The sequence below is a fragment of the Flavobacterium cutihirudinis genome, assembly GCF_003385895.1.
Lineage (GTDB): Bacteria > Bacteroidota > Bacteroidia > Flavobacteriales > Flavobacteriaceae > Flavobacterium > Flavobacterium cutihirudinis.
Genome location: NZ_QRDQ01000008.1, coordinates 723,040 through 780,710, shown reverse-complemented (window position 1 = coordinate 780,710; position 57,671 = coordinate 723,040). Strand labels below are relative to the sequence as shown.

At 33.2% G+C, this 57,671-nt stretch carries 40 protein-coding genes (2 of these 40 only partly in view); 28 read left to right on the top strand and 12 right to left on the bottom strand.

The window, feature by feature from the left end:
• The 5 genes from nuoK to BD847_RS09080 all read left to right on the top strand — a co-directional run.
• On the top strand, nucleotides 1-283 hold the 3' portion of the coding sequence (gene nuoK, locus BD847_RS09100) for an NADH-quinone oxidoreductase subunit NuoK (protein ID WP_012023318.1). 38 nt of this gene lie to the left of the window's left edge; the window shows 283 of its 321 coding nt (coding positions 39-321); its start codon lies off the left edge, out of view; it ends in the stop codon at nucleotides 281-283.
• 6 nt (nucleotides 284-289) lie between these two features.
• Nucleotides 290-2,173, top strand: a complete 1,884-nt coding sequence (gene nuoL / locus BD847_RS09095; RefSeq protein ID WP_115887965.1) for an NADH-quinone oxidoreductase subunit L — start codon at nucleotides 290-292, stop codon at nucleotides 2,171-2,173.
• A 10-nt stretch (nucleotides 2,174-2,183) separates the two neighbouring features.
• Nucleotides 2,184-3,626: a complex I subunit 4 family protein gene (locus tag BD847_RS09090; protein WP_115887964.1), complete on the top strand. Its 1,443-nt coding sequence runs from the start codon at nucleotides 2,184-2,186 to the stop codon at nucleotides 3,624-3,626.
• Between the two features lie 56 nt (nucleotides 3,627-3,682).
• On the top strand, nucleotides 3,683-5,074 hold the full coding sequence (locus BD847_RS09085; RefSeq protein ID WP_115887963.1) for an NADH-quinone oxidoreductase subunit N: 1,392 nt from the start codon (nucleotides 3,683-3,685) through the stop codon (nucleotides 5,072-5,074).
• 164 nt (nucleotides 5,075-5,238) lie between these two features.
• Nucleotides 5,239-6,012 carry a Bax inhibitor-1/YccA family protein gene (locus BD847_RS09080; RefSeq protein WP_115887962.1) on the top strand — a complete coding sequence of 258 codons (774 nt, stop codon included), beginning with the start codon at nucleotides 5,239-5,241 and terminating at the stop codon, nucleotides 6,010-6,012.
• Nucleotides 6,013-6,091: 79 nt separating this feature from the next.
• Here BD847_RS09080 and amaB read toward each other — a convergent pair whose 3' ends face one another.
• Nucleotides 6,092-7,645 carry an L-piperidine-6-carboxylate dehydrogenase gene (gene amaB, locus BD847_RS09075; RefSeq protein WP_115887961.1) on the bottom strand — a complete coding sequence of 518 codons (1,554 nt, stop codon included), beginning with the start codon at nucleotides 7,643-7,645 and terminating at the stop codon, nucleotides 6,092-6,094.
• Between the two features lie 182 nt (nucleotides 7,646-7,827).
• Between amaB and BD847_RS09070 the strand changes: the two genes are divergently transcribed.
• Together BD847_RS09070 and BD847_RS09065 are read left to right on the top strand one after the other, a co-directional pair.
• Nucleotides 7,828-8,784, top strand: a complete 957-nt coding sequence (locus BD847_RS09070) for an MBL fold metallo-hydrolase (protein WP_115887960.1) — start codon at nucleotides 7,828-7,830, stop codon at nucleotides 8,782-8,784.
• 51 nt (nucleotides 8,785-8,835) lie between these two features.
• Nucleotides 8,836-9,126 carry a type II toxin-antitoxin system RelE/ParE family toxin gene (locus tag BD847_RS09065; RefSeq protein WP_115887959.1) on the top strand — a complete coding sequence of 97 codons (291 nt, stop codon included), beginning with the start codon at nucleotides 8,836-8,838 and terminating at the stop codon, nucleotides 9,124-9,126.
• A 2-nt stretch (nucleotides 9,127-9,128) separates the two neighbouring features.
• On the opposite strand, the gene BD847_RS09060 is transcribed toward BD847_RS09065, so the two are convergent.
• The 3 genes from BD847_RS09060 to BD847_RS09050 form a co-directional block, all read right to left on the bottom strand.
• The gene (locus BD847_RS09060) at nucleotides 9,129-9,440 is read right to left on the bottom strand and encodes a hypothetical protein (protein ID WP_115887958.1); all 312 of its coding nucleotides are present in this window, start codon (nucleotides 9,438-9,440) and stop codon (nucleotides 9,129-9,131) included.
• A 135-nt stretch (nucleotides 9,441-9,575) separates the two neighbouring features.
• Nucleotides 9,576-10,115 carry a 3-hydroxyanthranilate 3,4-dioxygenase gene (locus BD847_RS09055; RefSeq protein WP_115887957.1) on the bottom strand — a complete coding sequence of 180 codons (540 nt, stop codon included), beginning with the start codon at nucleotides 10,113-10,115 and terminating at the stop codon, nucleotides 9,576-9,578.
• A 106-nt stretch (nucleotides 10,116-10,221) separates the two neighbouring features.
• Nucleotides 10,222-11,316 (bottom strand): endonuclease/exonuclease/phosphatase family protein, encoded by a 1,095-nt coding sequence (locus BD847_RS09050; RefSeq protein ID WP_115887956.1) that lies wholly within the window; start codon nucleotides 11,314-11,316, stop codon nucleotides 10,222-10,224.
• Nucleotides 11,317-11,528: 212 nt separating this feature from the next.
• On the opposite strand from BD847_RS09050, the gene BD847_RS09045 reads away from it, so the two are divergent.
• The 10 genes from BD847_RS09045 to BD847_RS08995 all read left to right on the top strand — a co-directional run bounded on the left by BD847_RS09045 (nucleotide 11,529) and on the right by BD847_RS08995 (nucleotide 26,031).
• Nucleotides 11,529-12,428: a S66 peptidase family protein gene (locus BD847_RS09045; RefSeq protein ID WP_115887955.1), complete on the top strand. Its 900-nt coding sequence runs from the start codon at nucleotides 11,529-11,531 to the stop codon at nucleotides 12,426-12,428.
• 167 nt (nucleotides 12,429-12,595) lie between these two features.
• Nucleotides 12,596-12,967 (top strand): YraN family protein, encoded by a 372-nt coding sequence (locus tag BD847_RS09040; protein ID WP_115887954.1) that lies wholly within the window; start codon nucleotides 12,596-12,598, stop codon nucleotides 12,965-12,967.
• A gap of 120 nt (nucleotides 12,968-13,087) precedes the next feature.
• Nucleotides 13,088-13,744, top strand: coding sequence for an aspartate kinase (locus tag BD847_RS09035; protein WP_042564741.1), 657 nt, complete (start codon nucleotides 13,088-13,090; stop codon nucleotides 13,742-13,744).
• Nucleotides 13,745-14,140: 396 nt separating this feature from the next.
• The gene (locus tag BD847_RS09030) at nucleotides 14,141-14,704 is read left to right on the top strand and encodes an RNA polymerase sigma factor (RefSeq protein ID WP_115887953.1); all 564 of its coding nucleotides are present in this window, start codon (nucleotides 14,141-14,143) and stop codon (nucleotides 14,702-14,704) included.
• A 379-nt stretch (nucleotides 14,705-15,083) separates the two neighbouring features.
• On the top strand, nucleotides 15,084-16,271 hold the full coding sequence (locus BD847_RS09020) for a FecR family protein (RefSeq protein ID WP_115887951.1): 1,188 nt from the start codon (nucleotides 15,084-15,086) through the stop codon (nucleotides 16,269-16,271).
• A 192-nt stretch (nucleotides 16,272-16,463) separates the two neighbouring features.
• Nucleotides 16,464-19,679, top strand: a complete 3,216-nt coding sequence (locus tag BD847_RS09015; protein ID WP_244201576.1) for a TonB-dependent receptor — start codon at nucleotides 16,464-16,466, stop codon at nucleotides 19,677-19,679.
• An 8-nt stretch (nucleotides 19,680-19,687) separates the two neighbouring features.
• Complete coding sequence (locus BD847_RS09010; RefSeq protein ID WP_115887949.1) at nucleotides 19,688-21,181, top strand: RagB/SusD family nutrient uptake outer membrane protein; 1,494 nt, start codon at nucleotides 19,688-19,690, stop codon at nucleotides 21,179-21,181.
• A 15-nt stretch (nucleotides 21,182-21,196) separates the two neighbouring features.
• The gene (locus BD847_RS09005; RefSeq protein ID WP_115887948.1) at nucleotides 21,197-22,282 is read left to right on the top strand and encodes a SusE domain-containing protein; all 1,086 of its coding nucleotides are present in this window, start codon (nucleotides 21,197-21,199) and stop codon (nucleotides 22,280-22,282) included.
• A gap of 124 nt (nucleotides 22,283-22,406) precedes the next feature.
• Nucleotides 22,407-23,810 carry an alpha-amylase family glycosyl hydrolase gene (locus tag BD847_RS09000; protein WP_115887947.1) on the top strand — a complete coding sequence of 468 codons (1,404 nt, stop codon included), beginning with the start codon at nucleotides 22,407-22,409 and terminating at the stop codon, nucleotides 23,808-23,810.
• Nucleotides 23,811-23,850: 40 nt separating this feature from the next.
• A complete protein-coding gene (locus BD847_RS08995; RefSeq protein WP_244201575.1) occupies nucleotides 23,851-26,031 on the top strand; it encodes a glycoside hydrolase family 97 protein in 2,181 nt (726 codons plus the stop codon).
• Between the two features lie 135 nt (nucleotides 26,032-26,166).
• Here the strand turns inward: BD847_RS08995 and mfd are convergent, their stop codons facing one another.
• Nucleotides 26,167-29,529 carry a transcription-repair coupling factor gene (gene mfd / locus BD847_RS08990; protein ID WP_115887946.1) on the bottom strand — a complete coding sequence of 1,121 codons (3,363 nt, stop codon included), beginning with the start codon at nucleotides 29,527-29,529 and terminating at the stop codon, nucleotides 26,167-26,169.
• A complete protein-coding gene (locus BD847_RS08985) occupies nucleotides 29,522-30,148 on the bottom strand; it encodes a hypothetical protein (RefSeq protein WP_115887945.1) in 627 nt (208 codons plus the stop codon). The genes mfd and BD847_RS08985 overlap by 8 nt, the downstream gene beginning before the upstream one ends.
• Before the next feature lie 386 nt (nucleotides 30,149-30,534).
• On the opposite strand from BD847_RS08985, the gene BD847_RS08980 reads away from it, so the two are divergent.
• Nucleotides 30,535-31,473, top strand: a complete 939-nt coding sequence (locus BD847_RS08980; protein ID WP_115887944.1) for an L-threonine 3-dehydrogenase — start codon at nucleotides 30,535-30,537, stop codon at nucleotides 31,471-31,473.
• Between the two features lie 190 nt (nucleotides 31,474-31,663).
• On the opposite strand, the gene BD847_RS08975 is transcribed toward BD847_RS08980, so the two are convergent.
• Complete coding sequence (locus BD847_RS08975; RefSeq protein WP_115887943.1) at nucleotides 31,664-33,544, bottom strand: M1 family metallopeptidase; 1,881 nt, start codon at nucleotides 33,542-33,544, stop codon at nucleotides 31,664-31,666.
• A 63-nt stretch (nucleotides 33,545-33,607) separates the two neighbouring features.
• Nucleotides 33,608-35,242 (bottom strand): S8 family peptidase, encoded by a 1,635-nt coding sequence (locus tag BD847_RS08970; RefSeq protein ID WP_115887942.1) that lies wholly within the window; start codon nucleotides 35,240-35,242, stop codon nucleotides 33,608-33,610.
• 300 nt (nucleotides 35,243-35,542) lie between these two features.
• Between BD847_RS08970 and BD847_RS08965 the strand changes: the two genes are divergently transcribed.
• The 4 genes from BD847_RS08965 (at nucleotide 35,543) to BD847_RS08950 (ending at nucleotide 48,956) form a co-directional block, all read left to right on the top strand.
• Nucleotides 35,543-40,264, top strand: coding sequence for a T9SS type A sorting domain-containing protein (locus BD847_RS08965; protein WP_115887941.1), 4,722 nt, complete (start codon nucleotides 35,543-35,545; stop codon nucleotides 40,262-40,264).
• Between the two features lie 2 nt (nucleotides 40,265-40,266).
• Complete coding sequence (locus tag BD847_RS08960) at nucleotides 40,267-40,959, top strand: glycoside hydrolase family 78 protein (RefSeq protein ID WP_115887940.1); 693 nt, start codon at nucleotides 40,267-40,269, stop codon at nucleotides 40,957-40,959.
• A gap of 148 nt (nucleotides 40,960-41,107) precedes the next feature.
• The gene (locus tag BD847_RS08955) at nucleotides 41,108-44,029 is read left to right on the top strand and encodes a leucine-rich repeat domain-containing protein (RefSeq protein WP_115887939.1); all 2,922 of its coding nucleotides are present in this window, start codon (nucleotides 41,108-41,110) and stop codon (nucleotides 44,027-44,029) included.
• A 199-nt stretch (nucleotides 44,030-44,228) separates the two neighbouring features.
• A complete protein-coding gene (locus tag BD847_RS08950; RefSeq protein WP_115887938.1) occupies nucleotides 44,229-48,956 on the top strand; it encodes an RCC1 domain-containing protein in 4,728 nt (1,575 codons plus the stop codon).
• Nucleotides 48,957-49,032: 76 nt separating this feature from the next.
• On the opposite strand, the gene BD847_RS08945 is transcribed toward BD847_RS08950, so the two are convergent.
• Entirely contained in the window at nucleotides 49,033-49,890 is an 858-nt protein-coding gene (locus BD847_RS08945; RefSeq protein WP_115887937.1) for an MBL fold metallo-hydrolase, read from the bottom strand.
• Between the two features lie 81 nt (nucleotides 49,891-49,971).
• Nucleotides 49,972-50,892: a coiled-coil domain-containing protein gene (locus BD847_RS08940; RefSeq protein ID WP_115887936.1), complete on the bottom strand. Its 921-nt coding sequence runs from the start codon at nucleotides 50,890-50,892 to the stop codon at nucleotides 49,972-49,974.
• Between the two features lie 363 nt (nucleotides 50,893-51,255).
• Here BD847_RS08940 and BD847_RS08935 point away from each other — a divergent pair, with 363 nt between their 5' ends.
• From BD847_RS08935 to sufD, 5 genes are all read left to right on the top strand, one after another.
• Entirely contained in the window at nucleotides 51,256-51,585 is a 330-nt protein-coding gene (locus BD847_RS08935) for a HesB/IscA family protein (protein WP_026727150.1), read from the top strand.
• Between the two features lie 86 nt (nucleotides 51,586-51,671).
• The gene (sufB, locus tag BD847_RS08930) at nucleotides 51,672-53,120 is read left to right on the top strand and encodes a Fe-S cluster assembly protein SufB (protein WP_026727151.1); all 1,449 of its coding nucleotides are present in this window, start codon (nucleotides 51,672-51,674) and stop codon (nucleotides 53,118-53,120) included.
• Between the two features lie 7 nt (nucleotides 53,121-53,127).
• The gene (locus BD847_RS08925; RefSeq protein WP_115887935.1) at nucleotides 53,128-53,616 is read left to right on the top strand and encodes a flavodoxin family protein; all 489 of its coding nucleotides are present in this window, start codon (nucleotides 53,128-53,130) and stop codon (nucleotides 53,614-53,616) included.
• Nucleotides 53,617-53,627: 11 nt separating this feature from the next.
• Nucleotides 53,628-54,374: a Fe-S cluster assembly ATPase SufC gene (gene sufC / locus BD847_RS08920; protein ID WP_008466070.1), complete on the top strand. Its 747-nt coding sequence runs from the start codon at nucleotides 53,628-53,630 to the stop codon at nucleotides 54,372-54,374.
• Between the two features lie 66 nt (nucleotides 54,375-54,440).
• On the top strand, nucleotides 54,441-55,757 hold the full coding sequence (sufD, locus tag BD847_RS08915; RefSeq protein WP_115887934.1) for a Fe-S cluster assembly protein SufD: 1,317 nt from the start codon (nucleotides 54,441-54,443) through the stop codon (nucleotides 55,755-55,757).
• Between the two features lie 108 nt (nucleotides 55,758-55,865).
• On the opposite strand, the gene BD847_RS20830 is transcribed toward sufD, so the two are convergent.
• The gene (locus tag BD847_RS20830; RefSeq protein WP_167443842.1) at nucleotides 55,866-56,033 is read right to left on the bottom strand and encodes a hypothetical protein; all 168 of its coding nucleotides are present in this window, start codon (nucleotides 56,031-56,033) and stop codon (nucleotides 55,866-55,868) included.
• 5 nt (nucleotides 56,034-56,038) lie between these two features.
• Entirely contained in the window at nucleotides 56,039-57,388 is a 1,350-nt protein-coding gene (locus tag BD847_RS08910) for a serine hydrolase domain-containing protein (protein WP_115887933.1), read from the bottom strand.
• Nucleotides 57,389-57,609: 221 nt separating this feature from the next.
• Here BD847_RS08910 and BD847_RS08905 point away from each other — a divergent pair, with 221 nt between their 5' ends.
• Nucleotides 57,610-57,671 carry the 5' portion of an aminotransferase class V-fold PLP-dependent enzyme gene (locus tag BD847_RS08905; protein ID WP_115887932.1) on the top strand. Its footprint extends 1,153 nt past the window's final position, so only the first 62 of its 1,215 coding nucleotides appear in the window; the start codon lies at nucleotides 57,610-57,612; its stop codon lies off the right edge, out of view.

The window sequence follows — 57,671 nt, the reverse complement described above, 5'->3', positions numbered from 1 at the left end:
CATCTTTTTAAGTGTTGTACTTTTTTGTATTGGTGTTTTTGGTGTATTGTACAGACGAAATTCTATCATCGTTTTTATGTCGATTGAAATCATGCTGAATGCAGTAAACCTTTTATTTGTGGCTTTTTCAACTTACCATCAAGATGCACAAGGACAAGTTTTTGTATTCTTTTCGATGGCGGTTGCCGCTGCTGAAGTTGCAGTTGGACTAGCAATTTTAGTTTCTATTTTTAGAAACATTGGCTCAATTAGTATCGATAACTTAAAAAATTTAAAAGGATAAAAAGAAATGGATATTAATTTAGCTTTACTTTTAGTATTAACTCCTTTTTTAGGGTTCTTAATCAATGTTTTCTTTGGAAAAAGCTTAGGAAAAACAGTTGCCGGAGCAATCGGAACTGTTGCTGTAGCAATTTCTTTCATCGTTACGCTTGTTCTTTTCAATCAAATCACTTCAACTGGAAAAGCAATTGAAGTTACTTTATTTGATTGGATTCAAATAAGCAATCTTAAAATCAATCTTGGATTTTTATTAGATCAATTATCTGTTCTTTGGTTACTTTTTGTAACTGGAATTGGATCTTTGATTCACTTATACTCTATCAGTTACATGCACGATGATGAAAATATGCACAAGTTTTTTGCGTATTTAAATCTATTCGTATTCTTCATGATTACACTTGTAATTGGAAGCAACTTATTAGTTTTATTTATTGGATGGGAAGGTGTTGGACTTTGCTCTTATTTACTAATCGGATTTTGGCATAAAAACCAAGATTATAACGATGCAGCAAAAAAAGCTTTCATCATGAACAGAATTGGAGATTTAGGTCTTTTGATCGGAATGTTCATCATTGGTTCAATGTTCTCAACTCTAGATTATGCAACTTTAAAAACGGCAATTGCTGGAGCATCAAATTTAAATTTACCATTACTTTCTTTAGCTGCATTATGTTTATTCATTGGAGCTTGTGGTAAATCTGCTCAAATTCCTTTGTACACTTGGTTACCTGATGCGATGGCTGGACCAACTCCGGTTTCTGCATTGATTCACGCGGCTACGATGGTAACTGCGGGTATCTTTATGGTAACGAGATTGAATTTTGTTTTTGACCTTGCAACAGATGTACAAACTGTTATTGCCATTATTGGAGCGATCACTTCATTAGTTGCTGCTACAATTGGTTTAGTTCAAAATGACATCAAAAAAGTATTAGCTTACTCTACAGTTTCTCAATTAGGATTAATGTTTTTAGCATTAGGATTTGGAGCTTATGAAGTAGCTGTCTTCCACGTAATCACACACGCTTTCTTTAAAGCTTGTTTATTCTTAGGATCTGGATCTGTTATTCACGGATTACACGGAGAACAAGATATGCGTAAAATGGGTGGATTACGTAAGGCAATGCCAATCACTTTCTGGACCATGTTGATTTCTTCATTGGCTATTTCTGGAGTTCCGTTTTTCTCAGGTTTCTTTTCTAAAGATGAAATTTTATTGACTGCTTTCCACCACAGTATTCCATTATATGTTGTTGGATCTGTTGCTTCAATCATGACAGCTTTCTATATGTTTAGATTGATGTTCTTGACTTTCTTTAAAGAATTTAGAGGGACTGAAGAGCAAAAACATCATTTGCATGAAAGTGGTTCTTTAATTACTATTCCGCTTATCATTTTAGCTATTTTGGCAACTTTTGGCGGATTAATTAGTTTACCAGGAAACAGCTGGTTAAATGAATATCTAGCTCCTCTTTTCACAAAAGCAGCTGGCGAAGAACACCATTTAGGACCTACAGAATATACTTTAATGGGTGTTGCAGTTTTAGGTGGATTATTAGGAATTTTAATTGCTTATGTAAAATACTTTAAACAAGATAATGTTCCTGAAGCAGATGAAAATATTACAGGTCTAACAAAAGTTTTATATAACAAATATTATGTTGATGAAGCTTATGATGCAATATTTGTAAATTCTGTAAACGGATTGTCGAAATTCTTTAGAGATTACATCGAAACAGGAATATCTGCATTTGTTTTTGGATTAGGAAAAGCTGCAAATGAATTAGCATTTCAAGGAAAAAAATTACAAAGCGGAAGTATCGGATTGTATCTATTTGCTTTCGTATTAGGTCTTTGTGCCATTGTATCTTATATATTTTTAGCTCAATAATTTTATAACTATGAACGTTTCTCTTATATTAATTATTCTTTTAGTTGGTGCATTTGTCACTTATTTTGCTGGTGACAAACTCGCTTCAAAAGTAGCTTTGTTCTTTAGTTTGGCAGCTTTAGGCTGTTCGGTTGTATTGTTGAACCATTTTAATGCTGGTGAAAATATTAGCCTTATTAATGCATGGATTAATCAACCTAAAATTTCATTTGCTCTAAATGCAGATGGATTAGCACTTGCAATGCTTTTATTGACTACAGCTTTAACTCCAATTATTATATTCTCTTCTTTTGGAAATGAATATAAAAACTCGAAAGCTTTTTACGCTTTGATTTTATTTATGGCATTTGCAATGGCAGGAACTTTCCTTGCTGCAGATGGTCTTTTATATTATATTTTCTGGGAATTAGCTCTTATTCCTATTTACTTTATTGCTCTTATTTGGGGTAACGGAGATGCTGATGAAAGAAGAAAAGCAGTGGTTAAATTCTTTATTTATACACTTGCAGGTTCTTTATTCATGTTAACTGCCTTTATCTATTTATCTCAAAAAGCAAACGGAAGTTTCTTAATTGAGGATTTATATAAATTAAACTTATCTGCTTGTGAGCAATTCTGGATTTTCTTAGCTTTCTTCTTGGCTTATGCTATTAAAATTCCAATTATTCCTTTCCACACATGGCAAGCAAATGTGTACCAAAAAGCACCAACTGTTGGAACTATGCTTTTATCTGGTATCATGTTAAAAATGGGATTGTATAGTGTTATACGTTGGCAATTGCCAATTGCACCACTTGCCGCAAAAGAATACATGAATATTTTTATTGCTTTAGGAATTGCTGGTGTAATCTACGGTTCAATTGTAGCATTAAGACAAAAAGATTTAAAGAAATTATTAGCTTATTCTTCTCTTGCTCACGTTGGATTAATTGCTGCAGGAACTTATACTTTAACTATTGATGGTTTTAGAGGTGCTGTATTACAAATGATTGCTCACGGTTTTGTTGTTGTTGGATTATTTTATGCTGCTGAAATTATCTTCAGAAGATTTGAAACTAGAAATATTTCAGAATTAGGCGGAATCCGTACGCAATCTCCAAAATTCACTTCAATGTTTTTAATTTTGGTTTTGGCTTCTGTTGCTTTACCAACTACATTTAACTTTATTGGAGAATTTACAGTTCTATATAGTCTTTCTCAAATTAATATTTGGTTTGCCATTTTAGGCGGGACGACTATTATTTTAGGAGCTTACTATATGCTTAAAATGTTTCAAAATGTAATGTTGGGCGAAACAAATTCTAAAACTTTTGCAGATGTTTCTGTGAATGAAGGAATTTCTATGGTAGCAATTATTGCTGTTTTGATTTTCTTTGGATTCTATCCAAAACCAATTACAGATTTGATTACACCAAGTTTAGAAACGATTTTAAACGTTATCAATAAAAATTAATATTTTAAATAAAATAAATTAGGGCGTTTTAGATTTCCTAAATCAAAAAAACAAAAATGAATACATTAATAGCTATAACAGGATTGGGTATTTTTTGCCTATTGTTTGAAATTCTAAATTTTAGAAAAGGCATCGTTCCATTTACCATTTTAGGTTTATTGGGTGTTTTGGCACTTAACTATTATGAATTTGGATCAACAGCAAGTTATTACAATAACATGATTACAGTAAGCAAATTCTCTACTGCTTTTTCATCTTTATTTATTATTTTGACCATTTTCCTTGTAGCGTTAAGCCATAATTTTTACGAAAATCACCAAACAAAAATCTCAGATTATGTTGCTATAAAAATATTCCTTTTAGCTGGTGCTGTTGCGATGGTATCTTTTGGAAATTTGGCAATGTTTTTCCTTGGAATAGAAATTTTATCAATTGCATTATATGTACTTGCAGCGAGCGATCGTTTGAACATAAAAAGTAATGAAGCGGGTATGAAATATTTCTTAATGGGATCTTTTGCATCTGGAATTATCTTGTTCGGAATATGCTTAATTTACGGAGCAATGGGAACTTTTGATGTTACCGAAATTTACGAAAGCTCTTTATCTGCTGAATTGCCAATCTGGTTTCCAATCGGAATGGTTTTAATGACGATTGGTATGCTTTTCAAAATTGCAGCTGTACCATTTCACTTCTGGGCTCCTGATGTTTACGAAGGTTCGCCGGCTTTGACAACTGCATTAATGAGTACTTTGGCAAAAGTTGTGGCAATGGCAACACTGTATAAATTAGTTGCTGGCTTAAACTTAATTCCATCATTGGAAAATCAGGATCTTTTAGGAACATTTGAAAATATTATCGTTATTATTTCAATTGCTTCTATGACAGTTGGAAACATAATGGCTCTTCGTCAGGCAAATGTAAAACGTATGTTAGCATTTTCAGGAATCTCTCATGCAGGTTTCATGTTAATGACATTTTTAACTATTGCTACATCAGCTGGCGTTTTACTTTATTATGCTGCTGCATATGCATTGGCCGGTATCGCTGCATTTAGTGTTATCTTATATGTTTGCAAAAATCAGGATAACGAAGACATTACAAACTTCCACGGTTTAGGAAAAACAAATCCGCTATTGGCTGCGATTTTGACTGGATCTTTATTATCAATGGCCGGAATTCCAATTTTTTCAGGATTCTTTGCAAAACTATTTTTATTCAACCAAACTATTCAGTCAGGTTATTTAGCTTTGGTTATTGTTGCGGTTATCAACTCAATAATAAGTGTTGGTTATTATTTCAAACTAATTTTAGCAATGTACTCTAAAGAGCCAAATGAAGTGCGTACAGGAAAACCATTCCTAATTTATGCGGTAGCTGTTGTTTCAATTACCTTAAATATTGTCTTAGGTTTATTTCCTTCTTTGGTTTTAGATTTATTGAACTAAAAAAAAATCATCCAAAATATATAAAGTCCATCAAGAATTTTTTGATGGACTTTTTTATTTATTGCTGCGTTTAAGCAAGAAAAAATCATGTTAAAAATTTAAGCCAAACCGCCACACTTAAAAAAAACTCCATATATTTGAGTTCATTTAAATGTATTTAAACTATGGCTTTCAATTCAAAAAATCCATTTTTAAGCAGCAAACGTTTTTCATCAAATGCTGTTTCAAGAGCTGAAGAAGTGCACGAAGCACAAATTATTGATTACAATCAAGAAATGACGGTTTCTGGTACAATTAATAAAACAGCTATTTTATTTTTAATTCTGTGTGGAGCAGCCATGGTAACCTGGTGGATGGCTTTTAATGGTCTAAACATTATGCTACCTGCAATTGGTGGAGCGATTGTCGGATTAGTTTTGGTATTAATATCAGCTTTCAAACCACAATATTCTCCTTATTTAGCACCTGGTTATGCATTATTTGAAGGATTATTTATTGGCGGAATATCTGCAATATTTGAAGCTATGTATCCTGGTATTGTAATAAATGCTGTTGCAGCAACATTAGTAACCTTTTTAATTTGCTTAGGTTTATATAAATTCGGAATCGTAAAAGTTACTGAAACATTCAAATCAGTAGTAGTTGCTGCCACATTAGCAATTGCAACTTATTATCTGATTTCATGGGTTGTTTCTTTATTTACTAGCTGGACACCAGTTCACTACGGCAATTCAATGATGAGTATTGGAATTAGTGTTTTTGTAATTATTGTTGCCGCTTTAAATTTATTTTTAGATTTCGATCAAATCGAAAAAGGAGCGCAGCAAAAAATGCCAAAATATATGGAATGGTTTGGAGCAATGGGATTAATGATAACCTTAGTATGGTTATATGTTGAATTCTTACGATTATTATCAAAATTATCAAGCAAAGACTAATTAAGCTTCGCTAAAATTTATAACTAAAAAAGGCTTCAATTATGAAGCCTTTTTTAATATAACTGATTGAACAAATAAATTATAAATCAAATTTAATACCCTGTGCCAAAGGAAGATTCGTAGTATAATTAATTGTATTCGTTTGACGTCTCATGTAAATTTTCCATGCATCAGAACCTGATTCGCGACCACCTCCGGTTTCTTTTTCACCACCAAAAGCACCACCGATTTCTGCACCAGAAGTTCCGATATTCACGTTTGCAATTCCACAGTCAGAACCCGTAACAGATAAAAATCTTTCGGCTTCACGCAGATTATTTGTCATAATTGCAGAAGATAATCCTTGTGCAACACCATTTTGAATTTCAATTGCATTATCAACCTCACCAGAATATTTAATCAAGTACAAAACTGGGGCAAATGTTTCGTGCTGCACAATTGCAAATGAATTTTCAGCCTCTGCAATCGCAGGTTTTACATAACAGCCACTTTCGTAGCCTTCACCAGAAAGCACACCGCCTTCAACCAGAATTTTTCCGCCTTCGGCAACCACTCTGTTTAAAGCTACTGCGTACTGTTCAACTGCGTGCGTATCGATAAGCGGTCCAACATGATTATTTTCGTCAAGCGGATTTCCGATTCTTAATTGTTTGTAAGCTGCAACTAAGGCATCTTTCACTTTATCATAAATACTTTCGTGAATGATCAATCTTCTGGTTGATGTACAACGCTGTCCTGCTGTTCCCACTGCGCCAAAAACTGCTCCAATAACAGTCATTTTTATGTCAGCATCTGGAGTTACAATAATAGCGTTGTTTCCTCCTAATTCTAATAATGATTTTCCTAATCTTGCAGCAACTGCTTGTGCTACAATTTTTCCCATTCTTGTAGAACCAGTTGCAGAAACTAATGGAATACGAGTATCTTTTGTCAACAATTCCCCAATTTGGTAATCGCCATTTACTAAGCACGAAATTCCTTCAGGCAAGTTATTTTCTTTAATAACCTGAGCGATTATATTTTGACATGCAATTCCGCAAAGAGGAGTTTTCTCAGATGGTTTCCACACACAGACATCTCCAGAAATCCACGCCAAAGCCGTGTTCCATGACCAAACAGCAACCGGAAAATTAAATGCCGAAATAATTCCGACAATTCCTAGCGGATGATATTGCTCATACATACGGTGTCCCGGTCTTTCAGAATGCATTGTCAATCCGTGCAACTGACGTGATAAACCTACTGCAAAATCACATATATCAATCATCTCCTGAACTTCTCCATAACCTTCCTGCAAAGATTTTCCCATTTCATAAGAAACCAGTTTTCCTAAAGCTTCTTTGTTTTGACGCAATTTCTCTCCAAACTGACGTACTATTTCACCACGCTGCGGCGCAGGAATAAGCCTAAAAGTTTTAAAAGCTTCTGTTGCTGAACGCATTACTTTCTCATAATCTTCTAAAGTAGAAGTTTTTACCGACGCAATCAGTTTTCCGTCTACGGGAGAAAAACTATCTAAAATTTCACCTGATGAAAAATTCTCCACTCCTGTCGAAGTTCCGTCATTAACAAGTTTGATTCCAAGTTTTTCCAGCGCTTCGTTCATGCCAAATTGTGATGCTATTGTTGTCATTGTAACTTTTTTAGTTAAAATTGTTATATTGTTACGTAAAGATATTCTTTTAGAATTAATTTCAAATTGAAGAGTACTCAGAAAGAAGAGTAAATTTAAGATTAATAAATAGTATTAACAGAAATGAAGTCTTATTTATTGGATTTATTTAGTGAAATTTGCAGTATTCAATACTTACAATTATGTCTATTTTCAGCAGATTTTTGCTTTGCTTACTCTTAATTTCAGCAAATGTATTTTCCCAAAAAGAGAAATCATCCTTTCAGGTAGTTCCACTCGGAATAAAGGGCGGCATCGACGAAAAAAATCTTTCAGCTTATTTATTGGCTCCAGCCAATACAAAAGATTTTATTTGTCTGGATGCAGGAACTGTAAATGCAGGTATTGAAAAAGCAATTGAAAATAAGGCCTTTAAAGTTTCAACGAGTGAAGTTTTGAGAAAATATATAAAAGGATATTTGATTTCGCATGCACATTTAGACCATGTTTCAGGGTTAATTATAAACTCTCCAGCCGATTCTTCAAAAACCGTTTATGCTACAGAAAAATGTATGGAAATGATGGAAAATCATTATTTCAACGATCAAACCTGGGCGAATTTTGGAGATAAAGGAATAGGTTTTCCATTAAAAAAGTATCATTTTCAAACCTTAAACTTAGGTGAAGAAACACCGATTTCAAATACAAAAATGACGGTTAAAGCTTTTCCTTTGAGTCATGTCAATCCGTTTGAAAGTACCGCATTTTTAATAAAAAATGAAGATTCTTACGTTTTATATTTAGGTGATACTGGTCCGGATTCTGTGGAAAAAAGTGATAAACTAAAAGCTTTATGGACTGTGGTTGCTCCACTAATTCAAAATAAACAATTAAAAGGGATTTTTATTGAAGTTTCTTTCCCTAATGAACAACCTGACAAATTTTTATTCGGGCATTTAACTCCAAATCACTTAATAACCGAACTTCACATTTTAGAAGAATTGGCTGGAAAAGGTTCTTTGAAAGGTTTTAATATTATCGTTACGCATTTGAAACCGCCTGCTAAAAATATTGCAAAACTTAAAGAGCAAATTAAAAATCAGAACGATTTAGGTTTGAAGATTATTTATCCTGAACAAGGGAAAAGGTTTGAGTTATAAAAACTATTTTGTAAGTTATTTTTTATATTTTAGCTGAATAAATTTTATTCAATGAGAATTATTTGGTCCAAAAGAGCAAATTATACTTTCTATAATATTCAAAACTATTTAGAATATTTTTGGTCTTCATTAATAGCTCAAAAATTCATCAAAGATGTTTTACAAGTTTTGAGCTTATTAGAAGTAAATCCAATGCTTGGAAAATACAACACAAACTTGAAATGTAGAGAAATTGTTATTTCAAGACATATCACTTTATACTATCAAACAGAGAAAGACTATATAGAATTAATCTCTTTTTATAACAATCGTCAAAAACCAATAAATAGAATCGATTTGTAATTTTATATAAGGTTTTTACTTTTTAATTCAGCCAACATTTCTTCATGCGTTATAAAATCTCCATTTTTTAAATCAAGTTTTCCTTGCTCAATATCAGCCTTTAGATCTAACATAAAATTTTCTTCTGGTGAAAGTATTTTGGCAATAGACAGTACTTCATCCGGAGTAAATGAATGTGTTTTCAATTTTCTATAAAAGGTTGGACTCGAAATACCAATTTTTTCAATAATATAATTTCTCTTATAAGTTGATTTATCTATTAAACTCTCAATATTTTCAACTATATTTTTGTATGCGATAATTTCCTGTATCATTTTTGTTACTTTTTAATAACGTTTATGATACAAATATATATCAAAAATGATACAAAATTCTCTCTTTTAACATAAAAAACAAACCCGATAGGTTTAAAAACCTGCCGGGTTTGATATTTACATTCAATAAATAATTTATTTTTTAGCTGTAAATCTAGGATCAGTTTCCATTACAGTTCCGCATTTATCACAAGTTCTTAATTCTTCTGAATTGTAAAAATGTTCGAAATGAGGAAGAAAGTCTTTCTCTATATTATGAAGTTCAAAATACACTTCGTAAAGTTTATGATTGCAATTATCGCAATGCCAAAGAAGCCCGTCAGTATAACCTTTTCCAGCACGTTTGCGCTCAATAACCAATCCTATTGAACCTTCGGAACGAACAGGAGAATGCGGAATTTTAGCAGGATGCAAATACATATCTCCGGCATTTAATTCCATTTCTTTGCGCTCGCCATCTTCCTGAATAACAACTTTTATACTTCCTTCTAATTGATAAAAAAGCTCTTCGGTTTCGTTATAATGATAATCTTTTCGTGCATTTGGTCCAGCAACAATCATTACGATGTAATCGCCTGAATCAACATATAGATTTTTATTTCCAACTGGTGGTTTTAGTAAGTGTCGGTTATCTTCAATCCATTTTGTTAGATTGAATGGTTTTGCTATAGCCATTTTTTTCAGAATTTATGAAAAGCTAAGGTAGTGAATTTGTAGAGACGCACCGCAGTACGTCTTATTGGTTTTGATCATGGCAACGTAGACGCACTGCGGTGCGTCTCTACAATTTTTCTCGAATCAAATAAATATAAACTGGAAAATGATCACTAAAACCAGCTTCTGACAGCGAATTTCGTAACGGATATCCTTTGTACTTTCCTGAAGTCTGAATCAAATACGGCTTGTTAAAAATACCTGCTTTCCAAAATTCATAACTTGAAAAATCAGGTTTTATAAAAGTCCTTGTCAATATAATTTGGTCAAAAATATCCCAGGAATCTCTAAAGGCCAAAGTGCCCATTCCCTTTTCTGCCATTTCTTCGAATGGATTATAAACACCAAATTCAGAAACTTCGCTTTTTTTTGCTTTTGCACCTAATCCAATTTTTATACTCTTATTAAAAGGTCCGTCGTTTAAATCACCCATTGTTATAACTTTTGCCAATGGGTTTATTTGTTGTAATGAATCAATAATTTTTCTATTTAATTTTCCAGCTACTTCACGATACGGACTACTTGCTTTTTCTCCTCCGGATCTCGAAGGCCAATGATTTATAATAATATGAATTTCTTCATTTTCTAAAAATCCACTCACCAAAAGCTGATCTCTTGTAAAAACCCGATTTTTATCAATTTTAACTTCAACATCTCCTAAATCTTCATTATTATTTTCCTGAATAACGGATTTGTTTTTATAGATCAATAATGGAATGTTTGAAAAAGAAGTTGGCCTGAAGTATTTTTTTTGATACAAAAGCGCCACATCAATACCACGCTGATCTGGGGAATCAAAATGAATAATTCCGTAATCGTAACCTGCTATTTTTTCCTGTGTAATCAAATCTTCAAGAACTCCACGATTTTCAACTTCGGAACAACCAATTAAAGTCGGCGCATTTGAATTTTCTGGAGTTCCAATTTCTGAAATAACTCTAGAAAGATTTTTCAGTTTCTGATTATATTTTTCTCTTGTCCAGTGCTGCGCTCCCACAGGAGTCCATTCATCGTCATTTTTGTTGGGATCATTTATCGTATCAAAAAGATTCTCAAAATTGTAAAAAGTGATTGTATGGATACTGTACTTCTTGGATTGGGAACTTACAATAGAAATTGTAAAAAAAGCGATCAAACAAAAATGAAATTTAATAATTTGCATAACTTTAAAAAATTAAATGACCAATTTAAATAAATTGTAAGAAATTTCAATTATTTTTATTAATCTGAATACTTAAATTTGTTCCGGACTAATATTAAACAGCAAAAGAAACCATGAACAACCTCCTTACTATCAAGAAACGTTTTACTTTTTGTAAAATAGCATTTCTTACTTTTGCTTTACAAACATTAAACTGTCAATCTCAACAAATCATGATAACACCGCCTTACTTACAAAAAGGAGATACCGTAGCCCTTTTGGCAACAGCCAGAAAAAACACCGACGACAATTTAAAACCAACTATAGATTTGTTACACAGTTGGGGTCTTGAAGCAGTTATAGGAAGTACAATTGGTCTAGATTATCATCAATTGGCAGGAACTGATGAACAACGCGCATCAGATTTTCAAAAACAATTAGATAACCCAAACATTAAAGCAATTTGGTGTGTACGTGGCGGATACGGAACTGTTCGAATGTTGGACTTATTAGATTTTACAAAGTTCAAGCAACATCCTAAATGGGTTATTGGTTTTAGCGATGTTACTGTTTTGCATAATCATCTAAATACAATGGGTTACAAATCAATTCATGGTATTATGCCGGTAACGGTTCCGCGTGCGACTCCGGCGGCAGTAAGTTCAATGAAAGCGAGTTTATTTGGCGAACCTGTTTCCTACTCTATTGGTCCTGATAAAATGAATCGTTTTGGTAAAGCAACCGGCGAATTAGTTGGTGGAAATTTATCCATATTGTACAGTTTATTAGGTTCTCCATCTGCAATTGACTGTAAAGACAAAATTTTATTTATTGAAGATTTAGATGAATATCTGTATCATATTGATCGTATGATGATGAATTTAAGACGTAATGGTTGCATCGAAAATCTGAGAGGAATTATCATTGGCGGAATGACAAAAATGAAAGATAATGAAGTGCCTTGGGGCAAAAATGCATTAGAAATCATTGATGATGTTACTAAAAAATACAATATTCCGGTTATTTTTAATTTCCCTGCAGGACACGTTCAAGACAATCGTGCTTTAATTATGGGAAATACAATTTCTATTGATGTGAATGCATCTGGAAGCACCGTTACTTTTCAGAAGTAAATACACGACATCTTCCCTTCCTTGAATTGAGGAAATAAATACCACATAAAAATCTCGCAAAGACGCGAAGTCGCAAAGCATAAATTAAACTTTGCGACTTCGCGTCTTTGCGTGCAAAAAACCTGATCCCGAACCTTCGGGAGAAACCTTAAACCTAAAACAAAACTATGGCAGAACATAACGAACTCGGAAAACTTGGAGAAGAACTTGCCGTAGCATTTCTTCAAGAAAATGGTTATGAAATTTTAAACCAAAACTGGGTTTTTCAAAAAGCCGAAATAGACATTATTGCACAAAAAGATTCCATTTTAGCCATCGTTGAAGTTAAGACAAGATCGAGTTTAGATTTTGGTTCTCCGCAGGATTTTGTGAAGCAAAAAAAAATTCAGCTGCTCATAAAAGCAGTAAATGCCTACATAAACGATAGGGAAAAGGATTTTAATGAAGATTTAAATATCCGTTTTGACATAATTGCAATCCATAAAACCGAGAAAACATTTGCAATTGAGCATCTTACCGACGCATTTTATCATTTTTAACACATTTTTTTAATGTTATAATTGTAACATTTTGTTTTTTTATTTATATTTGCAGAGATTTATAACATCAAATTAACTAAACCAACCCAATTAAGTTACAAAAAAAAAAGAAAAAAAATTATGAAAACCGTTTCTTCAATCGTCGAAAATTACATCAAAACAAAACCATTTTTATTGAATGCATTATCGCTCGGGATTATCAACCTAACTTCTTTGTCTCGGAACATTATGACCGAACTTGAAAGCGAATTTGGTAAAGAGGTAAAACAAGGTGCTGTTGTAATGTCTCTTAAAAGACTGACTGAAGAATTAGATTTCAAATTAAACCATAAAATCAATAAAGTAATCAAAAATATTGGTGAGATTACTGTTCGTTCTGAATTGACGGATTACACATTCGCTGCCTCAGAAACAGTTTTAAACAAACAAGCCGATTTGATTTCTGATATTAATGTTTTATCTGATATTTTTTATACCTCATCTCGTGGCGTAAACGAAACCAATATTGTAGTAAGCAGCAGTGTAAATCACTTGGTTGAAAAACACTTTATGAGAGAAAAATTAATCCAGAAATTAGATAATTTAGCTTCTATTACTGTAAAACTTCCGAAAGAAAACATTGTAGTTCCGGGAATTTATTATTTCATTTTCCAACGTTTGGCTTGGGAAGGAATTATTATAAACGAGGTAATTTCGACTTCAAATGAATTTACAATTTTAGTTGGAGAAGATCAGGTTGACGTTGCTTTTAAAGTAATTAAAGACCTTAAAAACTAATCTGCAGAGTTTAATTTTTAGATCTTATTAATATTCAATTTTCTAAAATCCTTTTGTCTTTTAATTCTAAAGATAAAAGGATTTTTATATTTTCCTCAACTAAATAAATTTAGAACTTTGCCTCTATCAATAAGAATATTCTCAAAAATACAATTTCACAATAGTTAATTTTTAAAATTTCAGCCAAAAAGTTATCAACTTGATAAAAAGCAATTTACCCCTGAATTTACTGAGATTTACGCGGTATTAAATTTGAAAAAACAGAATTAAGTGTAATTTTTGACTTTTATATGCGAATAATATTTTTATATATTTGCTAACCACTCAATACATTAGAGTAGCGATTTTGATAGTATCGTAATATAATTAGATTTAAAATACAAACTAATTAATTTAATGTTGGAAGCCAAAGATCATAGCGACAAACTATTGGTAAACGAACTCAAAAATGGCAGCGAAAAAGCATTTCGTTCGCTTTTTGATTTGTATTATCAAGATATCTATGGTTATAGCATTAGTCTTTTAAAATCGAAAGAAGCTGCCGAAGAAAATGTTCAGGATGTTTTTATGAAAGTATGGCAGCATCGGGAAAACTTAAATCTGGAACAGTCGTTTAAAGCCTATGTTTTTACCATTGCCCGAAATCAGGCTTTCAACACGCTGAATAAAGCAGCAAACGACAAAGTTTTGAAAGAAGCTGTTTTTTATGAAAGTCAAAAATCTCATGAATATGGGGATTATTCGATTCGCGAAGAAGATTGCAAAAAACTTCGCAAACAAGCTATAAAACAATTACCGCCCAAACGAAAGCAAATTTTTAAAATGGCACGAAAGAAAGGCATGAGTTACGAAGAAATAAGTCAGGAACTCGGCATCTCTATAAATACAGTCAGGAACCAAATGAGCAAAGCGCTGGAATCAATGCGAGTCTTTTTTCAAGTTCATGATGAGATTATCTAAACCAAAAAACCATAAACCATCAAAATCACCTTTTTCGGGTGATTTTTTTTTGTTCTTAACAGCAAATTTAGCACTTACACCAATCTTTTCATTTCGACGAAGGAGAAATCCTCGCGAGAAGCTCGGCAAAGATTGGATTCTCGTTGCGGAGTTACTTGCGAGGATTTCTCCTTCGTCGAAATGACAAAAACTGCGGTTTTTGAAAAAAAATAAAAACTTATAAAAAATATTTTCGCTAAAAAACCTCAACAAAATCAATACTTCTCGTGTTTTTTCATTTTGTAAAAATTTAAAAATTTAAAAATTTACAACGTTTGAGTAGTACTCAACTTTAGTTCAGCTGTATTATATCAGAACCCCGACTTAAAAACAATTCGAAATGAATTCAAATTCTGAAATAAAAAGTCTTTTACAAAAGTTTGTTTTAAATCAATGCACGCCCGAAGAAACAAACGAGGTTATTGCTTATTATAAAAAAAATCAGCTTACTGATGATTTTCCAACGGTAGAAGATATCCAGCAATTATTGTCGGAAATGCCGAAAATGGATAAACAAACTGCTGATGCCATTTTCATGAATATCTTATCTACTTCAAAAGAAGAAGGAAAAGAAGAATCAGTGATTGAAATGCCAGCAAGAAAATCAAATTTTAGAAAATACATTTCGATTGCGGCTTCTATAGTTGTTCTATTAGGAATTGGCTTTTTCTACAAGCAAAGTCTTTCTACTAAATCGGCAGAAAAACAATTCGACTTTAAGAGCACTGATATTGTACTGCAGTTAGAAAATGGTGACATTCAGGTAATTTCCGAAAAAAATTCATCGATCGTCAAAGATGCAAAAGGAAATATTGTTGGAAATCAAACGGGAGACAAATTAGTTTACGAAAACAATTCTGATCCTGAAAAATTGGTTTACAATACCATCAAAATTCCGTACGGAAAAAAATTCCGACTTCAATTATCTGACGGAACATTTGTTCACTTAAATTCAGGAACCACTTTAAAATATCCTATAAAATTTATTGCCGGCGAAAACAGACAAGTGTTTCTTGATGGAGAAGCTTTTTTTGATGTTGCGAAAGACAAGAAACATCCGTTTATCGTAAATGCAGACAACTTGAATGTTCGTGTTTTAGGAACACATTTCAACGTTTCAAATTATCCCGAAGATACTGTAACCGATGTTGTTTTAGTTGAAGGTTCAGTTGGAATGTACAGTTCAAATGAAGAATTTGACGCACTCAAAAACACCATTTTGAAACCCGGATTTAAAGGAAGCTTCAATAAAGAAAACACCAAAATTTCGACTAAAGCTGTACTAACAGATATCTATACTTCGTGGATAAATGGCGGCTTGACTTTTAGAAATATGACTTTCAAAAACATTATCACAAAGCTTGAAAGACGCTACAATGTTACAATTGTAAACAAAAATGAAAAATTAGCCAACGAAAAATTCAATGCCAGCTTTAAGGAAGAATCTATTGAAAATGTAATGAGTTACTTTAACGAGATTCATGGCATTAATTACACCATAAAAAACAATCAAATACTAATTAAATAACCACTAAAACCAATGAAAATCTATGAGAAACTAAGAATGCAGGAATAAAAAAAATCGGAAAGAGCTGCGAACAATTTCCGATTTACTAAGTGATTGAATATAACGAATTAACTACAATCAATTAACAAAATTATGAAAAAAAAATCAAAGAATACTGGGTTTTTATACCGAGTGTTCCAAAATGACCTAAAATTGAAACTAACTACACTACTTATTTTGGTCGCCATGTTCAATATCAGAGCAAGTACTTATGCCCAAAAGACAAAAGTAACGCTGGAATTAAACAATTCAACAATCGAAAAGGTTATTGAGACCATAGAACAAAAAACAGATTTCAGGTTTATTTATAAACTGAATGATATCGATCTAGACCGAACAGTTTCAATTTCTGTAAAAGATCAATCTATTTATGTTGTTCTGGATAAGCTTTTTAAAGGAACTCCAACCGAATTTAAAATTCGTGATACTCAGATTATCCTCAAAAAACCAGAACTCAAAACGGCAGTGATTCAATTTCAAAAGCAAACAGTTTCCGGCATCATTACTGATGAAAACGGCCTGCCTTTACCTGGAGCTTCTGTTTTTGAAGAAGGAACTAAAAATGGCATGGTAACCGATTTTGACGGAAAATATAAACTTACAGTCGAAAGTAATCAATCTGTAATTATTGTATCTTTTGTTGGATACAAAGAAAAAAAGGTTGTTGCAAGTCAAAGCATTATAAATATTCAACTTTTACCTGACTCTACTGATCTACAGGAAATTGTAGTAGTTGGTTATGGAACTACTGCTAAAAAAGATGTGACAGGCGCTGTGTCGTCTATAACTGCAAAAGACATGAATCAGGGTGCAATTGTAAATCCGCTGCAATTGATTTCAGGAAAAGCAGCAGGTGTAAATATTAACCAAATTGGTAGCGAACCAGGATCTGGACCAAGCGTGCGTATTCGTGGAGTAAGTTCTTTAATTGGTGGAAGCGACCCTTTAGTTGTAGTAGATGGAATTCAGGGAAATTTAGATTTATTAAATTCTATTCCTCCAACAGAAATTGCATCAATCGATATTCTAAAAGATGCTTCGGCAACTGCTATTTATGGATCTAGAGGAGCACCTGGAGTTATCATTGTAACAACTAAAACGAACAAAGCGGGAAAAACGACTTTTGAATATGTAGGTTCTTCTGCTATCGATTTTATTCCAAAAAAATTGGACTTCCTAAATGCTGACGAGTGGTGGACTGCGGCGCAAAGCGTTGGCGTTCCGGCTTCTGCGAATCATGGTGCAAACACAGATTGGTACGGAATTTTAACACAAACAGGATTTACACAAACGCATACACTTTCGTTTGGTGGAGGTAGTGATAAATTCAGTTATCATGGCTCTGTGAGTGCTATTTTACAAGATGGTGTTGTAATTAACTCTAGTAATAAAAAATATATTGCAAGATTACAAGCGACTCAAAAAGCATTAGATAATAAATTGACTTTGAATTATACTTTGACTAACGGAATTAGTAATACAGCCACTAGTATCCAAAGTATTGGTAGAGTTAATCAGGTTTCAAACTTAATTTCTCAAGCTTATCAAATGCGTCCTACTGATCCAGTTTTTCAGGCAGATGGAGTAACGTATTATACAGATCCTAATTTATTTCAATATTTTAATCCTTATGCTGGTCAACAAGAAATTACTAACGACGGAAAATATGATAATTTATTTGGAAGCCTTAAAGCTGATTTAGATATCGTTGATGGTTTGCAGGCAGGTTGGTTTGGAAGCTGGAGAAAAGCAAATAATTCAATTGGTTTCTACGATCCGGCAAAATCAACGGATGCAAACGCAATAAACCAAAAAGGTTTTGGAAATATTACTAATACTCGCCAAGAAGAAAAATTAATGGATATTAGTTTGAATTACAAAAAAACATTTGGAATTCACTCAATCAATGCCTTGGCTTTGTATGAATGGCAGTACCAAAGCAAGCAAGAAAATTTCTCTCAAGCAAGAGGTTTTATTAATGATTTAGCAACTTATAACAACCTTCAACTAGGAGATATTAGTAAAGCGTTACCCGGAGATATTAGATCTTCTAAAGAAGATAGAACTCTAGTTTCTTTTTTAGGAAGAGTAAATTACTCTTTACTAGATCGTTATTTGGTTACAGCAAGTATCAGACGTGATGGATCTTCTGTATTTGGAGCAAACAACAAATGGGGAGATTTCCCATCTGCTTCGGTGGCTTGGCAAATTGCAAAAGAATCGTTTATGACGAATCAATCTGTAGTTAATGATTTGAAATTACGTGTAGGTTATGGTGTTACTGGTAATCAGCAAGGTTTACTGCCTCAAGGATCAATTTCTTTAGTAGGTCCTGCAGGAACTACTTATTTTGGAGGTTCTCAAATTTCAAATTTCAAAATTACTCAAAATGCTAATCCTGATTTGAAATGGGAAACCAAAAAACAAACTAATATTGGTCTTGATTTTGGCTTAATTGATAATAGATTGAGAGGTACAGTTGACTTATATACCGCAACAACTGACAATTTATTATTCAATTATACCGTTTCTCTGCCACCTTACCAATACGATAAAATTCAAGCCAATATTGGTAGTCTAAAAAATGAAGGTATCGAGTTTGCATTAGCATATGATGTAATTAGCAACGAAAACACAACTTTGACTTTGGCCGGAAATGTGTCTTTTATGCGTAATGAGGTACTTAAATTAAACGGACAGATTAATGGTGTACCATTGCAAACAAACTATATAGACTGGGGTGCGCCAAATTCTTACTTAATAGAAGGACAACCAATTGGTACATTTAACATTTTGCAACACGACGGAAAAAACGCTGCTAACGCTGAAACAGTTGTAGATCAAAATGGTGACGGAAAATACGATCAAGACAGTACGAGTGCAGATCGTGTAATGCAAGGTTCTGCTCTGCCAACTTATACTTTTGCTTTCAATCCAACTTTGAGATATAAAAAGTTTGACGCCTCATTCTTATTAAGAGGATCTGGAGGAAATAAAATTTATAATACAGTCAATCAACGTTCAAGCTATATGGAGAACATTGGAAAAAGCAATGTTTTGCAAAGCGCTGTTGACTTAGGTATTTTCACCTCTCAATATTCTTCAAATTTATGGCTTGAAGATGGTTCTTTTGTTCGTTTAGAAAACGTTACGGCAGGATATAATTTTGGTTTTAAAGATCGATTTATAGAGTCAATTAGACTTTCTCTTACTGGAAACAACCTATTCCTTATCACTAAGTATTCAGGTATTGACCCTGAAATTAACTTAAGTGGCAGTGGTTCTGCAGATGCATATTTTGGCGGAGATAAAGGAATTTATCCTCGTACCAGAAGTATCTCGTTTGGTGTAAATGTTAAATTTAAATAGTAAAAGAAATGAAAATAAAAAATATATTTATAGCAGGAAGCCTTTGTTTCTTTGCTCTTACAAGTTGCACCGATCTTGAAGAAAACGTGTACGACAAATATCCTGCAGAAGATTTTTACGGATCACCTCAAGGAGCCGATATCGCTTTAGCTGGTGTATACGCCCAAATTCCTGGTAACTGGGGTGGTGTGGGTTATGCTGGTGCAGATTTGGGTTGGTATGACTTAAACTCTATGTGTGTTGATGATCAGGTTATTCCTCATAGAAATACAGGTGACTGGTCAACTGAATTTGCAATCTTATTCAAACATCAATGGTTGCCAACAGATGAAGTAGTTCGAAATACCTGGAACTGGTTATATGTGTCCGTTTTCAATGCAAACCTTGCCGTAAAACTATTGGAAGACTCTAAAGCTGATGCATCAAAAATTGCTGAAGCAAAAGTTTTAAGAGCATTTTTCTATTATTTATTGATTGATGATTTTGGAAATGTGCCATTTTATACAGACAACAATATTACAGTTGATAAAATACCACAAGCAAGTCGTAAAGAGGTATTTGATTTTGTAGTCTCTGAATTAAAAGCAAATATTGATTTATTACCTGGTACTAAAGGTGGAGAATTTTACGGCAGATTCAACAAATGGGCCGGATATACTTTGCTTGCTAAAGTATATATGAATGCCGGTGTTTTAACTGGAACTCCAAAATGGGAAGAATGTTTAGCTGCTTGTAATGTGGTAAATGGCGGAGGATTTTCATTACATCCTGCCCTTTCAGATGCTTCAAGTCCGTTAGGAAATAAATATTATGAGTTGTTTGGAGATGTGAATCCACAAGATGAAACGATTTTATCTATTTACACTACAGTGGATATTGTAGGACGTAATATTTTTAGTGTACGTAGTTTAATCGGACCACATGCTAATGCTTTATTTGGTTATAGTGGCTGGAACGGATCTGTTATCCCAAAAGATTTTTACGCGAAATATGATGATAAAGATATTCGTAAAAAACAATTCTTAATAGGTCCACAGCCTGGTGACGTAAATTATACATTAGATATAACTTCATTAGATAATCCGGGAGCGGGTGCTCAGGAAGGTGTTCGAAATGTTAAATTTTATCCTGCAGGTTCAATGAACGGTGGTGGAGCGTCAAATGATTTCCCTATTTACAGATATGCCGATGTTATATTAATGACAGCTGAATGTAATGTTCGTTTAGGTAATGCCGGAGCAGCCAAACCATTAGTTGATGCTATTAGAACTCGCGCTGGTCTTGGTGCTTTAGCTTCAAACCCTACTCTTGATGATATTTTTGATGAAAGAGGACGCGAATTAAATTGGGAAGGACACCGTAGAGAAGATATGATTCGTTTTGATAAATTTTTGTTACCAAATGAATTCAGAGGTGTTTCAGAAGAATATAGAAAAATATTCCCTATCCCAACTTCAGCTTTAAATGCAAATCCAGGACTTAAACAAAATCCAGGTTACTAAAAACAGCTAAATAATATGAAAAAATATATAAATAAATTAGTAGCGTTACTTGCATTAGTAATCGTGGCTACTTCTTGTGACTCTGATGCGGAATTAACCGTTTTAAAATCGGTTAGTTTTCCTGCTGCAATTACATCTTCTGCAAGTAAAATTGTGCTTACAGAAGATGCAGCCGATGATACTGCAACAACCATTTCTTGGTCAGCTGTTGTTTTCCCAATTGAAGCTCCCGTTTTATATACGGTTCAATTTGATCTCCCAGCAAATACTACTGGTAATAAGGCGTGGTTAAATGCTAAAGTATTTGAAGCAGGAAACGATGTTTTAACCAAATCTTTTACTATTCGTGATTTGAATAAAATTGCAACTGATTTAGGATTACAACCTAATGTAGAGGGAAAATTAGCCGTAAGAGTTGTGGCTGCCATGGATAGAAATATTTATTCTGATCCAATTGAGATAACAGTAACTCCTTATGAAAAAGCAGTTGTTTTTGGCGAAATTTATATGCCTGGAGATTATCAAGGTTGGGCTATTGAAACTGCTGCAGCTTTACCAGCAATTGAAAAAGGAATCTTCCAAGGATATATGACTGCTCAAGGTACTGCATTAGCATTTAAACTAAATACTGCAAGAACATGGGCTGAATTTTATGGTGCAGGTGCTACTAATGAAGATTTAGTTAGAATGGATGATGATAATTTATTTCTTCCAGGCGCAGGTTCATATCAAATAAAAGTAAACTTAAATACTTTAAAATGGTCTGCTACTCCTTATGCATGGGGAGTTGTTGGAGATGGTACTCCAGGTGGCTGGGACAATAGCACACCTATGACCTACGATCACGTAAATAAAGTATGGAAGGTTACTGTTGATTTGAAGGTAGGAGCCCTAAAATTCAGATTGAATAATAGCTGGGATATTAACTACGGTCAAAAAGAAAGCACAAGCGGAATTGCTTATTTAGATAACTCTGGAGCATATTCTATACCAGAAGCTGGTACTTATGAAGTTACATTCTCAATAAATGAAGCAACGACGGTTGTTGGCGATAAAGGAACTTTCCCTGCATCTGCTACTTATACTGTTACTAAAAAATAATCTAACATATTTCATATAAGCTAGATTAGTTTGAGTGATACCTGCCTTTCTGAGCAAAAGGCAGGTTATCTAAAAATGTTTAAAAACTAAAATTCTAGTCTTGTAAAATTTAATTTCTAAAATCATGAAGTCTAAAACCAACATCATTTCTATTTTGCTGCTTGCTTTGGCGTTTGTTTCCTGCAGTTCATCAGATGACAATCCGAAAACAGATCCAAAACCGGATCCAGGAACAGGAACTGAATACCAGCAATACGGAACTGCATTTGATAAAGTTCCGGCAAACGAAGATGCGGTCATTTATCAGGTAAATCTACGTTCTTTTAGTCCAGAAGGAAATTTAAAGGGAGTACAGAAACGACTTGATTCTATTCAGAAATTAGGTGCAAATGTGATTTATTTAATGCCAATTTATCCTGTTGGAGTTTTAAAAGCTGCAGGAAAATACGGTTCACCGTATTGCGTTAAAGATTACAAAGCAGTTAATCCTGATTTTGGGACTTTAGATGATCTTCGTTCTTTAGTTACCGCGGCGCATAGTAAAAACATGGCTGTTATTTTAGACTGGGTTGCGAATCATACTTCATGGGACAATCAATGGATTACAGCGCATTCTGACTGGTATCAAAAAGATGCCAACGGAAATATTACAATTCCACCGGAAACCAACTGGCAAGATGTAGCGCAATTAAACTACAACAATACTGACATGAAAAAAGCCATGATCGATGCGATGTCATACTGGGTTTACAATGCCAATATTGATGGTTTCAGATGCGATGCTGCCGATTTTGTTCCGCAGGCATTCTGGACGCAAGCCATTACTGAAATTCGTAAAATCAAAAATCAAAAAATGATCATGATGGCAGAAGGAACAAGAGTCAATCATTATGATGCTGGTTTTGATTATACTTTTGGTTTTTCATATTTTGATGCATTAAAAAAAGTATTTTCAGAAGCACAGCCTGCTTCTTATTTACAAACTGAAAGCTCTAAAGAGTATGGCCAATTAGACAGTTCAAAACGCATTGTTCGTTATATTACAAACCACGATGTGAATCTTTCTGATGGAACTCCTTTAGAACTTTTTGGAGGTAAAAAAGGATCATTAGCTGCTTTTGTTATTGCTTCAAGCATGAAATCTGTTCCGATGATTTACGGCGGACAGGAAATTGGATACGCAAAACGAATCGATTATTTTGATAAAATTGCCATTGACTGGTCTACAGCCGATTATGCTATGTTGAAAGAATACAAAAAGATAATCGCTTTTAGAAATACTAGTGAAGCACTTAGAAAAGGAAAAATTACAGGATATAGCAGTAATGATGCAACCGTATTTTCTATGGAAACAGCTGCTGATAAAGTTTTAATTGTAGTAAATGTTAAAAATAAAGCGGTTAAATATGCTACTTCAACCGCATTAGCAAATACTACCTGGGTTGATGCCTTAACCGGAAATCAAGTAACAATTGGTGCCGAAATAAACTTATCGGCCTACCAATATTTAATACTTAAAAAACAATAAAAGCCTCTGATAAAATTAAGCTTGCACAAAACCAGATAACATGAATTTTCAATCCCAAAAAAAGCTACTTCAAATTCGTTTGAGTAAAACAATCGCACTTTTATTTTTTGCATTCGCCAGTACATTTTGGCTTCAGGCGCAAGAAATAACTTCGCCAGACAAAAACCTTTCTTTAAAATTTGAATTAAAGGAAGGCGGCATTCCGTCTTACCAATTAACATACAAACAAAAACCAGTTATAAAGCCAAGTTCTTTAGGTTTAGAACTTCAAAATATGGCTTCGTTTATGGATGGCTTTACGGTTACAAATACAGCACAATCTACTGTAGATGAAAACTGGAATCCTGTTTTAGGTGAAGAAAAAACGATTCGTAATCATTATAACGAATTGGTTGTCACTTTGGTTCAAGCCAAAAACAACAATAGATTTATCCGAATCCGTTTCCGTTTATTTAATGACGGATTAGGATTTAGATATGAATTTCCGAAGCAAAACGACTTAAGTTATTTTGTAATTAAAGAAGAACGTTCTGAATTTAATTTGGCCGGAAATCATAAAATTTTCTGGATTCCGGGAGATTATGATACCAATGAATACGCATATACAACGTCTAAAATTTCAGAGATTCCTTCGCTGATGCAAAAAGCAACGATCGAAATTAATGCACAATGTCCAATAAAAGAATTGTCTGTACAAACGCCTTCAATGATGAAATCGGATGATGGTTTGTACATCAATATTCACGAAGCAGGATTAATCAATTATCCTGCAATGTATCTTGAAGTTGATGCCAAAACTAATAAAATGATCAGTCATTTGGCACCAGACGCGCTTGGAGCAAAAGGTTATATGCAGACCGATGCACAATCGCCTTGGAGAACTATTGTCGTAAGCGATAAAGCAACAGATATTTTAGCTTCAAAACTGATTCTGAACCTCAACGAACCAACAAGTTACAAAGATGTTTCTTGGATCAAACCAGTAAAATTCATCGGAATTTGGTGGGAATATTTTGTTGCTGGAAGAAGTACATGGGCTTTTGGAAAAGAGAATAATGTAAAACTTACTGATGATTTCACTAAGCTTACGCCGAATGGAAAACACGGAGCTACAACAGAAAGAGCAAAAGAATATATTGATTTTGCTTCTAAAAATGGTTTTGATGCGATTCTTATCGAAGGCTGGAACATTGGTTGGGAAGATTGGATTGGAAACTGGAAAGAAGAAGTTTTTGATTACGTTACGCCATATCCGGATTTTGATGTAAAAGCAGTCCATGAATATGCAGCTTCAAAAGGTGTAAAAATCATCATGCATCATGAAACTTCGGGATCTGCGACTAATTATGAAAGACGTTTGGATCGTGCTTTTCAGTACATGAATGATAACGGTTACGATGCTGTAAAAACCGGTTATGTTGGAAAAATTATTCCGCGTGGCGAACACCATGACGGACAATGGATGGTGAATCATTATATAAATGTAGCCAAACGTGCCGCCGATTATAAAATTATGATTGACAGTCACGAAGCGGTTCGACCAACGGGTTTGAACAGAACTTTTCCAAACTGGATTGCACAGGAATCTGCTCGCGGAACCGAGTTTGAATCGATGGGAGGTTTAGCGCCAGATCATACAACTATTTTGCCTTTTACAAGATTAATGGGAGGCCCAATGGATTACACCCCAGGAATTTTCCAAACCGATCTTTCTTATTACGGAACTGGAAGCACACAACGTGTAAATACTACTTTGGTAAAACAATTGGCGTATTATGTTACAATGTACAGTCCGTTGCAAATGGCGGCTGATATTCCGGGAAATTACGAGCGTTTTCCAGATGCATTTCAATTCATAAAAGACGTAGCTGTTGATTGGGATAACAGTTATATTCTCGAAGCTGAACCGGGAGATTACATCACAATAGCGCGTAAGGCAAAAGGCAAAGACGAATGGTTTATTGGCGGAATTACAGATGAAAATGCAAGAACAGCAAACATTTCATTTGATTATTTGCCAGCAGGAAAAAACTACATCGCCACAATTTATGCTGATGCTAAAGAGGCAAATTGGAAAGAAAACCCACAAAAATATACGGTTACAAAAGTTATTGTAAACTCAAAAACTAAATTGAAGCAATATCTAGCTCCAGGCGGAGGTGTTGCCATCAGCATTAAAGAAGGGAATCCTTCTGAGTTAAAAGGATTGAAGAAACTATAAAAATTTGGTTAATTAGGTAGTAAGTAAAAATGGCGCATGAAATTTTTCGTGCGCCATTTTTTGTTATATTTTTTTCGCCACGAATTCACGAATTATTTTAAAGAGATTAATTCGTGAATTCGTGGCTATCTTTTTTTACTCCTCAAACAATTCCATCAACTCCAACGCACGTTTTATAGACTTCACATTCTCAAAAGTCAACAACAGACGTAATCCATTAACGGTTTGTTTTTCTTTCATTTTGCAGATATTGCTATGCTTCTGAACAAAATTTAAAACATTCCTAAACTTCACCGATTGGTAATAATCAGACTGTTGATCTGAAACAAAATATCCAATCATTTTGCCTTGTTTCAGAACCAATTTCTCAATTCCGACTTTCGTTGCAATCCATTTTATTCGGATGCTGTTTAATAATGAAATAGCTTGTTTTGGCAACGGACCAAAACGGTCAATCAATTTTTTCTCGAATTCCTGTAAACCGGCTTCGTCTTTGATTGCTCCCAATTCGTTGTATAAAACCAAACGTTCTGAAACGTTGTTGATATATTCATCTGGGAATAAAAGCTCAAAATCGGCATCGATTTGAATATCTTTTACATATTCTTTGGTATCGATATCATTTTCTTCCGGATATAAATCTTTGAATTCATTTTCCTTCAATTCTTCAATCGCTTCGTTCATGATTTTTTGATACGTATCAAAACCAATTTCATTAATGAAACCGCTTTGTTCACCACCTAATAAATCTCCTGCACCACGAATTTCAAGATCTTTCATCGCAATGTTGAAACCGCTTCCTAATTCGCTGAATTGTTCCAATGCCTGAATACGTTTTCTTGCATCTTCGGTCATAGAAGAATACGGCGGACAAATGAAATAACAGAATGCTTTTTTGTTGCTTCGCCCTACTCGACCACGCATTTGGTGCAAATCTGATAATCCGAAATTGTTGGCATTATTGATGAAAATCGTGTTGGCATTTGGAACGTCCAATCCACTTTCAATAATGGTTGTTGCCACCAAAACATCAAAATCTCCGTTCATGAAACCTAACATCAATTCTTCAAGTTTGGCACCGTCCATTTGTCCGTGACCAATTCCGACTCTAGCATTTGGAACCAAACGCTGAATCATTCCTGCCACTTCTTTTATATTTTCGATTCGGTTATTGATGAAGAAAACTTGCCCGTTTCGTTGAATTTCATACGAAATCGCATCACGAATAATCTCTTCATTAAAACCAACTACATTTGTTTCAATTGGATAACGATTTGGCGGAGGCGTCGTAATTACTGATAAATCTCGAGCCGCCATTAACGAAAATTGAAGCGTTCTCGGAATTGGCGTTGCCGTTAACGTCAATGTATCAACATTTGCAGCAATCGTTTTTAATTTATCTTTTACGTTTACTCCAAACTTTTGTTCCTCATCAACAATCAATAAACCTAAGTCTTTAAAAACTACATTTTTGTTTACCAATTGATGTGTTCCAATAACGATATCTAGTTTTCCTTCGGCTAAATCTTTTAAAGTTTGCGTTTTCTGTTTTGCTGTTCTGAATCGGTTTAAGTAACCAATTGAAACTGGCATATCTTTCAAACGTTCCGAAAAAGTTCTGTAATGTTGGTACGCCAAAATAGTCGTCGGAACTAAAACAGCAACTTGTTTGCTATTATCAACCGCTTTAAAAGCGGCACGAATCGCAACTTCTGTTTTTCCGAAACCAACATCACCACAAACCAAACGATCCATCGGGCGATCGCTTTCCATATCGGCTTTTACTTCTGCCGTCGATTTGGTTTGATCTGGAGTATCTTCATAAATAAACGAACTTTCTAATTCGTTTTGCAAATAACTATCCGGCGCAAATTGAAAACCTTTTTCTAATCTTCGTTTCGCATACAACTGAATCAAATTGAACGCAATATGTTTGACGCGCGCTTTGGTTTTTTGTTTTAAAACTTTCCAAGCGTTCGATCCTAATTTGTAGATTTTTGGAGGCGTTCCGTCTTTACCGTTGTATTTGGAAATTTTATGAAGCGAGTGAATGCTCACATACACGATATCATTATCGGCATAAACCAATTTAATGGCTTCTTGTGTTTTTCCCTCGACCTGAATTTTCTGCAAGCCGCCAAATTTCCCAATTCCGTGATCAATGTGCGTTACATAATCGCCAACAGAAAGTGCGGTTAATTCTTTTAAAGTGATATTTTGCTTTTTAGAATAACCGTTTTTGATGTTGAATTTATGATAACGCTCAAAAATCTGATGATCTGTATAAGCCGTTATTTGATTTTCTTCGTCAATAAAACCTTGGTATAATGGCAATACAATAGTATTATATTGCTTTCTGATATTCTCAGAATTGGCTTCGTCTAAACTTTCAAAAATATCATGAAAACGTTTTGCCTGCGTTTCATTCGAACAGAACAAATAATTTTTATATCCGTTAAAATGATTATCGCTCAAATTGTTCAGCAACAAATCAAATTGCTTATTAAATGAAGGCTGTGGCTGAATATGAAATTCGAATTTCTTCGTCGTTTTATAAACTGGTTTTGACAATTCGACTATAGAAAAATCCAAAGATCGTTTAATAAATGAAGCCTGATTTAAAAACAATTGTTCCGGAGTGGCGTGTTTTATTTCTTTTGAAAGTTTCTCAAAAGCTTCTTCCGCTCTAGCGAATTGTTTGTCCAACTGACTAAAAAGTCCTTCGGTATTTTGAATAAAAAGAACCGTTCTTTCTGCAATATAATCTAAGAAACTTTCACGGTTTTCCTGAAAAAGCTTGTTTTCAACATTCGGGATAATCGTGATTTTTTTATGCGTCTGAACTGATAATTGTGTCTCAACATCAAAAGTTCGAATGCTGTCTACTTCATTTCCAAAAAACTCAATCCTATAAGGATGATCATTCGAAAAAGAGAAAACATCGACAATTCCTCCACGAACCGAAAATTCTCCGGGTTCTGTAATGAAATCAACTCTTTTAAATTCATATTCGAACAAAACTTCATTAATAAAATCAATCGAAATTTTATCATTCAAAGCCACTTTTAAAGTGTTTTTGTCTAATTCTCTTCTCGTAACAACTTTTTCAAAAAGTGCTTCAGGATACGTAACAATTACGGCTGGTTTTTTTCGGGAATTGATTCGGTTTAAAACCTCAGCGCGAAGCAAAACATTGGCATTATCAGTTTCATCAATTTGGTATGGACGACGGAACGAAGCCGGATAAAACAAAACATCTTGTTCTCCAATCATTTGTTCCAAATCGTTCAGGTAATAAGCAGCTTCTTCTTTATTGTCTAAAACAATCAAAAATGGTAGCTCAGATTTCCTGAAAACCGAACGAATTACAAACGAAACCGCAGATCCAAGCAAACCGCTTAGATGCATTTTTATTTGATTTCCCTCCAACAGATTTGTTGCAATCTGTTGCGCTTTTGGCAAATTATCGTAGATAGTATATAAGGCGTTTTTACTCAACTTTTGGTGAATTTTGATCTAGATTATGCATGCGCATCTGATCGGCATTTGTATTCGGAATTGCACGGGTTGTATCCAACATTCTTAAGAAATCAGCTTCTCCTTCTTCTTTTGGAATTTTTGCTTTCTCAACAATTTTATCCATTTGTCTTTCCAGTGAAACGATTTCTTTATTGATATCTCCAATTAAGAACGTTACTTTCTCATCCGGAATTTTACTCAAATGAATAAATAAATCCATCATTCTTACTTTGGTAATCAAAATAGAAATTCGGCTTTTAATTGCCGGCTGATTAAATTCGGGCGGAATATTATTGTTTAAAGCCATTGCTTTATTCGAAATCGCTTTTGACTTTTTTTGAAATGCTCCAATTGTTCTTCTTGGCTTCTCGCCGATTTCTTTTAGAAAGTCGCGCCATTCATTCCATGAACTTATTTTTTGCTCTGCAATATCATTAATCGGTTCATCAATAAAAATCCAGGCTTTATTGATGTTATTGAAGATTTTCTCATTCTTTTTTGCTACTTTTTCGTTTTCAGCACGACGTTTTTCATTTTCATCCTGACAGGATTGCAGTACAAAAATCAAAAGCAGAAAGAGAGCTATTTTATATTTCATTTGGTAAAAACATTAAGCTACAAAGTTACAAAGTAAATTTACAATTACGAATTCTGTTTTTTGCTAAAGATTCTATAAATCAATATTATTTTTTGGTAACCCAAATTGTTATTCCGTTAAAAAATTAAGATACTTTATTTAGCGCTTATGATTTCTAAAAATGATTTTCAAGATCAAATTCCCAAAGACACACAGACACACCTCTACAGGCACACAGACACACCCTTGGAGACACACGGGCACACTTAAGCAAGCACAAAGGCACACCGCTGGAAAAGAGAATAATCCAACAAACAAACTTTATAATTATTAAATTTATAATTAGTTTATCTAAAAATTAAAATTATTTGCGAAAACCTTATATTTGCTTAACTAAAAACTACACAATGAATCCAAAAATATTAATCATCGGCGCTTGTGGCCAAATTGGGACAGAACTGACCCAAAAGCTTCGTAAATTATACGGAACAGAAAATGTAATTGCTTCGGATATTCGAAAGTTAAATACTGATGTTGTAAACTCAGGACCTTTTGAAGTTGTCAATGCTTTAGATTTCAACCAAATTGAGCATCTTGTTGAAGTACACCAAATTACAGATATCTATTTAATGGCAGCGCTTTTATCTGCAACTGCTGAAAAAAATCCTGCTTTTGCATGGGATTTGAATATGAATTCTCTTTTTCACGTTTTAAATTTGGCTAAAGCCCAAAAAATAAAAAAGATATTCTGGCCTTCAAGTATTGCTGTTTTTGGACCAACAACTCCTAAAGAAAACACACCTCAATATACTGTAATGGAACCTTCAACTGTTTACGGAATTAGTAAACAAGCGGGCGAAAGATGGTGCGAATATTATCATAATATTTATGGTGTTGATGTTCGTAGTATTCGTTATCCGGGTTTAATTAGCTGGTCGACTCCTCCGGGCGGTGGAACCACAGATTATGCTGTTGATATTTTCTATAAGGCTATTGCCGATAAAAAATATGAATGCTTTTTATCATCTGAAACCAAAATGCCAATGATGTATATGGATGATGCAATCGACGCAACGATCAACATCATGAAAGCTCCGGCTGAAGAAATTAAAATTCATTCTTCATACAATTTGGCTGCAATGAGTTTTACGCCAACTGAAATTGCTGCCGAAATCAAAAAACATATTCCGGAATTTGAAATTACTTATAATCCTGATTTCCGTCAGAAAATTGCGGACAGCTGGCCGGCAAGTATCGATGATTCTTCTGCAAGAGAAGATTGGGGATGGAATCATAAATTCGATTTGGAAACCATGACTAAAGATATGATTGAGCATTTGAGCTAATTATTTCTCAGCACAATTTGCTTCATATCATCAAGTGAAAATTTCAATTGCCTCTAGCTTTAGCTGGAGGTTTTTATTTTCATTTTTATTCCTCCAACTAAAGTGGAGGCAATTGATTTTCTACTGATAACTAAAAAAGTCCCGTTTAAATTAATTAAACGGGACTTTCTGTTTTTATTCTTTTTGAAGATTACTTCACTTCAAAAACATTATTAGCAGCTTTCACATCAGCCATTAATCCGCTTGGATCGATAGTGATTTTTTTGATTGCTGTTTTGTTTTTGTCAATTGAAAAACTATAGTTTTGTTGTGCCCAAGCCCAATCTTCCAAAACTGTTCTTTTTTCGTTTGGATTTGGATTTGGTTTGATGAAATTCATCATTCTCAACGGAATATAGAATGTCTCAGAAGTTCCGTCAGTATAATCTACTTTCAAGTCAATTGGCATTGGCATTCTTCCAATTCTTTCTAAAGTAACTGTTGTTTTTCCTGCATTATCCGCAACATCTTTGATTCCGTAATCAATTGTATTTGTTGTTTGCGCCCAATCTGTTAAATACCAATCTAACTCTGCTCCTGAAACTCTTTCAGCAGATCTTTTGATGTCATTTGGAGTTGGATGTTTGAATTTAAAATCGTTGAAATACCTGTGTAATGTTGCATCAACATTTTCTTTTCCAATTACATATTCTAACTGAGAAAGGAAAATACTTCCTTTTACATAAGAAGAAATACTATAAGGGCGATTTTCGTCATAACGATCTCCGTGCGTAGTTTGCGGTTGTTCTTTACCAGAATTTACTAAACTGTAATACGCATTATAATTTCCTTTAAACGGATTTACTTCTTTTTTATCACCTTTTAATTCATTCAAAGCGCTATCTTCAATATAGGTTGTAAAACCTTCGTCCATCCAAGGATGTTTAGATTCGTTTGAAGCCAAAATATGCTGGAACCAAGAGTGTCCTAATTCATGCGTTGCAGTACCAAGAATTCCCTCAAGACTTCCGTTTCCTAACATTAAAGTACACATTGCATATTCCATTCCGCCATCGCCGCCCTGAATAAATGAATATTGTTTGTACGGATATTGCCCCACTCTATGATTGTAATAATCCATAACTTTTACCATTAATGGTTCTAACTGTTTCCAGTTTTCGGTAGTTTTTGGATTGTTTTTATAGAAGAAATGCAAATCAACATCATTTGGTCCTTTTACGATATCATGAGTGTATTCTTTATCGGCAGCCCAAGTAAAGTCGTGAACATTTGGCGCAATAAAATGCCATGTCAAAGTTTTAGCTTTTTTAGGATAAACCACTGTTACGCCTGCATCTTGGTAACCGTGACCAATTGAGTTTTTATCCTGTAAATATCCTGAACCACCAATTGTGTAGTCTTTATCAATTGTGATTTTTACATCAAAATTTCCCCAAACACCGTGAAATTCTCTTGCAATGTATGGATCGGCATGCCAGCCTTCAAAATCAAATTCGGCTAATTTTGGATACCATTGAGACATTGAAAGTTCAACTCCTTCAGAATTATTTCTTCCTGAACGACGAATCTGAACCGGAACCTGACCATCAAAATCAAGAGAGAAAGTAGATTTTGAATTTGGCAAAATTGGTTTAGCCAAAGTAACTTCCAAGATTGTTCCCGAAACACGAGTTTGTGCTACTGCTCCGTCTTGTTTGAAGTTTGTAATTTTTAAAAATCCAATTTCATTTGGTTTTAAAGTTTCAATACGGCTTTGTTTCGTTTCTTTTCCGTCTGCACCTTTTACTTTATTAACCATTCTTCCGTCCGGATCTTTTATGAAATGAAGACGGGCATCCATTTCGCTTCCTGGCTGAAATGCATTTGGAAACAAATGATAAAACACCTTTCTCAAAGTATCAGGAGAATTATTGGTATAAACCAACTCTTGTTTCCCTTTGTACTGGTAATTTTTAACGTCCATTGACACCTCCATTTTATAATCGGCGTGTTGTTGCCAATAAGGAGCATTTTGTGCTAAAGCAGAGTTTAAACCTAAACTCAGAAAGGATAATACTAAAATTTTACGCATGCTTGTTTCAATAAAAATGGAAGAGCTTCCGCTCTTCCATCAGATTAGAATTCTTTATTTTGATTATTTTTTTGACATTTTTTCAGCCATTAGCAATGCATTATAAGCATTTACCATTTTTGCTGTTCTTGAAGATTCAACTGAAGAAACTGCTGCTGGTTTCTCGCCTGGATTTTCGCTTTCGCCCAAAACTACTTTTGAAGGAAGCGCTACTCCTGAATCCATTAAAATTTGTTTAACCTGAGACGCTTTTAATTTTGGATAATAAGAACGAATTAATGCCGCAACACCAGCCGCATTTGGAGCCGCCATTGAAGTTCCCTGCAAATATTTGTATTTATTGTTAGGAATTGTTGCATAGATTTCTTCACCCGGAGCAAAAACATCAACGTTTATTTTTCCGAAATTTGAGAATCCTGCTACTACATTTTCGCCATATTCTTTGTTGATAGCACCAATTGTAATTACGTTGTTTGTAAACTCTTTTACATTGTCTTTAGAGTCGTTTGGATAATTGATGTTTTTATTTTCATCAATATTATATCCATCATTTCCAGCTGCATGAACAATTAAAACATCTTTTTTAGCAGCATATTTTAAAGCGTCGTAAACCCAGTCTTTGTGTGGAGAAAAGCTTTTTCCAAAACTTCCGTTAATTACTTTTGCTCCGTTGTCAACTGCATAACGAATTGCCAATGCAATATCTTTATCATATTCATCTCCATCCGGAACGGCTCTTACGGTAAGGATTTCCACATTGTTTGCTACACCGTCTCCGCCTAAATTATTTCCGCGAACCTGAGCGATAATTCCGGCAACGTGAGTTCCGTGCAATGCTTTTTCTTTGTCCGGACCAAAAACAACATTATTTCCATAATGATTGTCTTTAATATCATTCGGATTGTCTCCTACTGCTTTTCTTCCGTCAAAATCTTTGTTTAGATTATAATTTAATTCATCATAAACCTGGTCTTTATATTCTCCAAAATCAGCTTCAGGATCAAAAGTTGGACCGGCGTTCCCAAATATTTGGGTCATTATATTTTTACTTTGCGAAACTTTTGGATCTGTTGATGTAATAGCTGCTAAATCTTCAACTTTATACGTTGTTTTGTTCAGCTCTTTTTGAATCGTTTTATGAACTTCAAGTAAAAAATCTACTTGTTCTTTGTTTTTTAAAGCTTCTTCGTATTTCTTATTATATTGAGCCAAAGCCTCTTTATACTCTGCAGAACCGTCGTCCCCTTTTTTAACAACACGAGTCATTTCAAGGTTTTCATGAACTGCTTCTCCAAGAAAGTTCCATCCGTGAATGTCATCGATAAATCCGTTTTTATCATCATCGATTCCGTTTCCGGGAATTTCTTTTGGATTTGTCCAGATATTCCCTTTCAAATCTTCATGTTCGATATCAACTCCTGAATCGACAATTCCAACGATAACTTTTTTACCCGTTTTACCTTGTAATAATTCGGCGTAAGCCCTGTCAACACTCATTCCGGGAATAGAATCTTTAACCAAATCCAGATGACTCCATCTTTTTAACTCATTTTCACTTACCGGAGCTTTTTTTACAACTACTAATGGAGCAGTAATAACATTTTTTGGTGCTGCATCCTGCGCTTGTACTGTAGCGCTGCATCCTGCTAAAACCAGTAATGCAAAAGCAGATAATTTAATAGGTTTAATATAACTCATGTATCTCAATTTAATATATAGTTAAAGATGCGCCTAAATTATGATTTTTTGTTACAAAAAACTAACGATTAACACTGTGTTATGATTTTTAGACTAAAACAAATCATGCTTATATGGGCTTCAAACGCTTATATAATCAAACACTTACGAGATTTAAAGGCAGAAAAAGACAAGTAAAAATATTATCTGAATTTTAAACTTATGTAAAAACCAGGTAAAAATACGGGGTTTTACGGTTTCCCGTAAGGATATTCGGTTTAATTTGTCTATAATTGCGCGTCCTAATTCTAATCATATTCTATGAAAACAAAACTACTCTTGTTGCTATTATTAGCAAATTTTTCTATTTATGCACAGACCAATTTAGTCCCGAATGGTGATTTCACAACCTGGACCACAGGTGCACAACCAGAGAGCTGGACAGTAGAAAATGCAACTTCTAGTCATTTTTTGGGTGCTGGTGACTACGCCGCAGAATTATATATCTCAAGTAGTACTGCAATTCCAAAAATGACAACTCAAATTGCGTTAAAAGCCGGCGTAACTTATACTGTAAAATATAGGTATAAATATCTCGACGCAAATTTTAGTGGTGATCATCCACTTTCTTTAAAAATTTCAGCTGCCGGAGCTGCAAGTAATTTATCGAGCAGTTCTTTTGCCAGCGACAATCTTTGGACAAATAAAGAAACAACTTTTACTGCAGATCAAAACCTGTCTTATGACTTGAGTTTTTCTACTTTTACTTTTGATAATCAACCCTTCGGTATTTTAATTGACGATGTTAAAGTATATGTTGAAGGATCTGAAACTTATACTAAAATTCCCGATGTAAATTTCGAAAACAAACTTATCGCCCTGGGAATCGATTCTGGTGTTGCCGATGGACAGGTTCTTACTTCTAATTTTTCTAAAATAACAAGTTTAGATGTTTCTAACAGTTCCATTTCTGATTTAACAGGAATTCAAGATTTTACTGCTTTAACAAGCTTAAATTGTAATTCTAATAAATTAACAAATTTAGATATCTCTAATCTCAATTTAACAAAATTAAGTTGTTCTAATAATCAATTAACGAGCTTAAATGTTTCTAATAATATTGATTTAACTGACTTAGATGTTAGTTCAAATTTATTAACCGCTTTAAATCTTTCAAAAAATACAGCTATAAATTATCTTAATTTAAATTATAATAGTATTGAAAAAATTGATTTATCGGCAAATATAAACCTGAAGCATTTATTTCTTTATCAAAATAAAATAACAACAATAGATCTTTCAAAAAATACAGCATTAATTTCTCTAAATGTTGCGCGTACAGGATTATCTACTATTGACGTTCCAAACAATATTAATTTAGTAAATCTGGATTGTTCTTACGATAACTTGACAACTTTAGATCTTTCAAATAATATTGCTCTACAAGATTTGAATCTATATTCTACTAAAATTACCAGTTTAGATTTATCTAAAAACCTAAAGTTGCAAAATTTAGATACCCGAGACAGCTACCTATTAGCAAATCTAAATATCTCTGAAAACACTACATTAGTAGATGTTAAAATCTCATCGAATAAACTAACTGGCGTAGACCTTTCAAAGCTAACAAAACTAAAGACTTTTTATTGCGAAAGAACTACAATAAAAAATTTAGATTTTTCTACAAATACTTCGCTAGCAATTTTAAAGTTAGATGATAATCGCTCTTTAGAGACTGTAAATTTAAAAAATGGTGCAAACGCAACAATAAATTCTTTGGGATTAAGTATGACAAATACTCCAAATTTATATTGTGTTTTAGTTGATGATGTTGATTATGCTAACACAAACTGGGCCGATAAAAAAGATAAATCTGTAAATTTCTCTTTAACTTGCGAAACTCCTGAATATGTTTTAATTCCGGATGTTGAGTTTGAAACACAATTATTAACAAATAATGTTGATGGAGTTGTTGATGGTAAAATATTAAAATCCAGAGCAATGTCTATCGATAAATTATATATTAATCCTGATAAAATAACTGATTTAACAGGATTGAATTCTTTTACTGCATTGACCGAATTAAACTTCAATGGTAGTGTCAGCTCACAAAATAATTTCCCTAATGTAGACATTTCTAAGCTTAGTCATTTAACAGATTTAAACGTTTATTTCACAACACTTAAAACGATAGACATTTCTAACAATCTGGAACTGAAAAGTGTTGTCTTGTATTATAATAAAGTTACCTCTCTGGATGTTTCAAAAAATTTAAATTTAGAAGTATTAAGTGTTGACAAAAATCAAATTACTTCTCTAGATGTTACAGCCAACAAAAATTTAAAAGTTTTAAGTTTTGACGAAAATCAAATTTCAAAAATAGATGTGTCACAAAATCCTGCCTTGACCTCTCTTTATACTTATCGTAACAATTTGAAATACTTAGATGTTTCCAACAATTTAAATCTAGAAACACTAACAGTAAAAAATAATGATTTAATAGATTTAGATCTTTCTAAAAACTCAAAATTACAAGCTTTAAATTGTAGTTATACAAAACTTAAATCTCTTGATCTATCTAAAAACAGTGCATTAATTGCTTTAGACTGTTCATACATTTATTCGTTAACCAATTTGAATTTAAAGAATGGAAATAATTTAAATTTCAAAGAAAAAAGTGGTGATGTAACTTCCTCTTTCAAGGCAGATGCGCTAACATGTATTCAGGTTGACAATGTAGATAACGCTAATACTAATTGGTCTGGTTTTAAAAACGCCGCCGCAAGTTTCTCTGACTCTTGCCCAACTCAGGTAGACTATACTGAAATTCCTGATGCTAATTTTGAAGAAAAATTAATCGCCCTTAAAATTGATAAAGACGGGAAAAATGGAAAAGTTGAAACCAAAAGTATTATTGCAATAACAACTTTAGATGTTTCAAACAGCAACATTAAAGACCTAACCGGAATAAATGATTTTGTTTCTTTAAACACATTAAATTGTTCTGAAAATCAATTAAGCAATCTTGTTCTTTACAAAAACAATTTATTAACCAATTTAAATTGTAGTACTAACAACATTACAGCAATAGATCTTTCGATCAATACTCAACTTGAATCATTATTGATAAATTCTAACAAATTAACCACTTTAGATCTATCAAAAAATACAGCACTTAAAGAGATTGAATGTAGCGGAAATAATTTATACAATCTAAATTTGAAAAACGGAAACAATGCAAACTTTGGATCTGTAGCAAACAATAACTTTACTGAAAATCCGAATTTACTTTGTATACAAGTTGATAACGCAACTTTCTCTGCAAACAATTGGAAAGCAAAAGATGCCGCTGCAGAATACTCTGAAAATTGTGCTGAAAATATTCAGTACACTTTAATTCCTGATCCTGAATTTGAAAGATTATTAATTGATAGAGGTTTTGACAAAGATGGTGTAAACGGTAAAGTTGTTACATCAAACATTTCAAATCTGACTGAATTATACGCTAATGACTCGGATTATAAAATTACAGATTTAACGGGAGTAGAAGGTTTTATAAACTTAGAAAAACTTTATTGCTATCATGGAACTGTTGCAAAATTAGATGTTTCTAAAAACTTGAAATTAAAGCTTCTTGATATGGCAGATAACAAAGTTACTGCTTTAGACTTGACTCAAAATGTTGATTTAGAGAGCTTAAATTGTGGTCAAAATAATTTAACAACATTAAATATTTCTAAAAACAAAGTTTTAAAATCACTTACTATAAGCGAGAATCAATTGACAACTATTGATGTATCGCAAAATGCTGCACTTGAAAGATTATACATCGATTCCAATAAATTGACAAATATCGATGTAACTTCTAATTTAGCTTTAAGAGAGTTAAGTATTAGTGGAAATAAAATAGCAACATTAAATACTTCTAAAAACACTGCCTTAAGGTCTTTAACCGCTTTTTCAAATGAATTAACAGCAATTGATGTTACACAAAATAAAGAGTTAACTTATTTAAATGCCAAAAAAAACCAGCTAACGGTTCTTGACGTTTCGCAAAATAAAGTCCTTACCGGACTGGAAGTAAATGAGAATAAAATTGAAACGATAGATGTTTCACAAAATCCTCTATTAACCTCTTTAATGGTAAATTCAAATCAATTAACGAGCGTAAATCTTAAAAATGGTAAAAACACCTTAATAAACAACAACTATATCTCGTTTACATCAAATCCAAAATTGTACTGTATAGTAGTAGATGATGTTGAATATGCTAACAAAAATTGGTTGTATAAGAAAGATGCTAACGCTACTTATAATACCGAATGTACTGGAGAATTGGTTTTACCTGCAAACAACTTTACTGTTGAGAGCAAAGGAGAATCTTGTTTAGGAGAAAATAATGGCGAAATTAGTATTGTTGGAAAAGCTTCGTTTGCTTATAATGCAACGATAAATGACACGCCTTACACTTTTACAAACAATGCTTTAAAAGTTTCTGCATTAACTCCGGGAGTTTACAAAATTAAGATTACAATTCCTGAAATGGTTTACGAACAAAATTTCAATGTTACGATTGCAAAAGGTGCAACAATTACAGGAAAATCTAATGTAGCTTCTAAAAAAGTAAATGTAGAAATTACAGAAGGAACTGCTCCATTTACTGTATTTGTTGATGGAACGGAACAATTTCAAACAACCGATACCAATTTCAGTTTAAATTTAGCTACAGCTGGATTAGTTGAAATTGCAACAGCAAAAGCTTGTGAAGGTGTACTTTCTAAAAAGGTTTCTTCTTTCGAATTAGGAACTGTTCTTGCAGCTTATCCGAATCCTACTTCAGGAAGTTTTGAAATTGAAATTCCAACGGAGAAAAATGAAGTTAAAATTGACTTATTCAATTTTGCAGGACAATTAATTTCAAGCAAAAATTATACGCTTGAAAATGGAAAAGCATTGTTGAATCTGGAAAATCAAGCCGCTGGAATTTACTCAGCTAAAGTTAATTTGGAAACTCCGGAATATCTAAAAATTATAAAAAATTAAAAATGAAGAATTTTATATACCTATCAATCGCTGGTTTAATATTTGCATCTTGCAGCAGTGGTGGTGACGATCCGGAACCAGCTCCTGCAAACACAGCGCCTTCAGTACCTGAATTAGTTTCTCCTGCAGATAATAAATTATGTCTGGACAATGCTGTTGTTTTTCAATGGTTTGGATCAACAGATCCGGAAAAAGACCAAGTTTCTTATGAAATTCAGGTTGCTAAAGACAATGCATTTGCTCAAATTGTACAAACCCTTACGAACTCATCATTGTCTACTAATGTAACTTTGGAGAAAAACACAGCCTATTATTGGAGAGTAAAAGCATCAGACTCTAAGGGATTAGCGAGTGCTTATTCGGCTACTTTTAAATTTTATACTTCAGGAGAAGCTGTAGTAAATCATTTACCATTTGCTCCGGAATTAGTTTCTCCGGCAATCAACACCAGTTTGAGTGCAACCACTACCACTTTAAAATGGAATGCCTCTGATGTTGATACAGCAGATACATTGACCTACGATGTTTATTTTGGAACGGCAAATCCGCCAACACAAAAAATAAGCGAAAACAAGTCCGAAAAAAATGTTGACGTTACAACAGAAGCTGGAAAACAATACTTCTGGAAAGTAGTTGTAAAAGACAATAAAGGAGGCGAAACTGTAGGCCAGGTTTGGAAGTTTAAAACAAACTAAGCTTTGATTCCTTTAATTCACAATACACAAAAAACCATTTTCAGTTAGCTGGAAATGGTTTTTTTTTTATACAACTAAAGCATTTTTAATTGATCAAAAAACAACCTTAAAATCGTATACTTCTCTAACCAAAACCAAAAAAAAACCTATGAGAATAAAACTACTCTTATTGCTTTTATTAGCAAATTTTTCAATTTATGCCCAGCAATACACGTTAATTCCAGATATCAATTTTGAAAAGACTTTAATTGCTAAAGGACTAGACGCGGGAACACCTGACGGAAAAGTCTTAACATCAGATATTAGTTCTGTAACCAAACTACACCTTTCCGGTTCTACTATATCAGATTTAACTGGGATAGAAGGATTTACATCTTTAACCAACTTATCTGTAGCTAGCAATCAATTAACCAGTATAAATCTATCTAAAAATTCAAAACTAAAAATTTTAAATGTTGAGCGAAATAAGTTGACTAGCTTAGATATTAACGCTAACACTTTATTAGAAACCCTTGTTTGTTCAGGAAACACAATAGGTAGTTTAAACATTTCAAATAATACTAATCTAACTACTTTAAATGCATCTAATAATCAAATAGCGACTTTAGACTTATCTCAAAACACTCAATTGTTAGATTTAAATATTGCATTTAACAATATCTCTAATTTAGATATTAGTTCTAACGTTTTATTACAAACACTTAACTGCCGAAAAAATACATTCACAACTTTAAATCTTTCAAAAAACACCAATCTGATTAATTTGAACGCAGGGTCAAATCAGTTGGGAAGTATAGATGTATCTCAAAATAAACAATTAAAAAGTTTAACCGTTAGTTTTACTAAATTAACGAGCTTAAATATTGATAGTAATATTGCTTTAACAGAATTAACCTGTGACAATAATGATTTGACGAGTCTTAATGTCTCAAAAAATACACTTTTGACCTCTATAATTTGTCACTACAATGATATTGAAGCTCTGGATGTTTCGCAGAATATTTTACTAGAGCAATTAATGTGTCATGGCAATAAATTATCTGTTTTAGATGTATCTTCTAATCCCGAATTGAATTTACTGGATTGTTTAAATAACAAATTGATTTCTCTTGATATTTCAAAAAACCCAAAAATAACCGAATTGGCTTGCCAAAATAATCAACTGCAAACTTTAAACTTAAAAAACGGCAATAATGCTATTTTAGATTTAACCTTTTCAGATTTTAGAAATAACCCCAATTTGTATTGCATTGAAGTTGATGATGATACTTATTCTAATGCAAACTGGATGAATGTAAAAGATGCTACAGCGACGTTCAATGTAAACTGTTCTTCTCTGTTTACGCAAATACCCGATGCAAATTTTGAGAATAAACTAATCTCTTTGAGCATTGATTCTGGTGTTGCAGATGGAAAAGTTTTTACTAAACACATTACTGATGTTACTGATTTAAATGTTGTTAGAAGTTCAATTTCGGATTTAACCGGAATTGAAAATTTTACCTCTTTAACGCATTTAAAATGCGATGAAAATAACCTAACAACTTTAGATGTAAGTAAGAATACAACTTTAACAGATCTAAGTTGTGGTAGCAATAAATTGACAACTTTAGACTTAGAAAAAAATATAGCTTTAACAGAACTAAGTTGCGGTGGTAATAATTTTACAACTTTAGACTTAAATAAAAATATAGCTTTAAAAAGATTAATTTGTACATCAGGTCAATTAAAGATTTTAAACATTAGTCAATGTTCAGAATTAGAATTCTTAACATGTTTCTATAATTCCCTCACATCTTTAGATTTGAGTAATAACAATAAGTTACAAATTTTAGATTGCAGTAATAACCAATTAACTAATTTATCACTCGGCAAAAACACAAATTTAGTTGCTTTAACTGCTGCAAACAACAAATTAGCAACATTAGATGTAACGGAAAATACTGCTTTGGATTTACTAGATTTTACTGCTAATCCAACAAAAGAAATAAACATATCAAATCAAAAAAATCTAACTCAATTATTTTGCGCATATACTGAATTAGAATCGTTAGACACTAGTAAAAATAGTCGTTTAACTATTTTGAATTGTTCAAATAACCCATTATTACAAACTTTAAATTTAAAAAACGGAAACAATACAAACTTCTCAATTGATTGGCTGGATTTATCAAATAATCCCGCATTAACCTGTATTAAAGTAGACGATGTAAACTACTCCAATCAAAATTGGGTTGACAAAAAAGACTCTACTGCGAATTATAGTTTAGATTGCTCAGAATTGTTTACTCTAATTCCGGATAGTAATTTCGAACAAAAATTAATTGATTTAGGAATTGATAAAGATGGTCTTAACGGAAAAATTACGATGGCAGATGCAATCTCAGTTACTTCTTTAGATCTTTCTAATAGAAATATTACAGATTTATCTGGTATCGAAAATTTCACCTCATTAATCTATTTGGACTGCAGCAATAATCAATTGACAACTTTGGATCTAAGCAGCAACCTTGCGCTAGAAACATTAAATGCCGGATCAAATCAACTCACAACATTAGATCTTTCTAAGAATAAAAATATTAAAATCGTTAATGTTGCGCATAACCAATTAACATCACTAAATCTACAAAACGGGAATAATGAAAATTTCATATTACCGAATCCAGCGAGTAAAAAAAGTGCATCTGGCATAGATACAAGTTTCTTAAACAACTCAAAACTTACTTGTATTACAGTTGACAATGCTGATTATTCTAATTCACATTGGACAAATATCAAAGATGCAACAGCAACTTATTCTTCAACCTGTAAACAATTAGGTCTTGATGACAATGTCTTAAATAAAGCTTCAATTTATCCAAATCCAACAAAAGGAGAATTAACCATTAGCAATGTTTCTTTAGACAAAGCAAATGTTTATAATACACTCGGACAGCTTGTAAAATCATTTCCTTTAGAATCAACTAATACAAATAATACAATCAATTTATCTGGCTTGCCTCGAGGTGTTTACTATGTATACCTTATCCATCAGGATGCGGCTTCAGCTAAGAAAATTATAAAAGAATAACTAAGCTAATTTTAACCTAAAAGTCCCGTTCTCAAATTATTAGCTGCCCCTAAAAAGTTTGACACTATTTGGGGGCAGTTCATTTTCAACTAAACAAAAATGGTTTTTTTATGATTTTTAATCCATTCGCAAATATGAATAATTTTCTTACATTTGGCTTTGAGATTTTCAAATTATTATATAACCCAATATTTACTCTATGAGAAAAATTTTACTTTTAATTTTAATTCTTTCTTTTTCACAAATAGATGCCCAATGCTGGCAAACAGTAACTTCTGGATACGGCTTTACTGTTGCCTTAAAAACAGATAATAGCTTATGGAGTTGGGGAGAAAATAAAAGTGGACAATTAGGAGATGGCAACATTATAAATAACTACACGCCACAAAAAATAGGAACAGCTACTGATTGGAAGATAGTCGCTACCAGCACTGATCACACGGTTGCTCTAAAAAAAGATGGATCTTTATGGACTTGGGGAGGAAATAAAAATGGGCAATTAGGAGATGGTACCAGTACAAATAAAACCATTCCTACACAAATAGGAACTGCAGTTGATTGGCAAACAGTTGCTGCAGGAAATCAATATACAGTTGCCTTAAAAAATGATGGAACTTTGTGGGCTTGGGGAGATAACTATTTTGGACAATTAGGAAATGGAACCAGCTCGGGACCCGGAATTCCTAAACAGATTGGAACAGCTACAGATTGGAAAGAGATAACCGTAGGTTATTATCACACTATAGGCTTAAAAAAAGATGGCACTTTATGGACTTGGGGAGGAAATGATACAGGACAATTAGGAGATGGTACTACTTCAAAAGGTTATTCGCCAAAAAAAATTGGAACAGCAACTGATTGGAAAACGATATGCGGAGGAGGCAGTCATACAATTGCTATAAAAACAGACGGATCCTTATGGGCTTGGGGGAAAAATAAATATGGAGAATTAGGAAACGGCACAACTACGGATAGCTATGTTCCGATAAAAATTGGAACATCAACAGATTGGAAAAGTTTAGGAGCGGCAGGCGATCATTCAATTGCTATAAAAACAGATGGTTCTTTATGGACTTGGGGATACAATTCACACAATGAATTAGGAAATGGCACAACCCTAAACAGCCTTATACCAATACAAATAGGAACAGGAAAAAATTGGCAAGCTGTAACCGCAGGCTGGTATTACAAAGCTGCAGTGAGTACTGATGGGACTATGTTGACTTTCGGAGACAATTCTTATGGTCAATTAGGTGACGGTACAAATGTTTATAAAAATGCACCGATAACAGTTACATGTCAAGTTTCGTTTGTAGTAACAACTTCCCAAATAAATTTAAAATGTACAGGCGAATCTAACGGTTCTGCCACAATAGCATCTGTTTCGGGCGGTACAGCTCCATATACTTACCTTTGGTCTAATGGAGCAACAACAGCTTCAATTACTGGATTGACTGCTGGAACTTATACTTGTACGGTAAAAGATGCTGCTTCATTATCAATCACAAAAAGTGTTGAGATTACAAATCCAGCTCTAATTAGTTTTAATGTATTTACAACTGCAAGCTGTAATGGCAGTAATAATGGACAAATTAGCATTACGGCAAAAGGCGGGACATCATCATATCAATATGCGATTTCACCTCTTTTTGGATATCAAAGTTCCTCGAATTTTGTTAATCTGTCAGCTGGAAATTACACAGTTATGGTGAAAGACAGTAATGGATGCATTGTCACAAATTCTGCAGTAATCAATGAAAGCAATACTCTACCTCCAACAGCAATTGCACAAACATATAACAACGGTGCCACTGTTGCTAAATTACAAGCTTCTGGGATTAATCTTAAGTGGTATAATGTTGCTGAAACAGGAATAGCCTTAAGCTCAGAAACAACTCTCAAAACGGGCAAATATTATGTTTCACAAACTATCAACGGATGCGAAAGCACAAAAACGGCAGTTGATGTGACAATTATCGCTGGTACAGTAAATGGAATTCCAATTGAAGGTTTGCTTGCCTATTATCCTTTTAATGGAAATGCAAATGACACGAGTGGAAATGAATCAAATGGAATAGCTACAAATACCACGCTTACCACAGACAGATTTGGAAGTAGTAATAGTGCTTATTCTTTTAACGGAACTACAAGCGCTATCGAAGCTGACATAAAAAACTATCCATTAAAAGGAGGCTCAAGAACTATTACCGGATGGTTTAAAGCGGGTCTTCCTGTAAACTCTAAAGAATTAGATTTTTGTCTCGTAAGCTATGGAAATGAAACTGATCCAAATTATTGGTTTAAAATAAGTCTTTATAGCAAAGGTTATTTAGATATTCAATTTGATTCAAAAAATTTCTCATCTCAAGAAAATTATTTGAGTAATAAATGGACCTTTTTTGTCATGACCTTCAATGAAGACACGAATACTTATTGTGTTTACATAGACAATGTACTTAAATTAACCGGAACTGCTGATTTATATACAAACGGTTATGGAAATCTTTTTAGAATTGGAAAAAATAAATCAAACAATTATTTTGAAGGTTCAATAGATGATATTGGTATTTGGAATCGTGTGTTATCACCTGAAGAGATTGCAGGATTATATACTTCCCAAACAGACAATAGCAGTTATACCGCTATACCAGATCCAAATTTTGAAAAAAAACTTATTGAGTTAGGTCTTGATGCCGAACCTATTGATGGAAAGATTTTAAATACAAACATAATGGCACAGAAGAGTTTAAATCTCTCTTCTGCCTCGATTGAAGATTTGACTGGTATTGAAGCATTTGGAGAATTAACATCTCTTAATGTAGATAAAAATCAAATAGCGACTTTAAACCTTTCTTCAAATACAAAATTGACCTCATTATCTGCCAGAGAAAACAAATTGAAGAATATAAATCTTAAACCAAACACTTTATTAGCCAATTTATCAATTGGAAAAAACGAATTAACAACACTAGATGTAAGTCAGAATACAAAATTATCTTTTTTAAGTGCAGAATATAACAGCTTAACAACTTTAGATTTATCTAATAACAAAGAGTTGTATGGATTGGTTCTTAATTTTAATCAATTAACAACTTTAGACTTATCTAAAAATACTATTTTGGAATATCTACAATGCGGTTCTAATAAATTGACAACTTTAAACATCAAAAATGCCGCAATCCTCTCTTTGTTAGAATGTCCAAAAAACGTATTGACTTCATTAGATTTATCAGACAATGTTTCTTTAAAGAATTTAGTTTGCTCTGAAAACTCTTTAAAAAATATAGATATTAAAGAAAATTTAAATTTGACAGAGTTATCCTGTAGTAAGAATCAATTTACGGCTTTGAATACATCAAAAAACACCTTACTTACCAGCTTAGATATTCGTGATAATTTTATTACAGCAATTGATATTTCAAGTAATACAAATTTATCTTCTTTTTATTGCTCTAATAATCTAATATCTAATCTTGACATTTCTAAAAATCCGAATATAAGCACTTTAGCATTCGATCACAATGAATTAACTTCAGTGAATTTGAAAAACGGAAATAATACTATTTTAGAACTAAAGAATTCCAATTTCAGAAACAACCCAAACCTCACTTGTATACAAGTTGATAATACAACTTATTCAAATGCAAACTGGTCATCGTTAAGAGATATATCAGCAAATTACAGTACCGATTGCACAGAGGAATATACTATGATTCCTGATGGTAATTTTGAAGAAAGATTAATTATGCTTAGTATTGACAAAGACGGAAAAAATGGAAAAGTACTAAATAGTAGCATCCGTGACGTAGAGCATTTATATATTGGCAAATATGCTATAAAAGACCTAACAGGAATAGCAGGTTTTATTTCATTGAGAGGATTAAGGGTTTCTGAAAATGAATTAACATCTTTAGATTTATCTAAAAACCTTCTTTTAGACAGTTTAGACTGTTCCCAAAACAAACTTAAAACACTAAATTTAAAAAATGGAAATAACAAAAAACTCCATATTAAAACATCAGATTTTTCTAATAACCCAGATTTAATTTGTATTCAGGTTGATGATGCAGAATATTCCAATGCAAATTGGGCAACGTTAAAAGACATGACTGCTACCTACAACACAGATTGTCCAACGTTCTATGCGATAATTCCTGACAGTCATTTTGAACAAAAATTAATTGATTTAGGAATTGATACCGATGGTTTAAACGGAAAAATAACAATTTCCGATGTCAATTCTATAACTTCTTTAGATCTTTCAAATAGCAATATTAAAGATTTAACAGGAATTGAATATTTTACCGCTCTGACCTCTTTGGATATTAGTAACAATCAACTGATTTCTTTAAATCTAAGTGACAATACCCGTTTAGAAATATTAAATGCATCTTTAAATCAAATTACTACTTTAGATTTATCAAAAAACACTAATCTTAAAGTCATTTATGTTGTAGCAAATCCGTTGCTAGAATTAAATGTCAAAAATGGAAATAACAAAAACTTTATTATTAACTCAACCACTAGTAAACAAACTGTTTCTAATTTAACAACAAGCTTTTTAGGACTTACATCTTTAAGTTGTATTACTGTCGATGACGCAAACTATTCTAACGCCAACTGGTCAAATATTAAAGAGTCATCAACAACATATTCCTCAACTTGTAAACAACTAGGTGTTGATGATAATGTTCTAAATAAAGCGTCACTTTATCCAAATCCAACAAAAGGAGAATTAACCATTAGCAATGTTTCAGTAGAAAAAGCAAATGTTTATAATACACTAGGACAACTTGTAAAATCATTTACTTTAGAGTCTGCTAACACAACTAATACAATCAATTTATCTGGCTTACCGAGAGGAGTTTATTACGTATACTTAATCAATCAAGATGCGGCTTCTGCCAAAAAAATAATTGTCGAATAATTGCAATTAATCAAATTTAAAAGTCCCGTTTTCATTCCATAGAAAACGGGACTTTTTTATGATTTTAAGGTATATTTTAAAAAATATCTTCGCAGGTAAATACCTCTTTCAGCCTCACTCCTTTTTCAGTATGTTCAACTGTTATAATTTGATTGTGCGCATCGTGTTCCAAAAACAAATAATGATTTTGATCTGCTGCTGCATTTAAAAATTTTGATTTTTCCGGCATTGTTAACAACGGTCGTGTGTCATAACCCATTACATAAGGAAGCGGAATATGTCCTGCTGTCGCTAATAAATCGGCGCAAAAAACAATGGTTTTATCTTGATATTTTATATAAGGAATCATTTGTTTTTCGGTATGACCGTCAACATAAAAGATTTCGAAGCCTAATTCTTTAGAGAACCCAAAATCAGAATTTGGTCTTTCAATAAAATTCAGTTGTCCACTTTCCTGCATCGGCAAAATATTCTCTGATAAAAAAGAAGCTTTTTCTCTGGCATTAGGTTTTGTTGCCCATTCCCAATGATTTTCATTTGTCCAAAACTTCGCATTTTTAAAAGCAGGTTCATAACCCGTTTTATCCGAATTCCACTGAACGCTTCCACCACAATGATCAAAATGCAAATGCGTCATAAAAACATCGGTTACATCATCTCGGTGAAAACCATATTTTGCCAAAGATTTATCTAAAGAATGTGAACCCCAAAGTGAGTAATATCCAAAAAACTTTTCTGATTGTTTATCTCCCATTCCGGTATCAATCAAAATCAAGCGGTTTGCGTCTTCAATAAGTAAACAACGCGCAGCAATATCGATTAAATTATTGGCATCAGCGGGATTGGTTTTGTTCCAGATTGTTTTGGGTACAACACCAAACATTGCACCTCCGTCAAGTTTAAAATTTCCGGATTCTATTGGATAAAGTTTCATAAAAATAGATTTCTAGTAAAAAACAAAGCTAGGAAATCCATACTTGTTTACACTAAAAACTCTTTTAAACTTTTGGTTTGATTATTCTAATGTGATAGAAGAACTTCCCATTATTTCTTGTTTGTCGAAGAAGTTGACAAAATAAGTTCCTTTTTTAAACTTGGCTAACTCATTATTTAAAACACCATAAACATTGGCCATTTTTCCTTGATAATCAACGCCAACTAAAAAACTGTAAACTAATGCTTTATCATTGCCAAACTCGATTAGTTTATTCTCTCCTAAAACGGTATTTTTTTGATCCAAAACCTGAATATAATACACTCTTTTTCCAGTTTTTGCAACAGAATTTCCGTTGACGGAAAAACTAATTTTGAGCTTGTCTGTATTTTTTGCTTTAGTCGTTTCCTGCTCTTTTCCAGAACTCTTTTCATTAAGAGCTGTTACTTTAAAATTACCCAAAGACAATTTTGACGCATCTTTTAATGTAGATTCCAGTTTTTTCTGCTTGGAAATTAAGGTGTCATTTTCAGCCTTTTGCTTGTACATTACCTCGTTCTGGCTTTCAATTTCCGTCAGCAAGTTTTTGTTTTGAGATTTTAATTTATTTATTTCTGCAACTTTTTCGTCCAATGAAGTTTTAAGATCCGAAAGTTGTTTGCGGAAAATTTTGATCTGTTCTGTAGACGGATTTTTTGAAGCTTTAATAATATCCATCAAATTCTCAATATTTTTTCGCTCCAATTCCAATTCCTTCGAAAGCGCGGTTTTCTCAAAAATGGCAACATCATAAGCCAACTTTAAGTTACTTAAAGAATCCAGGATGCTTTCTTGTGCAGAAACAGTATTATCGGGCTCGATAATTTCTAGTCGATCATCCGGAGCATTATCTTCAAGTACATTTGTTTCATTACTAAAAATTAAATATGTAGCACCTATTCCAAAAACAAAAACCAATGCAAAAAGTAACTTTACCCAGCTTTCTTTGTAGTTTTTCTTCATAATTACTCCTAATTTTTCGCAAAAATAATAATAATTTATATTAATAAACACGTAAAAATACGGTATTTTAACTATAATTATAAAATTATTACCAATTCAGCAACTCGACACGAAATATTTGTAAGTTTCTTTCTATTTCTAACCTAATAGGGAGATTTATTACAAATTTTAAACAGCAAAATAACTTCTGTCTATTTTAACATTTGTTATAATAATGTGAACCGTTATGGAAAAAGGTTTTTAAGTCGTATCTTTGCAGACAATTTCATTTGAACATTGATAGACAGCTGTTTAAATTGTAATAATTTGATTACTTTTTTAAAGAATTCTATCAAAAAAAGAAAATTAAAAACCATAAACACAATGATAAAAGTTTCTGATACAGCCAAAAAGAAAATCATCGATTTGATGACAGACGATGGTTTTGACGCCGCACACGACTACGTACGTGTGGGAGTGAAAAGTGGCGGATGCTCTGGTTTGTCATACGATTTGAAATTTGACAAAACCAAAGGAGATGATGACAAGATATTCGTAGACAATGATATCCAAATAGCAGTTGAAAAAAAATCATTTCTATATTTAGCCGGAACAATTCTTGAATTTTCAGGCGGATTAAACGGAAAAGGATTTGTATTCAACAATCCAAACGCAAGCAGAACTTGCGGATGCGGAGAATCATTTTCTCTTTAGTCAAAAGCAAAAAGTCATAAAGCCCTAATGGCTTCAATTGACTTTCAAACTTTAGACTTTCAAACTTTCAGACAATAAAAAAAATAATGAGCAAATACACAGAAGACGATTTAAAAATCGAACTCGAAACTAAAGAATACGAATACGGATTTTACACCAATATAGAATCTGAAACGTTTCCTATTGGCTTAAACGAAGACATCGTGAGAGCTATTTCTCTTAAAAAAGAAGAACCTGAATGGATGACCGAATGGCGCATCGAGGCTTTCCGTGCCTGGAAAGAAATGATCGAGCCAGAATGGGCAAATGTTCGTTACGAAAAACCAGATTTTCAGGCCATTTCTTATTATTCAGCTCCAAAACAAGTAGATCCTAACAAAACTTTGGACGATGTTGATCCGGAATTGTTAGAAATGTACAAAAAACTTGGAATTTCTGTTGACGAACAAAAAATGATGAACAATGTCGCTATGGATATTGTTGTCGATTCTGTTTCTGTAGCAACGACTTTCAAGAAAACTTTGGCAGAAAAAGGAATTATTTTCTGTCCAATTTCTGAAGCTATTAAAGAACATCCTGAATTAGTAAAAAAATATTTAGGAACTGTTGTACCACAAAAAGACAACTTCTATGCAGCATTAAACTCTGCAGTTTTCTCTGACGGAAGTTTCTGTTATATTCCAAAAGGCGTTAAATGTCCAATGGAACTTTCAACTTATTTCAGAATCAATCAAGCAGGAACAGGACAATTCGAAAGAACTCTGGTTATTGCTGATGAAGGAAGTTACGTTTCTTACCTTGAAGGATGTACTGCTCCAAGCCGTGACGAAAATCAATTACACGCTGCTGTGGTTGAATTAATCGCTTTGGATGATGCTGAAATTAAATATTCTACCGTTCAAAACTGGTTCCCTGGAAACAAAGAAGGAAAAGGTGGAGTTTACAACTTCGTAACAAAAAGAGGTTTATGCGAAACTAACGCTAAAATTTCTTGGACACAGGTTGAAACTGGTTCTGCTGTAACCTGGAAATATCCTTCTTGTGTACTTAAAGGAGATAATTCAGTAGGAGAATTTTATTCGATTGCTGTAACCAATAATTTTCAACAAGCTGATACTGGAACTAAAATGATCCATTTAGGAAAAAATACTAAATCGACTATTATTTCTAAAGGTATTTCGGCTGGAAAATCACAAAACAGTTACCGTGGTTTAGTGCAGATTTCGCCAAGAGCGGAGAATGCAAGAAACTTTTCGCAATGTGATTCTCTTTTAATGGGGAACAATTGTGGTGCACATACTTTCCCTTATATCGAAAGTAAAAATCCATCTGCAAAAATCGAGCACGAAGCAACGACAAGTAAAATTGGAGAAGATCAGGTTTTCTATTGCAACCAAAGAGGTATTCCAACTGAAAAAGCGATTGCCTTAATTGTAAACGGTTTCAGTAAAGATGTATTGAACAAATTACCAATGGAATTTGCAGTTGAAGCGCAAAAATTATTAGAGATTTCTCTAGAAGGTTCTGTTGGATAATTTAAAGATGGAAAATAAAAAAGTCATCATTTTAGGTTCATCCAGGAAAAACGGAAACACAACCAGAATTGTGGATGAAATTTCTAAAGATACCGGAATAGATGTAATTGACTTAAGTGATTATAATATTTCTTATTATGATTACGAAAGCAAAAATAAGGAAGATGATTTTCTTCCTTTAATAAGAAGAGTTCTTGAACAGTATGACACTTTAATTTTTGCAACGCCAATATATTGGTACAATATGAGTGGAATAATGAAGGTTTTCTTTGATCGTTTTTCGGATTTAATCCGAATTGAAAAAGAAACCGGAAGAAAACTCAGAGGAAAGAAAATTGGTGTGATATCAAATTCACACGACAATGAAATTGAGGATAGTTTTTACATTCCGTTCAAAAAATCAGCCGATTATTTAGGCATGGAATATTTAGGTCACGCGCATTTTAATGCCAATATCCTAAACCAACAAACAAAAATAGAATTGACATTTATATAAAATAAAAAACAATGTTATCAATAAAAAACCTTCACGCCGCAATTGGTGATAAAGAAATCCTGAAAGGAATTAATATAGAAGTTAAAGCTGGAGAAGTTCACGCTATCATGGGACCAAACGGTTCTGGAAAAAGTACACTTTCTGCTGTTATTGCAGGAAACGAAAACTATGAAGTTACAGACGGAGAAGTTATCCTAGACGGAGAAGATCTTGCTGATTTAGCTCCTGAAGAAAGAGCGCATAAAGGTGTTTTCCTTTCGTTTCAATATCCTGTAGAAATTCCTGGAGTTAGCGTGACTAACTTCATGAAAACGGCGATCAACGAAACTCGTAAAGCAAACGGACAAGAAGAAATGCCGGCTAACGAAATGTTGAAAGTAATTCGTGAGAAATCTGAATTATTGGAAATCGACCGTAAATTTTTATCTCGTTCTTTAAATGAAGGTTTTTCTGGAGGAGAGAAAAAAAGAAACGAAATTTTCCAAATGGCAATGTTAGAGCCAAAATTAGCGATCCTTGACGAAACAGATTCTGGTCTTGATATCGATGCTTTAAGAATTGTTGCTAATGGTGTGAACAAATTAAAAAGCGACAAAAACGCAATTATTGTAATCACGCACTACCAACGTCTATTAGATTATATCGTTCCTGATTTCGTTCACGTTCTTTACAACGGAAGAATCGTAAAATCTGGGGGAAAAGAGCTAGCATATGAGCTAGAGGAAAAGGGTTACGATTGGATCAAGGCAGAAAACTAGTTTACAGTTACAGTTTGCAGTTTGCAAAAACTCATAACTCATAACTCATAACTTACAACTAAAGAAATGGATTTAAAAGAAAAATTAGTATCGTCTTTTATGGCTTTTGAAGAGCGTGTCGATGTACATTCAGATTTACATGACATACGCACAAATGCTTTAAAAAACTTCGAAAATAAAGGTTTCCCAACCAAAAAAGAAGAAGCTTGGAAATATACATCGCTAAACGCCATCTTAAAAAATGACTTTACGGTTTTTCCAAAGCAGGAAAATGCAATCGAATTTAATCAGGTAAAAAAATACTTTTTACACGAAATAGATACTTACAAATTAGTATTTATCGATGGTGTTTTTAGTTCGCATTTGTCTTCTACAACACATGACGGAATCGATGTTTGCTTGATGTCATCGGCATTGACCAAACCAAAATATAAAATGGTTATTGATACGTATTTCAACCAAATCGCAAGTAAAGATGATAGTTTGACTTCATTGAATACTGCATTTGCAATTGAAGGTGCTTTTATCAATATTCCGAAGAAAAAAGTGGCTGACAAACCAATTGAGATTATGTATTTCTCAACAGGAAACGAATCGGCTTTAATGGTTCAGCCAAGAAATTTGGTTATTGTGGGCGAAAATTCACATGTTCAAATTATTGAGCGTCACCAAAGTTTGAATGAAAATCCTGTTTTAACCAATTCGGTTACCGAGATTTTTGCTCAAAAACGTGCGATTGTTGATTATTACAAAATTCAAAACGATAATAGTGAAGCCAATTTAATTGACAACACTTACGTTTCACAACAACAGGAAAGTCATGCTTATGTACACACTTTCTCTTTTGGTGGAAATTTAACTCGTAACAACTTAAACTTTTACCATTTTGGTGAAAGATTGACAAGTACGTTAAACGGAATTTCGATCTTAAACGACAAACAACACGTTGATCATTATACTTTGGTAAACCATGCAACGCCAAATTGCGAAAGTTTCCAGGATTATAAAGGAATTTTCTCTGATCGCTCAACAGGAGTTTTCAACGGAAAAGTTTTGGTAGAAAAAGAAGCTCAAAAAACAAATGCTTTCCAAAAAAGCAACAACATTTTATTGAGCGACAAAGCAACTATCAACGCAAAACCACAATTAGAGATTTTTGCCGATGATGTAAAATGTTCTCACGGTTGTACAGTTGGACAATTGGATGAAACAGCAATGTTCTACATGCAATCTCGTGGAATTCCACAAAAAGAAGCAAAAGCTTTATTGATGTACGCATTCTCAAATGCCGTTATCGAAAGCATTAAAATACCGGAATTAAAACAAAGAATTACTAAAATCATTGCCATGAAATTAGGCGTGAATTTAGGATTTGATTTGTAGTCAGGTTTTACCGCAAAGACACAAAGGTTGCACAAAGTTCGCAAAGTTTTTATTTAAGCTTTGCGAACTTTTTGCTTTTATACCTCGCGTTTTTTGCGGTTAAAGTTACTAGCTTCTAACTTTAATAATAAATAATATAATACTTGAAAAAATCAATCCCAATCCTAGTAATAAACAAATAGTGCTAAATACGGGACCAAGTTTTACAGTCCAAGCAATCCCATTCAATACAAAACCAACGATAAATAAAACTCCCGGATGCAATAGTATCTTCATAAAATCTATTTCTTCACACTCTCAATAATCCCCTTCAAAAACCCATTAAAATCAAATCCAGGTTCTTCTTCCTTCACTCCCATTCTCACAACTACCATATCCAAAGACGGAATAATCGCCACCATTTGACCTTGGTAACCACTGCAATAAAACATATCACGCGGAACATCAGGGAATTTTCCTCCGGCGTTTAGCCAAAATTGAGCTCCATATTTTCCTTCAGAAGTATTCGTTGGTGTTGATGTGTATTTTACCCAGCTTTCGTCAAGGATCTGTTCTCCATTCCAGTTTCCTTTATGAAGATATAATAATCCGAATTTTGACCAATCACGTGGCGTTGCCCATCCGTAAGACGAACCAACAAAAGTTCCAGACATATCTTGTTCAACAATCATCGAGTTCATTCCGATTTTGTCGATTACGGCGCTGTACCAAAAATCAAGATATTCTTGTTGTGTTGTAAATTGGCCTCTTAAAATTCTTGACAATAAATTGGTTGTTCCAGACGAATAATACCAATGTGTGTTTGGTTTGTATTTCGCTGGTTTATCCATTTGCACTTTTCCCATATCTTCAGATTGGAAAAGCATTTGTGTCGCGTCGCAAATTGTGCTATAGTTTTCTTCCCATTCTAAACCAGAATTCATATGAAGCAAATCGTTAACCGTAATATTTTTACGCTCATCATTTTGCCATTCTTTGATAGGTGCTGGTTTATAAATGTCGATTTTTCCTTGTTTAGCCAAAACGCCAAAGGCCGAACTGGTGATACTTTTTGTCATCGACCAACCCAGAATTTTACTGTCTTTATTGAATCCCGTATCATATTTTTCGCCGATTAATTTGTCTTTGTATAAAACGACAACGGCGCGCGTGCGTTTTGCTTTTCCGCCATCTTTATCGAAAGAATCATCAATTGCTTTTTTCAATTTTGCATAATCCACATTCGCGAAAGCGGTATCTTTTGGTTCATTATTTCCATATGGAAAAGGAAGATTATTAACCAATTTTGTTCTTTTTGGAAGCAAATAGGGTTTAGAAATATCGTAATCATCATTAATTAATAAAGCGCCCAAACCGTCTCTGTAAATCGCTTTTCTTTCTTTCAAACCATAAACCGCCGACGTTGCAAATTTTCCGGCATCGTTAATCGTGTTGGTTGCAAGATCCAATAAATGAATATCATTATCGGTTTTCTGAATTAAATCCAACGAACGATGATCCATAAAATGTCCGGATGCGACACTTTTAGCGGAAAAACCAGAAATCAAATCCAATTTCGGATACGTTGTAAATCCGAAATACAAGAAAGCAAGAACCAAAACAAGCGCAAATACTTTGAGAAACTTTTTCATAATGATGTTAGCTATTTTTATCGCAATATAAATAATTTATGTTCACGATTTTAGAACTCAAATTACAAATACAATTCGGATACTGCAGAAAACCTTGTCAATTTTTAAGGATTCAGCATTTACGCCTTGTAACAATGGCATCATAAAAGGAAATTATAGAATTCCTGTATAAACAAATTTAGTTTTAGTACTTTTGTAAATAGATTTTTTCTAAATAAGACATGCTAGATATTCAAAAAATAAGAGCTGATTTTCCGATACTTTCACAAACTGTAAACGGAAA

Coding starts and splice junctions, on each gene's coding strand:
- BD847_RS09010 (WP_115887949.1), top strand. CDS start 19,688: ATGAAAATAAAAAATATATTTATAGCAGGAAGCCTTTGTTTCTTTGCT.
- BD847_RS08980 (WP_115887944.1), top strand. CDS start 30,535: ATGAATCCAAAAATATTAATCATCGGCGCTTGTGGCCAAATTGGGACA.
- BD847_RS08945 (WP_115887937.1), bottom strand. CDS start 49,890: ATGAAACTTTATCCAATAGAATCCGGAAATTTTAAACTTGACGGAGGT.
- BD847_RS09030 (WP_115887953.1), top strand. CDS start 14,141: ATGTTGGAAGCCAAAGATCATAGCGACAAACTATTGGTAAACGAACTC.
- BD847_RS08925 (WP_115887935.1), top strand. CDS start 53,128: ATGGAAAATAAAAAAGTCATCATTTTAGGTTCATCCAGGAAAAACGGA.
- sufD (WP_115887934.1), top strand. CDS start 54,441: ATGGATTTAAAAGAAAAATTAGTATCGTCTTTTATGGCTTTTGAAGAG.
- nuoL (WP_115887965.1), top strand. CDS start 290: ATGGATATTAATTTAGCTTTACTTTTAGTATTAACTCCTTTTTTAGGG.
- BD847_RS08985 (WP_115887945.1), bottom strand. CDS start 30,148: ATGAAATATAAAATAGCTCTCTTTCTGCTTTTGATTTTTGTACTGCAA.
- sufC (WP_008466070.1), top strand. CDS start 53,628: ATGTTATCAATAAAAAACCTTCACGCCGCAATTGGTGATAAAGAAATC.
- BD847_RS09040 (WP_115887954.1), top strand. CDS start 12,596: ATGGCAGAACATAACGAACTCGGAAAACTTGGAGAAGAACTTGCCGTA.
- BD847_RS08940 (WP_115887936.1), bottom strand. CDS start 50,892: ATGAAGAAAAACTACAAAGAAAGCTGGGTAAAGTTACTTTTTGCATTG.
- BD847_RS09050 (WP_115887956.1), bottom strand. CDS start 11,316: ATGCAAATTATTAAATTTCATTTTTGTTTGATCGCTTTTTTTACAATT.
- BD847_RS09080 (WP_115887962.1), top strand. CDS start 5,239: ATGGCTTTCAATTCAAAAAATCCATTTTTAAGCAGCAAACGTTTTTCA.
- BD847_RS08935 (WP_026727150.1), top strand. CDS start 51,256: ATGATAAAAGTTTCTGATACAGCCAAAAAGAAAATCATCGATTTGATG.
- BD847_RS08965 (WP_115887941.1), top strand. CDS start 35,543: ATGAAAACAAAACTACTCTTGTTGCTATTATTAGCAAATTTTTCTATT.
- BD847_RS08950 (WP_115887938.1), top strand. CDS start 44,229: ATGAGAAAAATTTTACTTTTAATTTTAATTCTTTCTTTTTCACAAATA.
- BD847_RS08910 (WP_115887933.1), bottom strand. CDS start 57,388: ATGAAAAAGTTTCTCAAAGTATTTGCGCTTGTTTTGGTTCTTGCTTTC.
- BD847_RS09085 (WP_115887963.1), top strand. CDS start 3,683: ATGAATACATTAATAGCTATAACAGGATTGGGTATTTTTTGCCTATTG.
- BD847_RS09000 (WP_115887947.1), top strand. CDS start 22,407: ATGAAGTCTAAAACCAACATCATTTCTATTTTGCTGCTTGCTTTGGCG.
- BD847_RS09035 (WP_042564741.1), top strand. CDS start 13,088: ATGAAAACCGTTTCTTCAATCGTCGAAAATTACATCAAAACAAAACCA.
- BD847_RS09055 (WP_115887957.1), bottom strand. CDS start 10,115: ATGGCTATAGCAAAACCATTCAATCTAACAAAATGGATTGAAGATAAC.
- BD847_RS08995 (WP_244201575.1), top strand. CDS start 23,851: ATGAATTTTCAATCCCAAAAAAAGCTACTTCAAATTCGTTTGAGTAAA.
- BD847_RS09045 (WP_115887955.1), top strand. CDS start 11,529: ATGATAACACCGCCTTACTTACAAAAAGGAGATACCGTAGCCCTTTTG.
- BD847_RS09060 (WP_115887958.1), bottom strand. CDS start 9,440: ATGATACAGGAAATTATCGCATACAAAAATATAGTTGAAAATATTGAG.
- BD847_RS08960 (WP_115887940.1), top strand. CDS start 40,267: ATGAAGAATTTTATATACCTATCAATCGCTGGTTTAATATTTGCATCT.
- amaB (WP_115887961.1), bottom strand. CDS start 7,645: ATGACAACAATAGCATCACAATTTGGCATGAACGAAGCGCTGGAAAAA.
- BD847_RS09005 (WP_115887948.1), top strand. CDS start 21,197: ATGAAAAAATATATAAATAAATTAGTAGCGTTACTTGCATTAGTAATC.
- BD847_RS09020 (WP_115887951.1), top strand. CDS start 15,084: ATGAATTCAAATTCTGAAATAAAAAGTCTTTTACAAAAGTTTGTTTTA.
- BD847_RS09090 (WP_115887964.1), top strand. CDS start 2,184: ATGAACGTTTCTCTTATATTAATTATTCTTTTAGTTGGTGCATTTGTC.
- sufB (WP_026727151.1), top strand. CDS start 51,672: ATGAGCAAATACACAGAAGACGATTTAAAAATCGAACTCGAAACTAAA.
- BD847_RS09065 (WP_115887959.1), top strand. CDS start 8,836: ATGAGAATTATTTGGTCCAAAAGAGCAAATTATACTTTCTATAATATT.
- BD847_RS08975 (WP_115887943.1), bottom strand. CDS start 33,544: ATGCGTAAAATTTTAGTATTATCCTTTCTGAGTTTAGGTTTAAACTCT.
- BD847_RS20830 (WP_167443842.1), bottom strand. CDS start 56,033: ATGAAGATACTATTGCATCCGGGAGTTTTATTTATCGTTGGTTTTGTA.
- BD847_RS09070 (WP_115887960.1), top strand. CDS start 7,828: ATGTCTATTTTCAGCAGATTTTTGCTTTGCTTACTCTTAATTTCAGCA.
- BD847_RS08970 (WP_115887942.1), bottom strand. CDS start 35,242: ATGAGTTATATTAAACCTATTAAATTATCTGCTTTTGCATTACTGGTT.
- BD847_RS08955 (WP_115887939.1), top strand. CDS start 41,108: ATGAGAATAAAACTACTCTTATTGCTTTTATTAGCAAATTTTTCAATT.